At 54.2% G+C, this 53,464-nt stretch carries 32 protein-coding genes and 1 pseudogene; 16 read left to right on the forward strand and 17 right to left on the reverse strand.

From position 1 onward, the window contains the following. Positions 1-204 precede the first annotated feature (204 nt). The 7 genes from ACFE7X_RS17250 to uxuA form a co-directional block, all read right to left on the reverse strand. Positions 205-2,394 (reverse strand): glycoside hydrolase family 3 N-terminal domain-containing protein, encoded by a 2,190-nt coding sequence (locus ACFE7X_RS17250; protein WP_375436933.1) that lies wholly within the window; start codon positions 2,392-2,394, stop codon positions 205-207. A 91-nt stretch (positions 2,395-2,485) separates the two neighbouring features. Further along, positions 2,486-4,435 carry a sialate O-acetylesterase gene (locus tag ACFE7X_RS17255; protein ID WP_375436934.1) on the reverse strand — a complete coding sequence of 650 codons (1,950 nt, stop codon included), beginning with the start codon at positions 4,433-4,435 and terminating at the stop codon, positions 2,486-2,488. A 97-nt stretch (positions 4,436-4,532) separates the two neighbouring features. Continuing rightward, complete coding sequence (locus ACFE7X_RS17260; protein WP_375436935.1) at positions 4,533-6,287, reverse strand: RagB/SusD family nutrient uptake outer membrane protein; 1,755 nt, start codon at positions 6,285-6,287, stop codon at positions 4,533-4,535. Between the two features lie 123 nt (positions 6,288-6,410). Next, positions 6,411-9,566, reverse strand: a complete 3,156-nt coding sequence (locus ACFE7X_RS17265; protein WP_375436936.1) for a SusC/RagA family TonB-linked outer membrane protein — start codon at positions 9,564-9,566, stop codon at positions 6,411-6,413. Positions 9,567-9,605: 39 nt separating this feature from the next. Continuing rightward, positions 9,606-10,418: an SDR family NAD(P)-dependent oxidoreductase gene (locus ACFE7X_RS17270; RefSeq protein ID WP_375436937.1), complete on the reverse strand. Its 813-nt coding sequence runs from the start codon at positions 10,416-10,418 to the stop codon at positions 9,606-9,608. A gap of 32 nt (positions 10,419-10,450) precedes the next feature. Next, positions 10,451-12,556, reverse strand: coding sequence for an alpha-glucuronidase family glycosyl hydrolase (locus ACFE7X_RS17275; RefSeq protein WP_375436938.1), 2,106 nt, complete (start codon positions 12,554-12,556; stop codon positions 10,451-10,453). 24 nt (positions 12,557-12,580) lie between these two features. After that, entirely contained in the window at positions 12,581-13,837 is a 1,257-nt protein-coding gene (gene uxuA, locus ACFE7X_RS17280; protein WP_375436939.1) for a mannonate dehydratase, read from the reverse strand. 328 nt (positions 13,838-14,165) lie between these two features. Between uxuA and ACFE7X_RS17285 the strand changes: the two genes are divergently transcribed. Next, positions 14,166-15,344 carry a LacI family DNA-binding transcriptional regulator gene (locus ACFE7X_RS17285; RefSeq protein WP_375436940.1) on the forward strand — a complete coding sequence of 393 codons (1,179 nt, stop codon included), beginning with the start codon at positions 14,166-14,168 and terminating at the stop codon, positions 15,342-15,344. A 263-nt stretch (positions 15,345-15,607) separates the two neighbouring features. On the opposite strand, the gene ACFE7X_RS17290 is transcribed toward ACFE7X_RS17285, so the two are convergent. Next, positions 15,608-16,600 carry a glycoside hydrolase family 43 protein gene (locus ACFE7X_RS17290; protein ID WP_375436964.1) on the reverse strand — a complete coding sequence of 331 codons (993 nt, stop codon included), beginning with the start codon at positions 16,598-16,600 and terminating at the stop codon, positions 15,608-15,610. An 859-nt stretch (positions 16,601-17,459) separates the two neighbouring features. On the opposite strand from ACFE7X_RS17290, the gene ACFE7X_RS17295 reads away from it, so the two are divergent. Together ACFE7X_RS17295 and ACFE7X_RS17300 are read left to right on the forward strand one after the other, a co-directional pair. After that, positions 17,460-20,513, forward strand: coding sequence for an amidohydrolase family protein (locus ACFE7X_RS17295; RefSeq protein ID WP_375436941.1), 3,054 nt, complete (start codon positions 17,460-17,462; stop codon positions 20,511-20,513). Positions 20,514-20,591: 78 nt separating this feature from the next. After that, positions 20,592-21,908 (forward strand): amidohydrolase family protein, encoded by a 1,317-nt coding sequence (locus tag ACFE7X_RS17300; RefSeq protein ID WP_375436942.1) that lies wholly within the window; start codon positions 20,592-20,594, stop codon positions 21,906-21,908. A 140-nt stretch (positions 21,909-22,048) separates the two neighbouring features. Here ACFE7X_RS17300 and ACFE7X_RS17305 read toward each other — a convergent pair whose 3' ends face one another. Next, positions 22,049-22,996 carry a YitT family protein gene (locus tag ACFE7X_RS17305; protein ID WP_375436943.1) on the reverse strand — a complete coding sequence of 316 codons (948 nt, stop codon included), beginning with the start codon at positions 22,994-22,996 and terminating at the stop codon, positions 22,049-22,051. A 796-nt stretch (positions 22,997-23,792) separates the two neighbouring features. On the opposite strand from ACFE7X_RS17305, the gene ACFE7X_RS17310 reads away from it, so the two are divergent. Further along, positions 23,793-25,382, forward strand: coding sequence for an OmpA family protein (locus ACFE7X_RS17310; protein WP_375436944.1), 1,590 nt, complete (start codon positions 23,793-23,795; stop codon positions 25,380-25,382). Positions 25,383-26,448: 1,066 nt separating this feature from the next. On the opposite strand, the gene ACFE7X_RS17315 is transcribed toward ACFE7X_RS17310, so the two are convergent. Further along, positions 26,449-26,661, reverse strand: coding sequence for a hypothetical protein (locus tag ACFE7X_RS17315; RefSeq protein WP_375436945.1), 213 nt, complete (start codon positions 26,659-26,661; stop codon positions 26,449-26,451). A gap of 363 nt (positions 26,662-27,024) precedes the next feature. Further along, complete coding sequence (locus ACFE7X_RS17320; RefSeq protein ID WP_375436946.1) at positions 27,025-30,024, reverse strand: DUF2723 domain-containing protein; 3,000 nt, start codon at positions 30,022-30,024, stop codon at positions 27,025-27,027. A gap of 174 nt (positions 30,025-30,198) precedes the next feature. Between ACFE7X_RS17320 and ACFE7X_RS17325 the strand changes: the two genes are divergently transcribed. The 7 genes from ACFE7X_RS17325 (at position 30,199) to ACFE7X_RS17355 (ending at position 38,869) form a co-directional block, all read left to right on the forward strand. After that, the gene (locus ACFE7X_RS17325; protein WP_375436947.1) at positions 30,199-31,590 is read left to right on the forward strand and encodes a sensor histidine kinase; all 1,392 of its coding nucleotides are present in this window, start codon (positions 30,199-30,201) and stop codon (positions 31,588-31,590) included. 9 nt (positions 31,591-31,599) lie between these two features. Beyond that, complete coding sequence (locus ACFE7X_RS17330; RefSeq protein WP_375436948.1) at positions 31,600-32,280, forward strand: response regulator transcription factor; 681 nt, start codon at positions 31,600-31,602, stop codon at positions 32,278-32,280. A 433-nt stretch (positions 32,281-32,713) separates the two neighbouring features. Continuing rightward, complete coding sequence (locus ACFE7X_RS17335; RefSeq protein WP_375436949.1) at positions 32,714-33,745, forward strand: hypothetical protein; 1,032 nt, start codon at positions 32,714-32,716, stop codon at positions 33,743-33,745. Positions 33,746-33,814: 69 nt separating this feature from the next. After that, positions 33,815-34,483 (forward strand): DUF4956 domain-containing protein, encoded by a 669-nt coding sequence (locus ACFE7X_RS17340; protein ID WP_375436950.1) that lies wholly within the window; start codon positions 33,815-33,817, stop codon positions 34,481-34,483. Positions 34,484-34,503: 20 nt separating this feature from the next. Further along, a complete protein-coding gene (locus ACFE7X_RS17345; protein WP_375436951.1) occupies positions 34,504-35,898 on the forward strand; it encodes a TolC family protein in 1,395 nt (464 codons plus the stop codon). 252 nt (positions 35,899-36,150) lie between these two features. After that, positions 36,151-37,506, forward strand: a complete 1,356-nt coding sequence (locus ACFE7X_RS17350; protein WP_375436952.1) for a T9SS type A sorting domain-containing protein — start codon at positions 36,151-36,153, stop codon at positions 37,504-37,506. A gap of 484 nt (positions 37,507-37,990) precedes the next feature. Next, the gene (locus ACFE7X_RS17355) at positions 37,991-38,869 is read left to right on the forward strand and encodes an SDR family oxidoreductase (protein WP_375436953.1); all 879 of its coding nucleotides are present in this window, start codon (positions 37,991-37,993) and stop codon (positions 38,867-38,869) included. A gap of 36 nt (positions 38,870-38,905) precedes the next feature. On the opposite strand, the gene ACFE7X_RS17360 is transcribed toward ACFE7X_RS17355, so the two are convergent. Further along, positions 38,906-39,694 carry a phosphatase PAP2 family protein gene (locus ACFE7X_RS17360; RefSeq protein WP_375436954.1) on the reverse strand — a complete coding sequence of 263 codons (789 nt, stop codon included), beginning with the start codon at positions 39,692-39,694 and terminating at the stop codon, positions 38,906-38,908. A gap of 122 nt (positions 39,695-39,816) precedes the next feature. Continuing rightward, complete coding sequence (locus ACFE7X_RS17365; protein ID WP_375436955.1) at positions 39,817-40,089, reverse strand: hypothetical protein; 273 nt, start codon at positions 40,087-40,089, stop codon at positions 39,817-39,819. A 1,153-nt stretch (positions 40,090-41,242) separates the two neighbouring features. Between ACFE7X_RS17365 and ACFE7X_RS17370 the strand changes: the two genes are divergently transcribed. The 4 genes from ACFE7X_RS17370 to ACFE7X_RS17385 all read left to right on the forward strand — a co-directional run bounded on the left by ACFE7X_RS17370 (position 41,243) and on the right by ACFE7X_RS17385 (position 45,859). Then, on the forward strand, positions 41,243-42,754 hold the full coding sequence (locus ACFE7X_RS17370) for an ATP-binding protein (protein ID WP_375436956.1): 1,512 nt from the start codon (positions 41,243-41,245) through the stop codon (positions 42,752-42,754). Next, positions 42,741-43,157 (forward strand): response regulator, encoded by a 417-nt coding sequence (locus ACFE7X_RS17375; protein ID WP_375436957.1) that lies wholly within the window; start codon positions 42,741-42,743, stop codon positions 43,155-43,157. The genes ACFE7X_RS17370 and ACFE7X_RS17375 overlap by 14 nt, the downstream gene beginning before the upstream one ends. 46 nt (positions 43,158-43,203) lie before the next feature. Continuing rightward, entirely contained in the window at positions 43,204-44,676 is a 1,473-nt protein-coding gene (locus ACFE7X_RS17380) for a carotenoid oxygenase family protein (protein WP_375436958.1), read from the forward strand. Positions 44,677-44,974: 298 nt separating this feature from the next. After that, positions 44,975-45,859, forward strand: a complete 885-nt coding sequence (locus tag ACFE7X_RS17385; protein ID WP_375436959.1) for a BLUF domain-containing protein — start codon at positions 44,975-44,977, stop codon at positions 45,857-45,859. Between the two features lie 131 nt (positions 45,860-45,990). On the opposite strand, the gene ACFE7X_RS17390 is transcribed toward ACFE7X_RS17385, so the two are convergent. From ACFE7X_RS17390 to ACFE7X_RS17405, 4 genes and pseudogenes are all read right to left on the reverse strand, one after another. After that, complete coding sequence (locus tag ACFE7X_RS17390) at positions 45,991-47,706, reverse strand: RagB/SusD family nutrient uptake outer membrane protein (RefSeq protein WP_375436960.1); 1,716 nt, start codon at positions 47,704-47,706, stop codon at positions 45,991-45,993. A 60-nt stretch (positions 47,707-47,766) separates the two neighbouring features. Beyond that, positions 47,767-50,127 (reverse strand): annotated as a pseudogene (locus tag ACFE7X_RS17395) (SusC/RagA family TonB-linked outer membrane protein); the annotation flags it as partial. A 12-nt stretch (positions 50,128-50,139) separates the two neighbouring features. Continuing rightward, on the reverse strand, positions 50,140-50,823 hold the full coding sequence (locus ACFE7X_RS17400; RefSeq protein ID WP_375436961.1) for a carboxypeptidase-like regulatory domain-containing protein: 684 nt from the start codon (positions 50,821-50,823) through the stop codon (positions 50,140-50,142). A 268-nt stretch (positions 50,824-51,091) separates the two neighbouring features. Next, on the reverse strand, positions 51,092-51,586 hold the full coding sequence (locus ACFE7X_RS17405) for a GNAT family N-acetyltransferase (RefSeq protein ID WP_375436962.1): 495 nt from the start codon (positions 51,584-51,586) through the stop codon (positions 51,092-51,094). 141 nt (positions 51,587-51,727) lie between these two features. Here ACFE7X_RS17405 and ACFE7X_RS17410 point away from each other — a divergent pair, with 141 nt between their 5' ends. Beyond that, positions 51,728-52,630 (forward strand): LysR family transcriptional regulator, encoded by a 903-nt coding sequence (locus ACFE7X_RS17410; RefSeq protein WP_375436963.1) that lies wholly within the window; start codon positions 51,728-51,730, stop codon positions 52,628-52,630. The last annotated feature ends 834 nt before the right edge of the window (positions 52,631-53,464 follow it).

The following is a 53,464-nucleotide window of genomic DNA, read 5'->3' on the forward strand; positions in this document are numbered from 1 at the left end:
TGAAGGCCAGCGGGTTGTCGGACTCGCGCCCCTCAAAGTGAATCGGGCCGATACCAGTGAAGAATTCCGTTTTAGACAGCGTGTTGGTTGACATGGGGAAAAGATCTGTGAGTGAAGTAGTAGAGCAAAGAATTCAGAAATGAGGGCTTGCTGCTAAGCGAGTTATAAGGTACGAGGGAAAGGCAAGTCATTAGGCTGACGCTGTTATTTCACTGCCAGCACGGCGGAAGCGGCCGGACTAGCACCCAGCGCCACGCTCCGCGCCCCCGGCAAAGAACCACCAACCCAAACGGTGACGGGCCCGGTAGCGGGCACCGCTTTTCCCTGCGCATCAATCAGCGCCAAGGCTTCGGGCGTGAGCGTAAATTTTACGGTGGTGCTGGCGCCCGGCTGAAGCGTCAGGCGGCGGAAGTTCTTGAGCGAGTAGAGCGGGGTTTGGGTTCCTTTGCGGGCGGTGTGGGTCACGTAGAGCTGCACCACTTCTTCGCCGGCCACTTTGCCGGTGTTGGTGATGGTGGCTTCCACGGTTACGGCTTTGTTTTTAGCTGCTTTGCCAGGCAGTTTCAGGCCACTGTAGGTGAACTTGGCATAGCTCAGGCCATAGCCGAACGGGTACATCGGCTCGGCGCTCATGTAGCGGTAGGTGCGGCCCTGCATGCCGTAGCTTTCGTAGGCCGGCAGCTGGGCTAGGCTCTTGGGGAAGGTGATGGGCAACTTGCCCGAGGGCGACACTTTACCAAACACCACGTCGGCAATGGCGTTGCCGCCTTCCTCGCCGGGGTACCAGGCCAGCACCACGGCGTCGGCCAGCTCGTGCACTTCGGCCAAGTTCATCGGGCTGCCCCCCGTCACGACGGCAACAATGGGTGTTTTGCTGCCCTGGCGCAGCTTTTTAAGGAAATCGATCTGGTTTTGGGGCAGGTTGTAATCGAGCCGGTCGCCGGCGTGGGCCGAGGCAATAGATTCGCCCTCCTCCCCTTCCAGCACGCCCGTAATGCCCATCACCACGATAATAGCGTTGGTGGTTTTGGCCTCGCCGGTGGTCCAGTCGATGGGGTTGATGTTGTTGCGGTCGAGCAGAATGCCCTGCTTGTATTCGATCTGGCTGCCGGGCTGCACGGCGCCTACCAGGCCTTCGAGCACGGTGCTCATCTGGCCGTTTACGCCGTAGTAATTGCCGAGCAAGGCCTCCACGCTGGTGGCGTTGGGGCCGGTCACGAAGTACTTGCCCAAGTCGTTGCGCAGGGGCAGCACGCCGTTGTTTTTCAGCAGCACTATCGACTTCTGGGCCACTTCTTTGGCTAAAGCGCGGTGGGCGGCGCTGTTGATGACGGCGGGCGTGAGCTGGTCGTAAGGCGTGGTATTTTGCGGGTCGAAGAGACCCAGCTTGAAGCGGGTGCGCAGCAAAACCGCCAGGGAGCTGTCGATCAACGTTTCCTTGATCAAACCCTGGCGCACGGCATCGGGCAGCGTGGTGTAGGTGTCGCCGCAGTTCAAATCTACGCCGCGCTGAAGGGCCAGGGCCGCCGCTTCGGTTTTGGTTTTCACTACTTTATGGCCCTGGTAGAGGTCGTCGAGCGCGCCACAGTCGCTCACCACGTGGCCGCGGAAGTTCCACTGCTTGCGCAGTACCTCTTGCAGCAAGTACGTATTACCGCAGCACGGCTCGCCGTTGGTGCTGTTGTAGGCGCACATTACGGCTTCCACGCGGGCCTCCTTCACCAGGGCCTGGAAGGCAGGTAAGTAGGTTTCGTTTAAGTCCTGGGGCGAGGCCACGGCGTTGAACTCGTGGCGCAGTTTTTCGGGGCCGCTGTGCACAGCGTAATGCTTGGCACAGGCTGCCACTTTCAAGTACCGGGGGTCAGGCCCCTGCAAGCCGCGCACAAAGGCCACGCCGATGCGCGAGGTCAGATAGGGGTCTTCGCCGTAGGTTTCCTGGCCTCTGCCCCAGCGTGGGTCGCGGAAGATATTGATGTTGGGCGTCCAGAACGTGAGGCCGCCATACTTGACGTAATGGTTTTTGGCAATGGCGGCGTTGTACATAGCCCGCGCCTCGTCGGAAATAGCCGTGGATACGCGCAACGCCAGGTCTTCATCGAAGGTGGCCCCCAGCCCAATGGCCTGCGGAAACACCGTGGCCGGACCCGAGCGGCCCACACCATGCAATGCCTCGTTCCACCAGCTATACGCCGGAATGCCTAGGCGCGGAATGGCCGGGCTCTGGTCGAGCATCTGCTGCGCTTTTTCTTCGAGCGTAAGCTTGGCCAACAGGTCGTTGACACGGGCGTTCAGCGGCTGGGTGGGATTAAGATACAGCGCCGTTTGCTGGGCGTAAACAGCCGATAGATTCAGACCGGCAAGCAACGCGGAAAAAAACAGGCGTTTCTTCGTCATATTCGGTGCTTGTAGATAAAGTAGTAGTAAGAACTGAAAATTGGCGTATCAGCTTGGCTATGTATTCAGCGCAATCCGGCAAGAACAGTCGTTAGGGAATGGCGGGGGCGGCAACCGCCTGAAAAGGCGAAGCCGGCAGCCCTTCTTTGTTGTAGAGGTTGGCACCCTCCGGGTTGTCGGCCCAGGCGTAACGCACCGCTACCGGCGTCGCTACTTGGTCGTTCCAGACCACCACAGCGTTGCCTTCCATCTTGGCTTGAGCCCACACGAACTTCTTGTCGGCGCCAGCAACCGCAAACTGCTTCAGCTCGCCCCCGCCTTTGGCTACCAAGCCGCTACCCGTGTTGGTGAAGGTGAGCGTGGCCTTGTTGCCGCGCACTTGCATACTTTGATACAGCGGCCCGGAAGCCACCACCTTTTTATCGGCATACGCCACTTTCTGCGCCGCCAGGGCCAGCCGTTTGCCCACGTCTTCTTTGCCCAGTGGGTGAATGTCGTTCCACTCACCAAGGTCGATGTTAACGGTCATGGCGGTGTTGGGCACCGCCAGCACTTTGCGCTGCGACTCCCGCAAGCTAGCCCAATTGCTCTCGCTCGGCTGCTCTTTGGTTGCCATGAAGTTCGGCAGTTGGGCGTACAGGAAAGGCAGCTTGGGTTGGTTCCAATGCGTGCGCCAATCGGCAATCAAGGCCGTGAGCAACTGCTGGTATTCCTCGGGCTTGCTGGTGTTGGATTCCCCCTGATACCACAGCACGCCTTTAATAGCGTAGGGCAACAGAGGGGCAATCATACCGTTGAACAAGCCGCCGGGCTGGTACTGAAAGGAGGTCGAGCCGGGCGCTGGTGGCGTGGCCGCCCCTAGCTTGTACTGCCAGTCGCCGCGCAGATCCAGCGTCTGCCCGCCGGCCGTGAGTTGGTACTGCTTGTCGAGCGTAAAGCCGCCGCGGCCCCCGTTGTTGATGACTCGTATCACCAGCACGTTGCGGCCAGGCTTGAGTAGCGTGGTCGGTAGGTCGTACTTGCGCGGGGGGTACTGGTAGCCCGTAGTGCCGGCAAATTGCCCGTTGATGTACACCGAATCACTGTCAACAATGGTCCCAAGTTCCAGCCGGGCCGGTTTGCCTGCCATGCTGGCCGGCACCTCCACTTCCTTGCGAAACCACACCACCCCATTCACCGGCCCCAAGCCCTGGTCAGCCCAATAGCCGGGTATTTTCATGGTTTTCCAATCCGAGGCGTTGTAGACTGGGGCGTACCAGGGCGTCGTGCCCCTGGCCACGCCTTGGTCTAGCTGCCGCAGGTTGGTGTACCACGCGCGGGAAGCGGCCTGATCTTGCGCAATGGTGCGGGCTACGTAGGTGCTGTCCTTTACTTTCTCGGCGGCTTGCTGGTACGTCGGGAAAGCCTTTAAAGCCTCGGCGCTCAACCAAGCTTCAATGGGCGACCCGCCAACGGCGGATTTAATAATGCCAACGGGCACGTGGTATTTGTCGAATAGCTCCTTGGCGAAAAAGTACCCAACGGCGCTGAAAGCCAGTACATTTTGAGGTGTAGTTGTCACCCACCGGCCGCCTTTTACATCTGCTTTCGGCCCATTGAAGGCGTAGCGCAGATCAAGATTGAACTGCCGAATCATCGGATTAGTGGCCTGGGCAACAACATCGGGGTACTTGTCGCGCAGCCGCGACATGGGCGTTTCCATGTTCGACTGGCCCGAGCACACCCACACGTCACCAACCAAGACATCTTTGAGGATGATGTGGTTGCTGGCTGCAATTTCCAGTTGAAACGGCCCACCTGCTTTCTGCGCGGGCAAGCTAATATGCCATTTACCGTCCGCGCCGGTGGTCGCCTGGTAGGTTTTACCAGTAAAAGTCAGCGCAACCTTTTCCCCCGGCACGCCCCAGCCCCATATAGCTAAGTTGGTATCTCGTTGCAGTACCATTCCATCACCAACCAATCGCGGCAACCGTACCTGTGCTACCGCCGATTGGCTGAGTAGTACAGTTGCTACGAGCACAATTTTGGAAAACAGCTTCATACAGCTAGAGTACTTACAGGGACAGCGCGTTGCGCTAGAAGTTGAAGCCGTGGCTCCCTTGCGGAAAACCACGGCTTCTGTTCTAACGAGAAATTGGTTAGTATTCTGAATTCTGGGTGATTTTACCGCTGGTGCGGTCACTATCCTGCTGCGGAATAGGCCGCAGCACGTGGTAAGGCTGAATGTTGGCAGCAGCATCGGAGCCATAAGTACCGCTTATGCCATTGGCAGCCACCGTCTTGTTTACCGTGGCGGGAACTCTAGTTACCGGGTTGGTTTTCACCCGCTCAATGAGTTTGCCTGTGCGCACCAGATCCATCCAGCGCATAACCTCACCGCCTAGTTCGCGGGTACGCTCATCTAAGATGAAATCGATGTTCAGTTGGCTGGCCGTGATGCGCATCTGCGCCTCGCGGCCAGGAGCAGCAGCCCGCACCCGGACAACATTGATCTGGTCTACTGCCTTCGCAATATTGTTCAGGTACATGTTCGCCTCGGCAGCAATCAGGTACGTTTCAGACAAACGATACACGATGAAAGGTCGCACCGACGGCGCGTTAGTACTGGCACGCCGCACGTCATCATACTTGTTCATTACGGGGTAATATTCCCGGGTGTGCTGGCTAGGCAGAATTACGCGGTAAGGCGCGGGCCGGCGGCTAGCAATTCGCGCGAGCACCGTAGGAGACACATCGTAGCTAGGATACCATAGCGACGTATCACCCACCACGGCGGCCGTACTACCACCCGCAGCGCCCGGTGAGTTCACATACCACGTGGTAGTAAACCACTTGTTGTAGCGTGTGTCAGTGGTACGCAGTTGCCGACCGGTTTCGCCGGGCATGTTGTACGAGTTGAGTAGGTAGGGCGTGGGCACAAAGCGAGCAAAGGGCCGGCCGTTTCTAAGGTCGCGCACCATGTTAGGAATTCCCTGCTCGTAGCGGCTGCGGTAAAAGAAGCTGGATGCGTTGCCGCCTTGAAAATAATTACTCTCACTGGTTTGCGTGAACGTAGCGTCGCTGCCGTACTGAATGTTAAACAGAACTTCTCTCCCGTTCTCGTTGCCATCCGCAAACACACGTGCTGGGTCAGTTTCCAAACCCTTGCCGTAGCGCGTCTGATTGTTGATCAGCTCTTCGGCATACTGAGCAGCTTTGGCATAGTCATCAGCCTGCTTGGCAGTAGAGGTAGCCCGGGTCAGATGCACCTTAGCCAAGATGTGCAGCGCCGTAGCGCGGGTAACGCGGCCGGGCTGAGCTGGATTATCGGCAATGTTGGCCAGCGCATCCGTCAAATCGGCGATAATGGCATTATACACATCAGCTAAAGGAGCACGCGCAATGTCCTTGGTAGGCGTATCGCGGAACTCTAGTTGCAAGGGTATATCACCCCATTGCTGCACCATCAAGAAGTAGTAGTGCGCGCGCAATACTTTGGTTTCCGCTACCACCTGCTGAATGCGGGCAGGCAGAATGCCTTGTACCGTGTTGGCGTATTGGAGAACACCATTCGCGTCATTGATGAACTGATAATAGTTATTCCACTGATTGGAAAGTACCCCTGCGGTTGGGGTGAAGCCTTGGCCGCGGGAGTATTCATGAAATCCTTCCTGATCGGCAATGCCGCGCATGAATTCATCGGTACCCGTAACGGCCATGTACATAGCCTGCTCGTTGCCATAGATATTGCGATAACCAGAGTAAACCCCGGTTAGGCCGGCTTCCACGCCTTGTGGAGTACCCAGGAAAGCAGGCACTAGAATAGATTGGGGATCTTCTTCCAAAATATCCTTGCAGCCGTAAGTGGATATAAGTAAGGAAACACCTAGAAGTGCTAGAAATGACTTTCTCATGGTTGGTAGCGTCAAAACGCTAGTTGAATCGTTGAAATTTTGTTGTAAGCAGCTGATTTTTGGAGACTAATGGCTGTTAATCGCAACCATATCACTAGCCTTTAACTGCAAAATAACTCTTGTTTAGAAGCCCAGATTTAGCCCTACGATGAAGGCGCGCGTAGCCGGAGCCGACACACCGCGGCCAGCCAATCCGGCGTTGCCGTTGGATGGGTTGCCGTCGGTAAACTCGATGCTACCAGCCGCACCGGCATTCCCACCGTTGAAGCGAGAAGAGTACGATAGCGCATCCGGATCAATGGCCTTATTCTTCTTATACACGTCCACTGGCGACCAGATGAAGGGGTTCTGCACCTGTACGTAGATGCGAGCCGTGCTCATCTTCAGCTTGCCAATCACGCTGGTCGGCAGCGCGTAACCCAAGTCGATGCTGCGCACCTTGATGAAGGTACCGCTTACATAACCCAGCACGCGGCTATCGGTCTGGTAATCAGCAACCCCCTGCACCGGCTGCGGGAACGAATTAGAAGGATTGTCAGGAGTCCAGTAGTCCAGGTTGATTTGATTCCGACGCCCGTCGAACGTAGTGAAGTATGAAGGTCCAAACAGCAAGGGGTCAACGATGGTAGCGCCTACGCGGGTCAGCGCTACTGCCGTCAGATCAAAGCCTTTGAACTTGAAGCGGTTAGTTAGACCAGCCTCGAATTTAGGCTGGCGCGAGCCGAGAATCTGACGATCGGCAGCGTCAATCCGGCCATCGTTGTTTACGTCTTCAAACTTGATCTGACCAGGCAATGTATTGTAGCGGGTGGCCTCGTCTCGCTCGTCTAACTGCCAGATACCTGTTTTCTTGTAATCATAGATAACGTAAAGCGGCTGGCCAATGAAGCGCTGGTTGGCTATGTCATCGCGCTTACTGCCATCTTCGTTCCGCAGGTTTAGGTCCAGCACTTTCTCGCGGTTCACCGTAAAGTTCCAGTCGGTGCTCCACTCGAATCCGCTGGCACTGCGTACGTTAGCAGTGGAAAGCGAAATTTCCAGACCCCGGTTTTGGGTTTCGCCGGCGTTGATGAGGAACGACGTGTAGCCACTGGCGCCCGGCAGAGCGTCGGGCAGCAGCAAGTCGCTGGTGCGCTGCTGATACAGTTCCACCGAACCAGAGATGCGATTCTCTAAGAAGCCGAAGTCCAGTCCAAGGTTGGTAGTAGTGGTATATTCCCAACCCAAGTCGGAGTTTGGAATACTGCCCGGCACTACCCCAACAGCGCCAGAAGAGCCGAATGTGTAATAGCCGTTGCCTAAGCCGGAGTTCAGCGAGCCTAGCGTCTGATATGGGTTGATAGCCGTACTACCCACGCGGCCTAAGCTAGCACGCAGCTTCAGGTTGCTAATGAAATCACGGCCTTGTAGGAACTGCTCGTTGGCCAGGTTCCAAGCGACAGCGGCTGATGGGAAAGCCTTGTATTTGTTGCCCGGCGACAAGCGCGATGAGCCGTCCACACGCACAGTAAAGGTGGCCGAGTAACGGTTGTTGTAAGCGTAGTTCAGACGTCCCATGTACGAGACAATATCCCAACGGCTGGAACCGCTGGTGGACGACGTGGGTCTGCCCGCGCCCAAGTTGTTGTACAACTGATAGTTGGTGGGCAAATCCTGCGTTGTAGCCGAGAAGTTATCGGTGCGGAAGTCTTGAATGCTGTACAAGCCTGTGAAATTCACGTCGTGCTTTTCGGCAAACGTCCGGTTATAAAGCAGCAGGTTTTCTACCAGAATATTGGAAGCCGTGTTGCCTGAGCGCTGAGCCTGGTTTACGCCAGTGCCGCGAGCTGGGGTTCCCGTAGCATAGAAGTTGCCAGCGGCTTCGGAACGGAAGTCCAGACCCACGTTCAAGCGATAGTCCAGGCCTTTGACAATGTTTACCTGGCCGTAAAGACTATTGAAGCTGCGCAGACGGCGCGTCTGCTCTTTATGCGCATCTTCGGTGTAATAGGCAAGTGGGTTAGGCAGGGCCGTATCGGTGTTAGGGAATAGAATTGGTAGACCATTGGCATCGTAGGGCGAAGCCAGCGGGCTACCAGTCAGAATAGCATTCATAATGTTCAACGACGGATCATCCTGCTGGATGTAGCTGTTGAGCGTATTCAGGCCGATTTTCACTCGTTTACCGATCTGCTGATCTAATGTGCCGCGCAGGGAGAAACGCTGAAATTCCTGCACTGGCACCACCCCAGTTTCGTCGTAGTAGCCCAACGAAGTCGAGTATTGCGTCTGCTCAGTGCCACCCGATACACCCACGGCGTGGTTCTGAATGCGGCCATTCTGAATCAGCAAGTCTTGGTAATCGGTGGTGTTGCCCGCCGCTAAGTTATCCCGCTCATTCAAGGTCAGGAAGCTCGGCGTAGTAGCAGGGTCGAAGCCGGGGTTACGGGCCCGATATGCCCGCAGGCGAAAATCGTAAAACTCCTGTCCGTTTTGCAGATCAAACTCGCGCGCCTTTTTCACACCGTAGTAGCCGCTATAGGTGGTACGAGGAGCACCATTCTTACCACGACGCGTCGTTACCAGAATCACGCCGTTGGCACCGCGGGCGCCATAGATGGCCGTGGAGGAAGCGTCTTTCAGAACTTCCAGCGAGGTAATGTCATCCGGGTTCAGGTCGTTCAGGCTCCCGTCGTAGGGTATACCGTCTACGACCAGCAGTGGATCGTTGCTGCCCGAAAAGGAGCGGTTACCACGAATACGGATAACAGGTGCCTGACCAGGCGTGTTGCTGCTGCTGGAAATGTTTACACCAGCGGCACGTCCCTGTAGGGCCTGGCCTATGTTGGCTACCGGCACATCACGAAGCTGCTGCTCATCGACCGACGAAATAGCGCCCGTTACCTGACTTTTCCGTTGCGTGCCGTATCCTACGACCACTACCTCATCTAAAGCCTTGGTGTTAGTGGCCAGTGTGATGTTTACAGTAGCCCCGGAAACGATTGCCTCTTGGCTTACGAAACCGATAGCACTAAACACCAACGTACTACCAATAGGGGCATTTAATGTAAATCCGCCGTCGCCAGTAGTTGAAACGCCGTTGGTAGTGCCTTTTTGCAGTACCGTGACGCCAGGCAGGCCTTCGCCGCCTTCTGCGCTAATAACCCGGCCCGAAATCGTTTGCGCAGCTTGCGCCATCACTTGAGTGGTCGGTAACAGTAGGCTGGCTATGGGCAGCCCCACGGCCGCGAATAGCGGCAAGCTCAGGCCTAAGGCCGTTTTGCGTAATGGTGAGTACATGACGTGTGGGAGTTTATAAAGTGAAATTCTTTTAAAAGCCTAAAAACCGATGGAATTGCCGCCGTCAACCGGCAACGAAGCCCCGGTGATGTAGCGGGCCGCTTCGGAGGCCAAGAACACGGCCGCATGACCGATGTCGTCGGGTTGGCCGAACTTACCCATGGGCGTGCGGCGCATGGCCCGGTCGCGCCGGTCGGGGTCGGAGTTCATGGCCGTGCGGCTCATTTCCGTCTCGATGAAGCCCGGCGCAATGGCATTGACCCGCACGTTGTCTTTGGAAAACTCGGAAGCCAGCACCTTCACCATGCCTTCTACCGCCGACTTGGACGCCGCGTAGGCGACCACCCGGTCGATGCCATAATAGGCGGCCATCGAGGAAATCATCAGAATCACGCCGCTCCGGCGGGCTACCATACGCTGGGCACAGGCACGCGTAAGGGCAAACACGGCGTGCAGGTTGGTATGCAGGATGCGGCTGAATTCTTCGTCTGTGACTTCCAATGCCGGCTTTTTCATGTTCACGCCGGCGTTGTTGACCAGAATATCCAGCGGGCCGTAGGTAGCCTCGATGTGCGCGACTAGCCCATCGAGCAGTTCTAACTCGCAGATATCGTTGGTGAGGTAATGCACGGATTCGCCGAGTTCCGACACTGCGTCTTGCAGCACGGTTTCGCGCCGGCCCGTGATAATAACGGTGGCCCCAGCCACGGCCATGCAGCGGGCTATTTCCAGGCCGATGCCACTGCCCCCACCGGTGACCAGTGCCAGCTTGCCTTCCAAGGAAAAAGGATTGGGCTGGTGCTGCCCGTTGGGTTGCGTATGGCTAGAAAGGAGAGGGTCAATGCGGAGCATAAGAAGGGATGGCTAAGTCGGGAGTGGAAGGATTAGCGTAGCTGGTAGATATCCACCAGCTGCTTGATTTCAGCTAAAGGCCGGGTAGGCGGTGGGAGCGGGGCCGGAATCGGCTGCCGCGAATACGTTTGAAAGTAGAGCACGCAGGCATCGCGCCACCACAAGGCCTCGCGGTGCTGAATGCGCAGGCGGGCAGCTACGTCGGCGTGCAGCTCGGCATCCACAGCGGGGCGGGCCTGCTCCCACTGCCGCTGCATCCAAAGCACCGAGTCGGCGCCGGTATAGTAGCGGGTGCACAGCTCGTTCCAGAGGGTGCGGCCGGTGCTTAGCTGCTGCTTCCAACCCACGTGATGAAACCAAAGCAGGTAGTCGGGTGGGCAAGTGGCGGGGTTGCCCCAGCGCTGCTGCACGCCGGGCGCATACAAGGCCAGGGCGTTGGAGCCGCGCGTCGTCCGGTCGAAGCCTAAACCCACGGAGTCGGCCTTGTGGTAATACACCGACGTCCAGTCGGGCCGGGCACTCTGCGAAAGCCAGGGCTCGGGGCCGTAATGGATGCTCTGGCCCATGATGTGGTGCAAACCCAACGGCGTGGTGTAGCGCACATAGATGTTGCGCGACTGGTTGAGTACCTGCGTGATAGAGGCTACGGCGGTGGGCTGCCGGGTCAGGGTCATGCGGGTCCATTCTTCGCTAATAGCGGCCGAGCTTAGGGTGTGGTCCCAGGCCAGCCGCCCGAAGGCGTACCAGTTGGCCTGCCCCACCAAGTGGCCGGTCCAGTTGCGGTCCGAGCCGATGTTGGCTACGCCCGCAATGCCACTGACGCTGTGCTTTTCCAGGCTGCCGTCCACCACTCGCGCTACCGTAGAGTTGGGGCCCTGCGCGTGCGTATCGGCTTCCAGGCACTCTTTAATAAGCGGGCCTAAGTACACGAGGTGCGTCGCAAAGCCTAAATACTCTTGCGTGAGCTGCACCTCCAGCACCAGTGGGGTGCGCGGCATGGCTCCGAACAGTGGGTGAAATGGCTCCCGAGACTGAAAGTCGATGGGGCCGTTTTTCACTTGCACCAGCACTTTCGAGGCAAACTTGCCGTCGAGAGGCTGAAACTCCTGGTAGGCTTCCTTGAACCGGTCACCTTTGGAGTTGGCTTTGTAGACGAAGGCGCGCCACATCACTACGCCCTCGTGCTGCCCGAGGGCGGCAGCCAGCATATTGGCCCCATCATCATGGTTGCGGCCGTAGTCTTGCGGGCCGGGTTCGCCTTCGGAATTCGCCTTCACCAGAAAGCCCCCGAAGTCGGGTATGGTCTTGTAGATTTCGTCGGTGCGGGCGGTCCACCACTGCTTCACCTTGGGGTCGAGCGGGTCGGAAGTAGGCAATCCACCAATGACTTTGGGCGCGGCCCAGAGCACGGAGAGGTACACCCGGATGCCGTAGGGGCGCAACACGCCCGCCACGGCGGCTACTTTTTGCAAATACTCCGGGGTGAGGTAGCGGGCACTGGCATTCACGTTGTTGACTACCACGCCATTGATGCCAATAGAAGCGTTGGCGCGGGCATAATCCTGGTAGCGCGGGTCGAGGCGCTCGGGCAGTTCCTGCCACTTCCAGATCGAGGACCCCGCGTAACCGCGCTCCACGGTGCCGTTGGGATTGTCCCAGTGGTTGAGCAAGCGGTACTGAATACGGGGTTGGCTGCTTAATTTCACTTGACTGGGTTGCTGCCCGGTTTGCACGTGGCGCAGCAGGGCAAAGCAGCCGTAGAGCACGGCCGCATCGGTAGGGCCGGTGATTTCCAGTCCGTTTTTCTGGGTGCTCACGCGGTAGCCTTCGCGGCCCAGCGCCGGATCAGCTGCCACGCGCAGTTGGATTTCTCCTTTACCGCTGCCCTTCCCTCCTACGGCTACCGTCTGCCCAAGCAAGCCTTGCAGCCCGCGTTGCAGCTCGTTGGCGGCTGTTTGTAAGGTGGGCGTAGCCGCGGATGCCAGCACGATGCGCTGCGCCTGCGCCTGCCACGCTTTGCGCAAGCCGGCTTCGGGCAACTGGTCGTATTTCAGCCACAAACGGTAGCCGTCATCGGCCCGCCCTACGGTAGGAGCGCTAATACAGAGCAGTGAAAGCAGTAAAATTCGAAGCAACATGGGTGGGAGGGCAGTACGGGGCAGTTAAACGAAGCGAGGTACGGATGATTCGGCGTGCAGCGGCTCCGATGAATGCTGCTCGGCCAGCAGACTGCAACGAATGCCGAGTTCAAGGCCGCGCAGTTCAGCTAGCCCGCGCAGCCGCCCGATGGCGGAATAGCCAGGGTAAGTGCGCTTGCCACTGGTTAGGTCGTCGAGCATCTGATGACCATGGTCGGGGCGCATGGGCAAGTAGGTGCTGTTGCCGGTGCTGGCTCGCCGCAGCTCTTCTTCTACCAACGCCCGCACCACGGCGTACATATCCACGTCGCCGGTTAGGTGGTCGGCCTCGTGGAAATTGCGCGGATTGTCTTCGCGCTTGGTAGCGCGCAGGTGCACAAAATGGATCCGGGGTCCGAAGCGCTGCACCATGCCGGGCAAGTCGTTGTCGGGCCGCACGCCCAATGAGCCGGTGCAGAAGGTCAAGCCATTAACCGGCGAATCGTAGGCAGCAAGCAGGCTGCTCAGGTCGGCTTCGGTGCTGACCACGCGGGGCAACCCTAGTAGCGGGTACGGCGGATCGTCGGGATGAATGCACAGGTTGACGCCCACTTCTTCGGCCACTGGCCCTACTTCCCGCAGGAAATAATAGAGGTTTTCGCGCAGCGCCGCGGCATCAATGGCGGCGTATTCGTTGAGCAGGCTTTGGAAGTTGCTCAGCTCGAATGCTTCTTCGGATCCCGGCAAACCCAGCAGCACCGTGTTGGTTAGCGCGGCTCGGTCGGCGGCCGACATGGCGGCAAACTGCTGGTGGGCGGCGGCCACTACGGCTGGCTCGTAGTCGGCTTCGGCACCGGGACGCACCAGAATGCACAAGTCGAAAACGGCGAAATCCTGCCACACAAAGCGCAGCGCCCGCGAACCATCCGGCATCTCGTAAGTAAGATTGGTACGCGACCAGTCTAGTACGGGCATAAAATTGTAGCACACGGTTTTGATTCCGCAGGCCGCCAGGTTGCGCAGCGACTCTTGGTAGGCGTTGATGTACTGCGTGCGCGTAGGTAAGCCCTTCTTGATGTCTTCGTGTATGGGCAGGCTTTCCACTACCACCCAGTGCAGGGGGGCGTAGCGCTGGTTGTCGGCTTCAATTAGTTGCTGCCGCGCCTGGATTTCCGCTATTGGCCACACAGCGCCAACTGGCAGCTGGTGCAGAGCTGTTACGACGCCTACGCAACCTGCCTGACGAAGTGCAAACAAAGAAGTTGGGTCCTGGGGCCCGAACCAGCGCATCGTGTGCAGCATGGGGATTATGTCAGAAAAATACAATTTACTGTTTGCCACTTCACTAGTTAGCAACAAACTACCGGATAAATTGCTTCTCATCTTGAAAAGCGACTTACTATCGAATATAAAACATCAACTGATAGAAACACCTATCCAAAAACTGCCCGTACGACCTAATTTAGAAATAAAAATACCGAAACCGTTTCCGCAAACGGTTTCGATAGCTATTCTTTATGGGGCAGAGTGTAAAAAATATTTCGTAGTTTATCTTCAAATAATCAAACGAACTTTTCACAACCCCTTTCCCACCCTTAGTTTGGTATTTAGCTAAAATACCATTTGCCTTATGATGAAGTGCATCAAGTGCAATTCGGCCGACGAAGTGAAACGAGCAGGCTTTATCCGGGGCCGCCAACGGTTCTTTTGCAAGGCTTGCAACTGCCACTTCACCGATCCAAGAACCTTGCCCGCGCCGGAACGCAAGCGCCATCAAACCACAATTAGCGACGTAGCCAAAGTTCTGGGGGTGGCGGCTTCTACCGTGTCGCGGGCCCTGAACGGCCATTCCGATATCAACTCCAATACCCGGCAAGCTATTGTGGATATGGCTCGGCAGCTAGACTACCAGCCCAACTTATTGGCCCAGAGCTTGAAGAGCAGCGCCACCCACACCATCGGCGTGGTGATTCCTGACATCGAGCGGCCTTTCTTCGCGACGGCCGTTAGCGGCATTCAACAAGTGGCGGCCGAGGCAGGCTACCGCGTCATGATTTGCCAGTCCAAAGAATCGTACGAGATGGAGGTCAGCAACGTGCAGGCGCTGATTGCCAGCCGGGTAGATGGCTTGCTGATTTGTCACTCCCGCGACACCGAAAACTTCGACCACGTCAAGCAGCACGCCAACCGCGGCACCCCCATTGTGCATTTCGACCGAGTGTGCAACGAGGTAGACAGCGCCCAGGTGGTACTCGATGACTGGGGCGGCGCGTACGCCGTAACCGAGCACCTGATTCAGGAAGGCTGCCAACGGATTGCCATTCTGGCCGGACCCGAGTCGTTGCTTATCAGCCGGCAACGAATTAGCGGCTACCAGAATGCCCTGAAGCGCTACCACCTGCCCATTCAACCGGAGTATGAAGTTCACTCCGACTTTCAAGCAGATTCGGCCTTGGCGGCACTCGATGCCTGGTTGGCCTTGCCCGAGCCGCCCGACGCTATTTTCGCCATCAACTACCGCAACGCCTTCGACCTGATGCTAGAGTTGAAGCGGCGGGGTTTGCGCATCCCGCAGGACATAGCCGTGGCGGGCTTCGGCGACGAGTTTCTCGCCGCCTTGGTCGAGCCGGGCCTGACTACCATCAACCTGCATCCTTACCGGCTAGGCCAGCACGCAGCCCGCTTGTTTTTAGAGCAAATACAACAAAAGGATCTGTTCAAACCCCGCACATTCGTCGTTACGGGGGACTTGGTGATCCGGCAATCCTCGTTGAAGGGCGCCGGCGTTTATTTCAAGCTGGAGATTTAAAGCAACTCTCAAGTTGATGTACGGGCGGGCTGTAGCGCGAAGCTTTTGCTTTGCGTATATAATAAGGAGAGTAACCGCGCCATTGTGACATGCGCGAAGCAAAAGCTTCGCGCTACAGCCTCTGCTGGCTAGTACGCTAACCGGAGGACGGCTCTAAACGGCTTCGCGCGCTTGCTTTGCCTGTGACTTTAAACCCAACACTGTTAGTTGAATTCAAGGAGTAGTGCCCAGCCAGCTCGGTTCTTTGGGGGCTGGCTGGGCGCCTAGGGATTGATGGTTTCGATGCCGCCATCTGGCCGGCGCTTCAGCTCGGTAACTTTCACGTTGCGCAGCCACGTTTTGCCGGACAGTTCGGTATCGTGGTAGAAGATGTACCACTTACCGTCCACTTCCACAATGGAGTGGTGCGTCGTCCAGCCTTCCACGGGGTTCATAAGTACGCCTTGGTAGGTGAAAGGGCCGTACGGTGAGTCGCCGGTGGCATACACCAACAGGTGGGTGTCGCCGGTGGAATACGAGAAGTAGTATTTGCCGTTGTACTTGTGCAGCCAGCCACCTTCAAAAAAACGGTGCTTGTTGTCGCCGGACAGAAACGGTTTGCCGTCCTGGCCCACAATCTTAACTTCCTTCACGGGCTCGGCAAAGCGCAACATATCGGAGTTCAGGCGAGCCACGCGCGGCCCGAGGGCGGGCTCGTTGGCGGCGGGCTCCTGCGTTTTGTTGGCGGCATCGTACTTTCCGGTAGCCCAGCGCTGTAACTGCCCCCCCCAGATGCCCCCCATGTACATGTAGGTCTGACCATCGGTATCCGTGAACACGGCCGGATCGATGCTAAGGCTGCCGGGAATCGGCTGTGGCTGGGCCTTGAACGGGCCCGTGGGCGACGCACTCGTGGCTACACCCATCCGAAACACATCCTGCTTGTCTTTGACGGGGAAATATAAGTAGTAGGTGCCATTTTTGAAGGCGGCATCCGGGGCCCAGAGCTGGCGGCCCGCCCACGGAATATCCTTAATATCGAGCGCCACACCGTGGTCGGTTACCTTGCCGCCGATGCTATCCAAGGACAGGATATGGTAGTCGCGCATGGCGAAATGGTCGCCGTTGTCGTTTTCCGGCATGCCCGTTTCGATGTCGTGCGACGGGTAGACGTAGATTTTGCCGTTGAAGACGTGGGCGGAGGGGTCGGCCGTGTAGATGTTTTCTATCAGGGGCTTAGCCAAGTACTTCCGGTTGGTAGTGGTGCTTGGCGCAATTGCCTGGTTGTCTGCGGCTTTGGTTTCGGTGCTCTTGTTTTCACAGGCGCTGAACAGGGCCAGGGGCAGCAGGAACAGGAAGGCCGACCGAGTGGCAGACGTATGAGAGGAGTGGCTCTTGAACAACAACGGGCGAGAATTTAGTGAACAGTTAACTACCAGCTGATGAGTGGATACAGCAGCAACACAAGGAAACAGTAACTCGGTAAGCGCAGGCCACAATTCAAACTTTCCACCTCTTTTCCTTTGCATTCAACAGGATAAAGAGCAGATGAAATTGTCCTGCTACAACGCCAAATATAGCTTTCTGCCTGACGAGCCAACCAATATGGCAGCCACTATTGCGCGAGATAAACTATCTAATCGATTTCGATAGGGTGATTTTTCGTTCCCTTTCATCAGTGAAAGAGGGCTGGCAGTCTGGCAGAGCACTCTAGGCCGTATGGAGCGTAGAGCTTGCGGCCTAGCAATAAGGCTGTCAAGCAGAGCGAAGCATCTCGCGTGCTGATACTAAATTACTGCTCTCCCATCAGCACGCGAGATGCTTCGCTTTGCTCTGCATGACGTTCTAGTTATTCACTAACAGAGCCCTCTAGCAGAGGCAAACTGTTCGAAACTGCAAGTAGGGTGGGCTGCTACCTAAGATGTGCGGTTGCTGGTTTACCAATGCTGGTAGCGAGGTTAGATAAAGAGTTCCGCAAGAGGCTCCGGCCCTGTTTTCAGCTATTTATACCACTCATTGCGCTTTTTATTAGGCCTCGACCAACTATCTGTAGTCCAACCCAAACCTTATTTTCTACATTTGAAATAGGGCCTGCTTGGTGGCAGGCTGCTCTTGTTCTCTTTCAACACAACCTGAATGCAAACTTCTATTCCTCGTTTAGGACTGGCGGGCGGTCTGCTGCTCGGTGGCTTCGCAGCCCAAGCTCAGACCACCACTTACCCGCGCAATGGCGTGCACGACCAGCGGCCGGGCCTGTACGCCTTCACGCACGCCACTATTTTCACCGATTACAAAACTAAAATCACTGACGCCACGCTGCTCATCAAAGATGGCAAGGTGGCAGCCGTGGGACCCAACGTGAAAATTCCGGCCGGCACTGTGGTGCAGGATTTGAAAGGCAAGTACATCTACCCAGGCTTTGTGGATCTGGCCACGGGCTATGGCCTACCGGAAGTGAAGCCCTTGGAGCGGACCGGTCGCCGGCCCCCGCCGCAGTTCGAAAGCAAGAAAGTAGGGGCCTTTGATTGGAACCAGGCCATCCATCCGGAAGCGGATGCGGCCAGCGAATTCAAGCTCAACGACGAGCAGGCCGATGCGTATCGGAAGCTGGGTTTCGGGGCTGTGCTCACCCAGCAGCCCGACGGCATTGCCCGCGGCACGGCCGCCCTCGTAACCTTAGCCACCACCGGCCACCGCGAAAACGACGTGATTCTGGTGGAGCGTGCTGCCGCTGGCTTTTCCTTCGATAAAGGCACTAGCACCCAGAACTATCCGGGCTCCTTGATGGGCAGCATTGCGCTGCTGCGCCAAACCTATCTCGATGCTGACTGGCACCAGCGTAATCCGGGCAAAGAGCAGAACCTGTCGTTGCGGGCCTGGCAAGCCCAGCGCAACCTGCCGCAGTTTTTCGAGGTCACCAACAAGCTTAACGCCCTGCGGGCCGATAAGCTGGGCGACGAGTTCAAGACGCAGTACATCATCAAGGGCCGTGGCGACGAGTACCAGCGCATCGCCGACATCAAAGCTACCGGCGCCTCGTTTGTGGTCAGCCTCAACTTCCCCGACGCCTACAATGTGGACGACGTGTACGATGCCTCGCGCATTTCGCTGGAAGAACTAAAGCACTGGGAAATGGCACCCGCCAACGCCGCTATGCTGGCCAAGGCGGGGGTGCCCTTCGCGCTGTCGGCTGCCGACTTGAAAGACAAAAAGAAGTTTCTGCCCAATCTGCGCAAGGTTGTTCAATACGGTCTGAGCGAGGAACAGGCCCTGCGCGCCCTCACGGCCACCCCCGCCGAGCTGGTGAAAGCGCAAGACAAAGTAGGCAGCTTGAAGCCCGGCCTCACCGCGAATTTTCTGGTGTGCTCCAGCCGCCTTTTTGCCGACGACAACGTGCTGCTCGATAACTGGGTGCAGGGCGAGCGGTACCAACTCAGCAACCTGCCCGCCGACTACCGCGGCGTGTACACCTTGCAGGTAGGCAACCAACCGGCCGTGCAACTGCTGGTAGCCGGCAAGCCCGAAGCGCCCGAGTTAAAAGTGGCCTTGGCCCCCAAAGACACCGTGCGCGGCGCCATGTCGGTGCAAGGCGAACTGGCCACCATCGTTTACAACCCTACGCCCAAAGATAAAACCACTACCATTCGCCTGAGCGGTTATTACACGCCCGCCATCCGCGTGTTTCAGGGCGACGGCCAGTTGCCCGACGCTACCCGCGTGAAATGGACGGCCCGCCGCCAGGAAGCGGCCAGCCAAATTGCCAAGCGTGATTCGGTTAAAGCATCCGCACCGGTGCAACTCGGGTCGGTGCTGTATCCGTTTGCGGCCTACGGCCGGGCGGCAGTACCCCAGCAGGAAACGGTTTTGATTAAGAACGCTACCGTCTGGACCAGTGAAGCGGCTGGCAAGTTGGAAAACACCGACGTGCTGCTGGTAGGCGGCAGAATTTCGAAAGTAGGCAAGAGCCTCGCGGCCAAGGATGCGCGCGTGATTGACGGCACGGGCAAGCACCTCACGCCGGGCATCATCGACGAGCACTCCCACATTGCCATTATCGGCGGTGTGAACGAAGGCACGCAGGCCGTGACATCAGAAGTTCGTATCGGCGACGTGCTCGACCCCGAAGATGTGGATTTGTACCGCGACTTGGCGGGCGGCGTGACGGCCGCGCAGCTTCTGCACGGTTCGGCTAACCCCATCGGGGGGCAGTCGCAACTGATTAAGCTGCGCTGGGGCGCGGCAGCCGAAGACTTGAAAGTGGCCGGCGCCGACCCGTTCATCAAGTTTGCGCTCGGCGAAAACGTGAAGCAGAGCAATGCGGGGGAAGCCAACGTGCTGCGTTTCCCGCAGTCGCGCATGGGCGTGGAGCAGGTGTTTGTGGATGCCTTCACGCGGGCCAGGGAATACGAGAAAGAGTGGGCGGCGTACAACAAGCTCGGCAAGGGCAAGCAAAAGAAAACCGACGCCCCGCGCCGGGATTTAGAGCTGGATGCGCTGGTGGAAATCCTCAACAACAAGCGCTTTATCACCTGCCACAGCTACGTGCAAAGCGAAATCAACATGCTGCTAAGCGTGGCCGACCGTCTGGGCTTCAAGGTAAATACCTTCACCCACATTCTGGAAGGCTACAAGGTAGCCGACAAAATGAAAGCCCACGGCGCTGCCGCCAGCACCTTCGCCGACTGGTGGGGCTATAAAAACGAGGTACGCGACGCTATTCCCTACAACGCCGCCATCATGCACGACGCCGGCCTGACGGTGGCCATTAACTCCGACGACGCCGAAATGAGCCGCCGCCTCAATCAGGAAGCCGCTAAAACCGTGAAGTACGGCGGCTTGTCGGAAGAGGAAGCCTTGAAGCTGGTGACCATCAACCCCGCCAAAATGCTGCACGTTGATAAGCAGATGGGCAGCATCAAGGAAGGCAAAGACGCCGACGTGGTGCTGTGGAGCACCCATCCGCTGAGTGTTTACGCCCACGCCGAGCGCACCTTCGTGGACGGCCGCCAGTTCTTCGACATCGAATCGGACAAGGCCTTGCGCACGGAGATGGAGCGGGAGCGGCTACGCATTGTGCAGAAGATGCTAGCCGCCAAGAAAGGCGGCGCGCCCACCCAAACGCCTACTGCCAAAGCCACCGGCCACTTCCACTGCGACACGGAAGGGGAAGACAAGGAACTAGACCAGTAAAAAGTAAAACGAACGACCATTCCTTTCAAACCTAAGAAAGGAAATCAGCAGCGTCGCCTTTCATTCAAGCTACCAACCATGAAACATATATTCCTTTCTTTGAGCCTGCTTGCTGTGCTGCCAGCGGTAGCGCAAGTGCCCATGCCGGCCCCCGCCCAGAGCAAGCCGATCCTACTGGTGGGCGGCAACCTGCACGTGGGCAACGGCACGGTGGTGCCCGACGCGGCCGTGGCCTTCGACAAAGGCCGCATTACGTACGCGGGAGCCCAGGCCGGCTTCGCCCAGCGCAATGGCTACGAGGTGGTGGACGTGAAAGGCCAGGAAATCTACCCCGGTCTGATCCTGCCCAATACCACGCTGGGTTTGACTGAAACCGAATCCATTCGCGCGACTGTGGACGAGCAGGAAGTGGGCACGATGAACCCCAACGTCCGCTCCCTTATTGCCTACAATACTGACTCTGACATCATCCCGACGGTGCGTACCAACGGCGTGCTCATGGCGCAGATTACGCCCCGCGGGGGTATGCTCTCGGGGCAAAGCAGCATCGTGCAGCTCGACGCTTGGAACTGGCAGGACGCCGCCGTGCGCCCCGACGACGGGCTGCACCTGAACTGGCCGCTGATGGTGCTCAAACTGGACCCCACCGAAGACGAAAAAGCGGTGGAAAGGCGCATCAAGGACCGCCAAACGCAGTTGCGCGACCTAGAGGTGATGTTCACGGAAGCGGCAGCCTACAAGAACTCGCCCACTAACCGCCGGGAAAACCTGCGCCTTTCCGCGCTGGCGGGTATTTTCGACGGCTCCAAGACCTTGTTTATTCACGCCGACTACGGCAAGGAAATCGTGGAGGCGGTGAGTTTTGCCAAGCGGCTGGGCGTACAGAAAGTGGTGGTAATTGGGGCCCGCGACGCCTGGATGATGCTCGACTTTCTCAAGCAAAACGACGTGGCGGTGGTACTCTCCCGCACGCACGCCCTGCCCCGCCGCCCCGGCGACGACTACGACCTGCCCTACCGGCTGCCAAGCATGCTGCAACAAGCCGGCATCCGCTACTGCCTTGATTACGAGGGCAGCATGGAAACGGCAGGTTCGCGCAACCTCGCCTTCATTGCCGGCACTTCCGCCGGCCACGGCCTCACCCCCGAACAAGCCCTGACAGCCGTTACCCTAAGCCCCGCCCGCATCCTGGGCATCGACAAAGACTACGGCAGTCTCGAAGCAGGCAAAAGCGCCACGTTGGTGGTAAGCCGCGGCGACTTGCTGGATATGCGCACCAACAACGTCACCCGAGCCTACATCGACGGGCGCGCATTCAGCTCGGAAAACAAGCAAGTGTACCTGAACCGAAAGTTTCGGGGCAAGTACGGCATGCAACAAGCCGGGCAGCAGTAAAACACTCATTTTCAAGTAGAACACAAAGGCAGGAAATCCGGAACTCCAGATTTCCTGCCTTTGGCTGGTGCCAAAATTACTTGCCTTTCAAGCTACATGATTGGACATGTGTTTGTTGGCGAGCAACCAGCATTCTACACTTAATGCAGAGGTCGTCTTTTCAGCATGCCTCCCACAGCGTCATCAACGCTGTGCTGCACCAGGAACGCACGTGGATCTAGGCGCTTCACTTCTTCGCGCAGCCTTGGTAGCTCCAGCCGGGTAACTACGGTGAAGATGATATCTATCTCTTCCCGCTGCTCTCCCCGTTTGCCATAGCCGCTCTGCCCTTTATACACGGTTACCCCACGGCCCAGGATTTTGGTAACAACTAAGCGAATATCCTCGCTGCGCTCCGAGATAATAGTTACCCCGGTATATTGCTCGATGCCGTTGAGAATGAAGTCCAGGGTTTTGGATGCCGCGACGTAGGTCAGAATAGAATACAGGGCTTCATTAACCCCAAGTACAAAGACGGCAACTCCGAAAATGAAGATATTGAGGATCAGGATGATGTCGCTGACCTTAAGCAAGGGAGTGTTCCGATTGATGAGCAAGGCTAATATCTCGGTGCCATCAAGCACCGCTCCGCCGCGCATAGCCAAGCCAATACCTGCTCCAATAAAAACGCCTCCGAACACGGCAGTAAGCAGCAAATCATGGGTAACATCGGGGTAGGGCAGTACCACCAAGCACAACGCTAGCCCCGCAATGGCCGCCGCGCTTTTAATGGCGAATCGCAGGCCCATTTGCCGGTAGCCTAGCACCAGAAAAGGCACGTTAATTAACAATAGGCCCAGCGAGAGAGGCAGTTGCAGGCCCGTCGACAGCAACATAGAAATACCAGTTGCGCCCCCATCGATGAAGTGACTGGATAGCAGGAACCCTTTCAGGCCCATGCCCGCCGACAAAATGCCCGCGAGAATAAAGGCTATGTTTTTTATAGCAGTGAACGAGCGGTTCGTCGGCGGGCTGTTGGGCGGTGGTGTCGACTCGGTTGCCGAAGCTGAGCGCATCTTGTTCAGAAAAAACAGTTGGGGTATCAACATAGACGAGGAAGATTAAGAGAAACCGACCTTTGGAGTCGGGTTTCACGGACCGAAAGCTACTTAAATGCGTGGGCGTTGTTAGGCACCAAACGCTCGGCTCCAGCTACTGCCTACGTTGCTACCTAGCACAGGGTCGGGGTAAATTGGCTTTACAGCACAACAATTCCCTGTACGCTACGCTAAAGGGATCTGAAAATAACTGCTTGCCAGTAGGTCAATTTCATGCTGTAAATGGCGCTGGCGCCGGATGCCGCTATATTCGGCATAGCTGAACATCTGGCTGCAAACGTTGGAACTGCGCGTTGCGTGGTTAAATCCTACCCCCTCGATTAGCCTCCTAGAAGACGAGGTTGCCAAGTCTTGAATCCGGCCACTACCCGAGGCCTATGAACCGGACGGATTGGAATAGTATCTTTGTAGCACTAAGCTGCCTTCACTTTAGATCGTTATGAAAAAACGTACAGAATTACGTTCTTTCGTTGGTTAACTTACTCTAGCCTCTAATAGAAGAGTTGTTTTGTTTCTTTATATAGTTATACAAAGCGGCTTCACCAGCTACAGGATAAAGTGTCTGAAGGATAGTAGTGATTCAAGCAAATGCCAATAGGAGAAACGTGGTTATGTGAAAGGCAGCAGATATAAGTCTATTTTCTTTTTATTTATCCAGTAATTGTAATGCCATGAGCGTGAGTTTATCTGCGCTAATGGGTTCCTACGCTATTCACTTTTGATGAAGCACTTTCTACTTACCCTCCGTGGGCTAGTTTTTCCTCTGGTTTTGCTCGCTAGCCAACCTGTGGCAAAGGCTCAAACGGTGGAGCGCCGCACCAGTATCGGCCTAACTGGTAGCGCCCTGCAGTACAGGGGCAACTTCGGCTCGGATTATTGGAAGTTTGATGCCAATGAATATGCCCCGGGCCTAGTAATCAATCAGTACCTTACGCGGGGGTTGGACCTAAACACACAAGCCATCTACGGGCAGCTAACGGGCCGCCTTAGCCCCACTACGTACTTCAACACGACGTTAGTCAACGTAAATGTAGGCTTCAAGCTCAAGCTCAATAATGGCTGGGCCTTGAAAGAGGACGCTCGATTGCAGCCCTATTTGCTGGCCGCTTCCGGCTGGACCTATGCCAGCCGGACCGGCTTGGCTGATGGCACGCGCATCGATGAAGACAAGAGCTACGTGGATGTGCAGGCCGGGGCTGGCATCAATCTGCGCTTGGGGGGAGGCGTAGCCCTTTTTGTGCAAACCAGCCAGCACATTCCCATGCGAGCCAATTTGGATGGCTCTCCCGAACAAAGTACGCCGCGCTGGGCCGACCGTTTTCTTCAACATATGGTGGGGCTGACGATCAACATGGGGCAAGGTCCCGATGCCGATGAAGATGGCGTGCCCGACCGGTTGGACCATTGTCCTTCCACCCCCAGTAACCTGGACGTTGACGAACACGGCTGTGCATTTGACGATGACCAGGATGGGGTTCCCAATTACCTAGACCAATGTCCGGGACAAACTGGCTCGGCCGAGCTTCACGGCTGCCCGGACACCGACCAAGATGGGGTCGATAACAGTGATGACTCCTGTCCTGATAAACCGGGGAAGCCTGAACTGCATGGCTGTCCGGATACCGACAACGATGGCATTGTTGATCAGGAAGATACCTGCCCAGATACACCTGCCGGCGCGACCGTTAACGCCAGCGGCTGTACTCTAGCTCCTGCCCCCGTCATTACCAACGCCTCCGATACGGATGGCGACGGGGTACTCAATGCCGAGGACCGCTGCCCCGATCGTGCTGGTCCGGCCGCCAACCATGGCTGTCCGGAGATCAGAGCCGAGAGCCGCCAGCGCCTAGCAGAAGCTACCCGCTTGATTGGCTTCGAACGCAATCAGGCTACTTTGCTGCCTTCCTCCTACCCCACCCTGGATGCTATAGCCGAGCTCCTAAAAGAATATCCCGACTACTCGCTCAGCATTGCGGGCCACACGGATAGCCAGGGGCCAGCCGCCTTCAACCAACGCCTCTCACGAGAGCGGGCAGCCGCAGCTCGCCGTTACCTGCTCGACCATGGCTTGGGTGAATCCCGCGTTGAGGGGCTAGGTTATGGCATCAGCCATCCACTAGTTCCCAATACAAGCGAGGAAGGTCGCGCCCAGAACCGCCGCGTGGAGTTCGACCTGTTCTTAACCGGCGACCCAAATGCGGCCCGCGTGAAGTACGGGCCGGAGCCTAGTCTTCCTAAGGTAACTTCGCCAACGAAGAAAGGGACCACCAAAAAAAGAATAAGCTCTAAATCTTCCCCACGAAAGAAGGCAACTCCCACTCGCCGGAGGAAAGCAGCGAGCACACCGCGCCGTGCTCGTCCAAGCACGCAATGGTAATTCGTAAACGGTAGGAAACCTTACACCGGCCGCGATAAAAACGTCGTGGCCGGTGTAGGATCCGAGGCAACTGTGAAGCTCCTACCTATGCTTGGTAGTGGGTTTGCGTATCGCAACAAAGCCGGACACCCTTGGGGCTTTAACAGCCACAAATCCCGGAAAAGCTACCGGCGTTTCTCTTTCTTGAGGCGGCACTTGTTTATTAAACTGTAACAAGATATTCTTGTATTGTATAAATAAGCTGATCGCAGCTTTTCTCTGTTTTCTTCGCCCTTTATGGCTGACGCCTATGTTTCGTTTGACCCGGCGGCTACCGTTAACGGGGATACGCTCCGCGCGCTCTTGGCAACCTTCCATATTCCCCAACTAGCGCGCGAAATGCTGGAAAAGTACGGGTTGCCTGCCAACCCTCAGCCTGGGCATTGGTATTCCCTACAGGCTTGGCTGGACGTGCTTTCGGAACTAGAGTTATTTTATGGGGACCGAACAGTGTACGCTGTAGGGTTGCAGGTTGCCACGAGCAGCCTCTGGCCGGCACACATTACTACCCTCGAACAGGCGCTTCATGCTTTAGACGAAACCTGCCGCCTTAACATAAAGGGCACGACTATCGGCTATTATCGCATAGAGTCTCAGCAACCACGGAAAATTTGGGTGCACTGTTTAACGCCGACCCCAGTTGATTTCGAGCGTGGAATTATCACGGGCTTAGCTCGAAAATTTAAGCCGTTAGATTCGCTTCGGGTTGAAATAACTAGAGAGAACATGCCCCTTGATGCTCCTCACCTTCTCAAACGGTTTCAGGTAAAGTGGTAATCGGAATAAGGGCGCAGGGACTCATTTTTGGCTAGGGCCACACTACACACCCAAAGCCCTGGCCAGATAGATTGAATCAACTTTCCTGTGTTGGATCTAGCGCCAGCCAACCCATAGAGGTTTACGATTTTGTCGGCCATTATGCGTACAGCAGTGGCCGCAGATGATGTACTAGTGTTGTATAAATAGCATGAGGCAGAAGGTATATCCCTTCCAAGGCTTTCATCTCGGAGAGTTTCACTTTCGGAGACTAGGCAACCGCTGCTATCGGATAATTAATTGAATTGGCGTAACCAAACGGGCCAACAAGCAAATCGCCGATCATGAGGGCGTGGCCGTTGCGGAGGGCCGCAGTTGCTTCGCTATGAGAGACGCGCAAGCCGTCGATTGTATTGAAATCGAGCAAGGTTTCCAGCGTCTGAGGCGACGATGACAAAAAGAGGGCTAAAGCAGTTAATTCCATAAGGCGTGTGCGCAGTAGTATAGATGCAGATAAGACAAGTAAAACTCGTGCATACGCGCGTAGAAGAAAAGGTAATACTACCCGGATTTGCGACTAGTATTTTACCAAGTTTACGCAGTTTCAATAGCTAGAAACCCAGCAAACGCTTGCTACCATGGGCAGATTATAAATTTACATAAAGGGCAAATAATGCAAAGTAGTGACATGGCAGCAGGTGCTAATAATGAAAGGCTAATTCCAATAGTGTTTTAATGGCTGGCGCCATTCACTCTGTACAAGGCCCGAGATAAGATGGAAAAAAGCCTTGCAAATAAGTGCGGCACAATGCCCCAAAGGCTTGTTTCTGTTCGCGCCGATGCGTCCTCATCGTCTTAAATAAGGACGCAGCAACTCATAGGCCCGGTTGGCGCGCGGCACATCGCCAACTTGTTGCGCTGCCAGGTAGAGCTGCTGAGCGGTAGCGACATGTTGACCTATCTCCCGGTCGAATATGTTGCTTTGATGGGCGGTGTAGTAGAGCAGGGCTCGCTGAGTCCGGTCCAGCAAGGCATCCTGAAGTTGATTGGCCCGGATTAGTTCGCCACCAGCAATTAGGGCTGGCACCAGCTGCGGGGTGTAGAAATCATAAGGAATGGCTTGGTCGGGCATCACGGCCAAGCACTTATCGGCTATCTTTCGGGCCGTGGTTGAGTCACCAGCAGCCAGATAGGCCGAGGCCAAGCGCGCAAATTTTTCGCGGTAACTAGCCGGGAACATCAGGCTGTTCTCGTCGTGGAACAGGGAGGCATTGTTCAGGCCGCGGTAAGCGAATTGTTGCATTAGCTTGTTGTACAGAATGTCTTTTTCCACGTATCCTGCTTCCGCACGCGGATCGTAGTTCGGGTCTTTGAGGGGTAATATGCGCCACGCTAGTCCTTCCAGTTGAAAATACGGTTCCAGGCCTAGGTGGTCCTGGGGCAGCGCCACGCTGGTGGCAAAGTAAACGGGGCGTTTCCACTGGTTGGTGGCCAAAATATCGAGCACAACCAAGCTCTTCTTCTCGATGGCGCCTTTGCCCAGGTTGAACTCCATCTTATCAACTAACTGGCCTCGCCGACTGGGTGGGATGATACCGAGTTGCTTCACGGCCGTTGTATCTACGGGTAAGTAAAATTTAGGCGAAGGAAAAGACATTAAAGTGCCACTCCCCTCTCCGTAGCTAACCTTCAGCAAGTCGCTATCCTTGCTCACTAGTTCAACAAAGTCATTGAGGTTGACTTCGCGCACGTTCGGATTCTCCACGTAGGGCAGGTAGTCATTGGTTCCTTGCAGGTAACGGGCGGGAGCCAGAGAAATAGGCAGCGGCTGCGACTGATACGAGCGGTTTCTCATCTGCTCGACGTACCAGTCGGTGTTTAAGTAGCTCAGCACAGCCACCCGCACATCGGTGCGCACGCCTTCCACCGTCTGGGCATACCAGAGCGGAAACGTGTCGTTGTCGCCGTTGGTAAACAGGATGGCGTTGGGCGCGCAGGAACTGAGCAGGTTCTTGGCGGAATCCACGGAGCTAAAGCGGCCCGACCGGTTATGGTCGTCCCAGCCTTCGGTGGCCATAATGCCCGGCACTACCAGGCCCAGCAGCGTAGCAAAGGCGGCACGGGCAGTATCGCCCTGCCTTAGTTTCCGCAGCAGGTCTGCTAGCGCCAGCACGCCCAAGCCTATCCAGATGGCAAAGGCGTAAGTGGCCCCGGTGAAAGTGTAGTCCCGCTCGCGCGGCTCGATGGGCGGCTGGTTGAGGTAGACGATAATGGCCAGGCCAGTGAATAGAAATAGCAAGGCCACCACTAGTGCATTTTTGGGGTCGCGGCGCACTTGATACAGCAAACCCAGCAAACCCAGCAGCAAGGGCAAGGCCAGGAAATTGTTGCGGGCTTTGTTGTCGGCCACGCGCTCAGGCAAATTCTGGCTGTCGGCCATAGGCCACAGAACGCCGGCCTGCTGCACGTCGCTTTCCCGGCCCACGTAGTTCCAAAGGAAATAGCGCCAAAACATGTGCCCCATCTGGTAGCGGAGCATAAAGTCAAGGTTCTGCCCCATCGTCGGCTTGACGCCCTCCTGAATGTCTACCCATTGCTGATAGTAGGGTATGCGTTGCGAGGTAGCAGCACCAGCATCGGCATAAATGCGGGGCAGTAGCATCTTGTCTTCCTCCCGATATACCAATTCCTGCCGCTGCTCGGCTACCACATACTTGTCGGTTCCTCGCACGTAACGCGGGCCCGTATCCTCTTGGGCAATGGGCTGCGCAAACACGTGCGGACCGTACAGCAACGGCCGCGAGCCGTACTGCTCGCGCTTGAGGTAGCTCACAAAGCTGAGTACATTATCGGGTGCGTTTTGATTGATGGTAGGATGGTACGCGCTCCGAATTGGTACAATCAGGTACGACGAGTAACCAATCAGAACGAACACCAAGCCTAGTAGCCCGGTGTTGAGCAGGCGCGAACGGCGCCGGTGCGAAAGCCGGAAACCGCCGAGTAGCAAACCCACCAGCAACAACACAAAAACGACTACACCCGAGTTGAAAGGCAAGCCCAACGAATTAATGAAGAACACTTCGAAAGCACTTGCTAGTGTGGGCAACCCCGGAATAACCCCGACTAGCAGGCCACCGACCAGCAAGCTGCTTGCAAACAAAGTCAACATGCCACCGCGCAGCGTAGGGCTTGCCTGTCGGCGGAAGTAGTAAAGCAGCCCCAGCGCCGGAATGGCCACCAGGTTCAGCAAGTGCACCCCAATGCTCAACCCTACAACGTAGGCAATTAGCACCAACCATTTGTCGCTGTCGGCCTCATCGGCCCGGTTTTCCCACTTCAGCATCAGCCAAACCACAGCGGCCGTACACAGAGCCGATAAGGCGTACACTTCGGCTTCTTCGGCGTTAAACCAAAACGAATCAGAGAAGGCAAATGCCAGGGCACCAACTACACCTGCTCCGAGTAGTAGCACGGTCTGGCCGCGCGTGGGGGCCACTAGTTGGCTGCCGGATTGGCGGGCGTCACGCAGCACCAGCTTCTGGGCGAGTAGGGTGATACTCCAGAAAAGGAACAATACCGTGAAAGCGCTACTGAGTGCGGAAAGCGAATTGATTAGTACTGCCACTTTGCTGGTGTCGCCGAAGCTCAGCAACGAAAACAGCCGGCCGAGCAGCAAAAACAAGGGGGCACCGGGCGGATGGGGCACGAGCAGCTTATAGGAGCAGGCAATAAACTCGCCACAGTCCCAGAACGAAGCCGTGGATTCGAGGGTGAGCCAGTACACGATGGCAGCAAGGGTAAACACCAGCCACCCGACCAGATTATTAAGCTTTTGATAGGAGCGCATACCGAACAGTGAAAACCACGCGGAACAGAAGTAGCCTGCCCGAGGTTGCGCTGGCAAAGGACCAGAAGTGGGGTGTAAACGACTGTTATTTTGTGTTAATGATTGTTAACGGCTTGGTTGGGCAGGAGCATCCCCCGTACTTTCGACTAGCTGCCCATCAGTAGCTCCTGCCCCATGAAAAGTCGTCTGCGTGTTATTTTTTGGCTGATGAGTTTGTGTATGCTGGGCATCAACGGCTTTCAAGCGTATTGGCTCTACACCACTTACCAGCTTACCACAACCCAATTCGCTCGCACAGCCCACGAGGCGCTGTTAACTGTCTTGCAACGGCAGCAGCTAGCCGAATTGCAGACGCTGCTGCAACCAACCGTTCCCGGCCAAACCTACAGCCACGTTGCACTGCCTATCCAAAACCTAGACGAAGCTGGCCGCGCCCAGTTGCGGCAATTGCTGCAAACCGGCAGCCGGCAGCCGGTTGATAGCCGCGCCGCACGCCGCCAAGAAGACAGCGTGGCTCAGGCTTTTTTGCAGTTTCTGCTACGCAACACCGGGACGTCGCCCACGCTCAACCTCGCCCGCTTGGCCACCGCCTACCAAGCCGAATTGAAGCTGCGCGGGGCCGAAGCCACTTTTCTTTTCGATACCGTGGCAACGGCCACCGACCAGCGCCTTCCGTCGGTGCCACTGCAAGCGGGCTACTCTGTGCAAACGCCCCCGGTTGCCCTGCCTGCGCTGCCTAAAGTAGCAGTACGGGCGGCGTTCCGCCCTCCATTGCCGTACGCCCTGCGCCGGATGGGTGGGCTGCTGGCTGGCTCGTTCGGCTTGTTGTGCTTAACGACAACCTGCTTCGGACTGATGTTGTCCACGATCCTACGCCAGAAAAAGCTTTCCGAAATTCGCGAGGACTTCATTAACAACATGACCCACGAATTGAAGACCCCCCTGGCTACCGTTACGGCGGCCGTGGAGGCATTGCAGCACTTTGGGGCGCTTGAAAACCCTCAAAAAACGCAAACCTACTTAGCTATTTCGCAGCAGGAACTGCTGCGGTTGTCGGGGTTGGTCGACCATGTGCTGCACATGGCGGTTGCGGAGCGTCAACCCCTGCAACTGCACCCTGAAACCGTGCAACCCGCTGAACTGGTGGCCGAACTCGTGCAACAGCACCAACTCACTACAATGAAAGCCGTGCACTTTGCCGTGGAGGTAGCCCCCGCCGCCATCCTTTGCGACCGACTACACTTGCGCAACGTCATCAGCAATCTGATCGACAACGCCATCAAATATTCTCGCGACCAAGTAACCATCACCATTCAGGGGCAGCCGGAAAGTGTAGGCTGGCGCCTGACCGTAACCGACGACGGCATTGGTATTCCGAAGGGGTACCTGCCGGCGGTTTTCGACCGTTTCTTCCGGGTACCGACCGGCAACTTGCATCCCGTTAAAGGCTTTGGATTAGGCCTTTACTACGTCCGGCAGGTGATTGAGCGGCACGGGGGGCGGTTGCAGGTGCAGAGTGAGTTGGGTAGCGGCAGTGCCTTTTCTCTCTGGCTTCCCTCGCATTAGTCGCTGCACATGGCAACTGTTCTGTTGGTAGAAGATGAAGCGGCTTTGGCTTTAATTATTAAAGACAGCCTGGAAATGCGGGGCTTCACGGTGCAGCACGCTGCTGATGGCGAGCAAGGACTGTACCTCTTTCGGCAGCATCCACCCGATATCGTAGTGGCCGACATCATGCTACCGCGGCTCGATGGCTTCTCGATGGGTGAGCAGTTGCGGCGCGAAAATTCCACCGTTCCGCTTATTTTCTTGACGGCCCGCTCTCAGTCCGCCGATGTTGTGCGAGGTTTCGAGTTAGGCGGCAACGACTACCTCAAGAAGCCCTTTAGCATGGACGAGTTGGTGGTACGCATCCAAGCACAGCTCAACCGCAATGGACTCCCTATTAGCTCGTCCCCTTCCGAGCCTCTGAAGATAGGCCGCTACGTTTTCGCTTATACTCAGCAAAAACTCCGGTTCGCCGAGACGGAAATAGAACTCACTAACCGTGAAGCTGAGCTTCTCAAGCGCCTCTACGACCACCGCAATCAGGTTCTGGAACGCTCGGCTGTCTTACTCGATCTGTGGGGTCAAGACCACTTTTTCAACGGTCGTAGCCTGGACGTATTTGTTACTCGCCTACGCCGCTACCTGCGTGATGACCCGCAGGTACAGATTCTCAATGTTAGAGGCATCGGCTATAAACTGATTTTCTAAAAGCAACCATTCCGGCCACTCTGCTAAGAGTAACTAGAAGCCTTATTTATACAAAATAAAACCAATGGCCGCACTAGCTATCAGTCAATAGCTGACACATTTACTTTGGACGCGTAAATACTTAGGAATTCTAAGAGGCTATCAAGCTAGTGTACTTATTACTACTGTCTAGAAGGCTGTTATGCAATACCCAGTATTGTACGTACAAACGTATAGAAAACGTACAAATTAGTTTTTTATGTAAATAATGCAATAATATAGCTTTGGCTTTGTTAGTTAATTGTTGATATCTTTACGCCAGCTAATCATTATAACGATTCTAATAGACTAAGTTTCTTAAGTTAGAACTGAAGCGGGCTACTGTGCACTGATGGTTAAAATGTTCTTGAAGAGAAACTTGCTTTTCGCAGTTACTCCCTTTTTTGTGTTGAGAATGGCGCTGGAGCAGCTACCAGTTGCTATTCCCTACACAATTGAAACGAGTAGCTTGGTAATGCCCGTAAGTGAGTGGACGCTAAGCCGGGCGCAGAACGGCAATTTAATTTCCACTGTAAAAGACAACCGCACAGGCCGGTTAAGTGCTTTTTCTGCCTCGGTATTTCAACGGGGAGACCAAGCCGATTTTCAACTGAATCCGAACATCTATCATCAACTCTACCTCACCAAAGGAGACACGGTAGCTCGCATGTACTCCAATCAGGATCAAGAGCGATTGGTGCAGTTACAAGGAGAATTGGCCGTGCAACAAGCCGAGTTACAACTCGTCAATTCAGGCCAGAAAGCCGCTGACGTAGAAGGAGTTGCCAACCAGCTAGCTCTAGCCAAGCAGGAACTAGACGCCCAACGGACTCTGACCAAACGAGCCGAGGCCTTGCACCAAGATTCATTGACTTCATTGCAAAACTATGAGTTGGCCCTCAACAAGCTGCGTGTACGCGAATTGAACGTAAACATGATTGGGGCCGAGTATAAATCTGTTACTACAGGCGGCAAACCCGAGCAAATTCGGGTTATCCAAACCCGGATTATTTCATTACAACAACAGATTCGTCACATCGAGCAGAGCTTGAAAGAACTGACGCTCGTTTCGCCGGTTTCAGGCGCCGTGCTTTTGAAAAAAGCCCCAGCAAATCCTGCCGAAGAAGTTCTCGTATCCGTGGCCGATAATTCCTCCTATGTCGTGATACTACCGGTTAATTACGTGGAACGGAATTACGTGCAAGAACAGCAGAAAATAGAGGTGGCGGTTACGGGAACTAGCCATACCGCAGTCGGAAAAATAATTGGAATCGATAATACGGTGCAGATTGTGGACGGCCGTCAGGCTTTCTTTGTTACCGCCGTAATTGAAGACAAAAACGCTCCTCTGGTTCCAGGCATGGTCGTCAGAACCACCCTTTCATGCGAATCTATTTCCCTAACCGAGCACATAGCTCGAATAGCGGAATGCCTTTTTATTTATTGATTATCCGGCTTCTCTCACCCATTCTGGGTTGATTTATTCATTGAGTTGTCGCTCTTGTTGAGCTTTTTTATGCATCAGGACGTTCAGCAGGTTTTCAATTTTTCTATCACCGTTCGGGAAGTACTCGGCCATACCGTATGGGCTACGCTTTGCGGTCTGCTTATCTCGCTCTTTTACGCCATTGCGTTTCGAAAAGCCAGCTATTCAATCAACCTTATTAAGTCGATTGTGATGCTGACCATGATTACCTCCTTCGTCATGATGGTTGTGGGGGATAATCTGGCACAGGCTTTCAGTATGGTAGGTATTTTATCGATTATCCGGTTCCGGACAGCTACCAAGGATGCTCAAGACTTTATGTTTCTCTTTTTCGCACTGGCCATCGGTTTGGCGTGCGGAGAGGGGTTATATGCCGTTGCCTTGGCTGGGTGCTTACTCATTGGGTTAGTAACTATTATTATGGCCCGCGTTATGGCCAATTCGCAGCCGGAGAGCTTGATCCTGACCATTATCCGAGAAGCTTCCGACGGTCAGCAAAACGACTATACGCCCATTTTGCAAGCCTTTTGTCAACGATACAAAGTAGTGAGTACGCAGGCATCAAGGGAAAAAAAGGGCTTGTTTATGCAACTCTCCTACGTGGCAAACTTAAAGAACGGCAGTAGCAGCGAGGCCTTGGTAGAAGCATTGAAAGAAGTGGCGGGGGTCAAGCAAGTAACCCTGGCGCTGGAAGTATAGCCTCATTCAGCAACAAGCCCATGCATAAGCTTCTACTCTCGCTGCTCCCCAACCAGCTTTTCAGTTCAAAGAAGATCAGGCTGGCGAGTTTGGCGTGCCTGAAAAAATATGCTATTGGTCTTTCTCTGTGCTTAGGGAGTCAGGCTGCCGTTGGGCAGAAAACCTGGACGCTAGCCGAATGCCTGACTTTTGCCCAAACTAATAATCTTCAGGTTCAGCAAGCGGGCCTGTTGCAGAATAAAAGCTTAGTGCAACTGAACACGGCCAAAAAGTCATTCCTACCTACAATCAATGGCCGGGTGCGTACGGCCGGAAACTGGGGATTCCTGATTGATCCTTCCACGAACGAACTGTCCAACGAATTCAATTTAGGCAACCAAGCGGCCTTGAACCTAAACCTGAATCTGTTCAACGGTTTCGCTACTTCGCATCAGATTAAGCTACGTAGTCAGCAAGTGGCAGCGGCAACGTACGATTGCCAGATAAATAGCAACAACATCTCGCTGAACATAATTTATGCGTTTCTGCAGGTGTTGCTCGGCCAAGAACAGCTCAAGAATTCCAAACAGCGAGCCGCTTATCTAGTGGAGCATCAAAGGAAAGTGAAGGCGCAGGTTGATAAAGGCGTGCTCAGCAAACGTGACTGGCTGAACCTGCAATCACAGGTTGCCGCAGAAGATCTGGTAACTGTGTACGCGGAAAACAGCGTAGAGAAGGCGCTCTTTAGCCTAAAGCAAATCATAGGCTTACCGCTTACGGAGGACTTGGCCGTAAACACAGGCAAAATTCCTGATGAATGGCTGCCAACGGAACTAACGAATGCAGAAGTATTGGCTGCTGCGGCTACTACACTACCCGATTTGCGAGCAGCGCAGGCTAAGATTGAAGCGACGTACCACGCTTGGCAGTTGGAGCGGGCCACTTACAAACCTACTTTTGCCCTTACTGCCCAACTAGCCACTCGCACGTCGAATTATCAAACGGAAGTAGTTACCAATCAGGTGCTTGATAATCTTAACCGTCGGGTTGGCCTATCGTTGTACGTACCGATTGCTAACCGTTTCCTGCTCCGAAACACCGACCAACTGGCAAAGCTGGATGCGGAATCGGCGAAGCTGAACTACCAACAAGTGGAGCGGGAACTCAGCGGGAAAGTGATGAGCGCTTTATTGGACTATAGAGCTGCTGCCAAGAAATACCGAGTCTTACAGCTACAATATAGCCTTGTGAGTGAAGAACATCGGTACGCAGCTAAAATGCTGGAACTAGGCGGCCTTAATGCTATAGAGTATAGTGTGACCCGAAGCCGACTAGTAACAGCACAATCAGAATTGGTGCAAGCCAAATACGACTGCTTCTTCAAGCAAAAAACGTTGGACTTTTATCAAGGCAAGCTTCTCCCGCTTGCGTTTTAGCAGGAAAATACCAGACGAAAGTCAGGAATAGAGCTGCAAGGCGTTTCCTGACACCATAAAGTGATAAAACTAACGGCGTATAATTGCATCTTGCGGCCTTGTATGAGACTTGTTTGATTTGGTGTGTCTACGTTTTATGCTGTCAGTCAACCCTTTACTCTACACTATTCCCCTTTCAACGAGCTACTATTTGCTGGCACCGCGCCGCGTATGCAACTGATTTCTACCGCCATATTATACTCTTCTCCATCTATGAACTATTTCCCCACCTGGATTCGAAGCATTTCTTTGCTGGGAGTTGCTTTCGGGCTGGCAAGTACAGTAGTCCAAGCCCAAACAGTGAGACCCTTTACAGCAGGCAACTACGTGGTAGTACGCATCGGCGACGGCTCGGCCGCTTTAACAAGCGCTGCCACAGCCCTCTATCTGGCTGAGTATTCTCCCACTGGCACACTCGTGCAGCAAGTGCCTCTACCCGTAGCAAGTGCAAGTCCTAATCTGGCTCTGACTGCTAGCGGCAGTGCCACCTCTGATGCCAATCTCACGCGCTCAGCCGACGGTCGCTACCTGATCTTGACGGGCTACAATGCTCCGGTTGGCCTGTCGTCCGTAACCAACTCGGCCGTTGCTACCACCAACCGCGTAGTTGGGCGTATCGCCGCAGATGGCACCGTCAATACCACAACGCGCATCAGCGATGCCTTTGACGCCAACAATATTCGTGCAGCGGCTTCGGCTGATGGCAGCACGTTTTACGCAGTAGGAGCAAACGGAGGCGTCCGCTACCTGCCCTTAGGCAACACCGGCCCGACAACGGCCCTGAGCACAGGCAACCCAACCAATCTGCGCTCCATCAACTTTTTCGGCGGTAATCTTTACGTGGGCGCGGCCGCCTCAGGAGGTTACGGCGTGCTGCAAGTGGGCACCGGAGCACCTACATCGGCAGGCCAAGCCCTGACGCTGTTACCCGGCTTTCCCAAGGACTCGGGGCCTAGCTCGTTCAACTTTTTCTGTACCGATCAAAGCAGCACAGTACCCGGCATAGACGTGGTCTATGTAGCCGATGACCGGACTCCTACCAATGGCGGCATTCAGAAATGGAGCCTGGTGGGTGGCACTTGGACGCTTAACGGCACCATTGCCAGCGCAACGGCAGCACTGCGCGGCCTTACTGGCAAGGTAACGGGCTCTGTTGTGACGCTAGTAGCGAGTGGAGCAGGTGGACTTTACACTATTAACGACAACGCTGGCTTTAACGCCGCTCCCACTACGACGACCTTGCCCGCCGCCTTGGTAACGGCGCCTGCAAACACCGCATTTCGTGGGGTAGCGCTGAGCCCAGTTGCTACAGCGCTGGCCACTCGCACCACTACTAGTCAGGGTGCAGAGATGACGACTTTTCCTAACCCTGCGCAGGAACATGTAATCGTGCGCTTAGCAACCACTTCAGCTGGTCACACTGCCGAAATACGCGACTTACTGGGCCGCTTACAACGCACCCGCGTTTTGCCCGCTTCCGGGCAGCTTGACTTAACCGGTCTACCTACCGGCACTTACTTGCTGACCGTTGATGGTCGTCTGACACAACGTATCAGCAAAACAGAATAAGCTAGCGTTGCAGGCTAAGCGCGCAGCCAACCTGTGCTGGTTGATAACACCGCTGACGATTAATTGCAGCCTGATGCCCACGCTAACGTACTACTGGCGGCTAAGCTGTTTTATAACCGTTTTGTTGAGAAAAAGGAATGAGGCATAGTCGTGCAAGTCGCCGATTTCCTGGCACTGAGTTAAGCACACAACCACAACGACAAGGGGAAGTATAGGGCCTAGTAGCCTTGTACTTCCCCTTGTCGTATTAACCACTTGGTAATCAGAGCTTATTACCGACTAATCCAAATTTCCACACAAGCTTAGCGCAGGCGGCAGACCATGGCTATCCGAGATTAAGTGCTTGTGCCATGTATTCAGGCGTATCGTTCGTGAGGCAGTGACTCGGTAAGAAGTAGCAGAACCATAGAACAACAACTTTTGGGGTTTGCCGGCCTGCTTGTTCTCTTCACCGTATTCTTTCTTCAACCAAGCGCTTGTAACCATGACTACCGACCAAAACGAACCGCGTCCAACCAACAGCGAAATCAATCCTAAGCCTATGCCGTATCCGACGAGCGAGGCGGATATGAAAGAGCAACCTGATTGGGATATGTCGAGCTACCAGCCCGCTGGCAAGCTGAAAGGGAAAGTAGCCCTGATTACGGGCGGCGACTCGGGTATCGGGCGGGCGGTGGCTTTGGCCTATGCCATGGAAGGCGCAGATGTCGCGGTAATCTACCAAACCAACGCCGAAGATGCGGCAGTTGTAGGGAAGGCAGTCGAAGCGCAGGGACGCAAGTTTGTGGCGATTCAAGCAGATGTGCGCTCGGCCGAAGCCTGTCGCCAGGCTGCGCGGCAAACCAACGCCGAATTGGGAGGCTTAAATATCTTGGTTAACAACGCCGCTTACCAGCAAGGGTACGAGCACTTCGAAACCATCCCGGAGGAAAACATTCATCGCACCTTCGACACCAACATCAAGGGCTACATCTTCATGGCTCAAGCTGCCTTACCGTACATGAACGAAGGCGACTCCATCATCAATACGGGTAGCATTGCTGGCGTTGTGGGCAACCAACACCAGATTGACTATGCCGCCACGAAGGGAGCCATTCATATCTTCACCAAAAGCTTAGCCGCTTACTTAGGCAAGAAAAAAATTCGAGTGAATGCCGTATTGCCGGGGCCTGTCTGGACACCCCTCATTCCCGGCACGATGCTGAAAGAGGATTTGAAAAAGTTTGGCGATGAAACCATGCTAGGTAGGCCAGGACAACCCGAAGAATTAGCTCCAGCTTACGTTTACTTCGCCTCCCAAGATGGCAGTTACTCGACCGGTAGTTTGTTGGAAGTAACGGGCGGAATGCCTAAAGGCGGCTAAGTTAGTCAACCGAATACTTGGGGAATAGTGGATATGCTAATGGGCTCGCCAACCAAGTGTTAGTCCGGGTGTGCCGCCCGGAAAGTAAGCTGGGGCTACGCTCAACCCCACCAACTGGGGCTTGCGGCCCCAACGGTTGCGGTGGGTCAGGTATCCCAGGTGGGCGGAAAGAATGCCGAAACCCGCGCCAGCCACCACGTCGCTCTGCCAGTGTTTGTTGTTGATCATGCGTAACGCCGCTACACTTGTGGCAATGGTGTAAGCACCCACACCATACCACTGGCTTTTGTGGCGTAACTCGGTGTGTACAATGCTGGCCGCCAGAAATGCCTGCGCTGTGTGCCCGGAGGGAAACGACAGATTATCCGAGCCGTCGGGTCTGGTTTCCTGCGACAAGTTTTTCACGGCAAAAACAGTGGAAAGCATAATCAACTCGCTTTTCAGCACCACCAATCCAATGTTCAGCCGGTCGTCGCGCGACTCGACGCCGGCTAGTATAACGGCCGCTAGTTCGGCGTAGGGAGCGAAAATTAGGATGTCATCGGCGCGGGTGCGGAAGGTGGGGAATACGCGGTGAATATCCCGGTTCGCTTCCTGGTTGGTGTAGAAGCCGCCTCCGTTAAAGGTATAGGCACCGTAACCGATAAGTACTGCTGGCACAATGGTGGCCTTGATCAACTTGCCCTGGTACCAGGGCTTAGCAACTGATGGAACGGCCGAAACCGGCTTCTCAAATTTATGCAGCGAATCGGTTGTTGCTGGGGACTGATTATGCGGAATCTGAGCTTGGATTGGAAGGGTAAGCCCGAGAAACAAAACAGCCAAGTAAGCGCGGCAAGACAACAAAAGGCTCATTTTTAACTACTTGGTATAAACTACACAGTTGGGTTTAAGGAAAGCACAGACCTGCGCAAGGCACAAACCTATTGGAGGCATCTAACGCAAATCTAACTTTTCGTAAAGTCAGGAATAGGCTGAATAAAAAGTAAGCATATCATACGCTTGGAACCCCGAAGTGATGAAGCTATTCCGATGGATAGCCGCAATTCAATTGCACGACACCAAACGATAAGTTTTTCTAAATCGAGTGTTGGAATCGCCGCTTTTCCATGAGCAGTGTCACTGGAGGCACCTATACCCGATTCACTCACTGATGCAGCTTCCGAATAAGCGCTTTCAGGTGAGAATGGTGCCGGCAACCATTGGAAATTAGCATTCATACTGTAGTAACTGCCATAGCTTCATTAATTCTTTGTTGGCAGCTAGTCGGTACCATTACCTTATGCTCCACAGCTAACAAGCGGCCGCAGATTCTGCATATTTCGAACACGCTCTTGAGCAAAGTATGCATAGTAAATACAAGTCCCGGCAGCCGATGCCGTAAGCTTACACACACCACTTCATAACCTGCCCTTGCTATATATCCTACTTCTATTTACATACGCAAACTCTTGGAATATGAAGTAACAATGATGCGGCACCTACTGAGCGACTTGTTGGCACTAACGCCAGCATCTAGGCGCTTTGATAACTATTCTGGTTATGCAACCGGCAAACAAAAGATAGGAGAGTATTGCTATAGATAGACTACTTCTCTGTCTTATCCTTTTGTTATTCTCATTATGAGATTACACCAATAAGTATCAACTGAAACTAATACACTCAATTTAAAAGCGATTTTTCATATTTTATAATATTGATTATCAATGGTATACATAAAAAAATAAGATTGAAAACTGAAATTTAGATCCTTTAAGGTTAGTGATTGTATAAAGCAAGACTGCCCCGTTTGCAGCTATCGATTTCTATAAGTATTTATATAAATTAACATAAAGTGGAAATAGTGATAATATATAAAAATATTTAAGTTTCATTTGCTATTGCAGTCAATATGGTACGATTTTGGATCGTTATTCCAAAATTTAGAATGTCACTATCTTCATCTCCTGTCTAGTTATCGCCAATCATGCTTGATACGCTATTTTGCATCACTCTTCCACCAAAACCTTTACGGACAGCTACTGCCGCTTTAACGAGCCCCATAGAATTCTGATCAGGGAAAAGCATACCTGATATCGGGGTTACTACCATCAAACTGCTGACTAAGGTTGCGCACATGTAAGCTCCTCGACTCAAAACAAATAAGGGCAGACCGTCGCTTATGAGTCTACGTTGTCTTGTTGCACTAAACCCAAGCAGACACTTGTCACAGGATAAAGCAAGTTGGAAAACAAGTTTTAGTTCTGCCTCACATTTTGCCATATATGGTGCTAACAGGCACCACTTATATAAGAACAGTAACCGCTAAAGCAAATTAGCTGTTATCAACCGATTCCGCACCGGCTGCGCTGTCATTACACATGCATGCAACTTATGATACATAATTATTTGGAAGCTGAATTTTACCAACACTTAACGGCCAATAAAGCCGTCTTCAACTTTTTGCAAAACGAGGCGCTCGACGGTATCTGGTATCAAGACGTACAAGATCCTGCGAATGAATGGGTGAACGCCAAATTCTGGCAAACTCTGGGGTATAGCTCAAACCAGTTACCAATAGACGGCATGGCGCGGCGTCGCGCCATGCACACTGAAGATCTAGAGGGGGCTCAGCGACACCTAGATGCGTACCTGCAAGACCCCACATATACTTACGACCACGTAGGGCGGTACACTCATCGGGACGGTTCCACCGTGTGGCTACGCTGCCAAGCCATACTCCTGCGCGACGACGTCGGCACTCCTACTCGCCTATTAGGTGTGCTGCGCAACGTTACGAAGGAAAAGCAGGAAAGGGCTTACGCGCAGGAAGTGGCCACTCACTATGGCATGATTCTGAGCAATCAATCAGTATACATCGTCAAAACGGATCCACGAGGCAATTACACGTATGTCAACGACTTTTTCCACGAACGGTTTGGCTACGATAATGCCATCATTGGCACATCGTCCTTGCTGAGCATTGTAGAGGAAGATCGGCCTAAATGCCTCGCAGTCGTCATGCAGTGTTTCTCCGAGCCTGAAGTTCCTCATCAGGTGATTTTGCGCAAACCCTACCTCGACAACACGGTTAAGTCCAATCATTGGGAGTTTAAAGGGATTTGCGATGCGCAGGGTCAGGTAGTGGAAATTTTATGCGTTGGCTATGACATCACCTTGTTAGTTGAGAACCTGCACAAATCGCAGCACCTGCTTGACGTTACGAGCCAGCAGAATATCCAACTGCAGAACTTCGCCTACATCATTTCCCACAATATTCGTTCCCACTCGGCCAATCTCACCTCGTTGGTGCAACTGCTGGCGGAGGCGGAAGATCAGGAACAGAGTGCTATGTTTTTGCAGATGTTGCAAACCAGCACGGAAAAACTAGCCGAAACCATTGTAAATCTAAGTGATATTGTTGCTGTCAATAGCAACGTGAATAAGCCGAAAGAACTCCGCTTCCTGAAGGCTGAAATCGATAAAACTTTAGAAACTCTTAGCGTACTGATTCACCAGCACAAAATAACGGTGGACGTACAAGTGCCGGCGGACTTAGCTGTAACTGTGGTGCCAGCTTATTTAGACAGCATTTTGCTTAACCTCATCAGTAACGCGGTGAAATACCGGGCGCCGCAGCGGCCAGCTATAATTCAACTTCAAACCTACCACGAGCCAGGCTTTGTGGTATTCACTGTGCAAGACAATGGGTTAGGTATAGATCTTGTTAAAAACCGGGCGAAGTTATTTGGAATGTACAAAACCTTTCACGACAACGAAGACGCGCGCGGGGTAGGACTTTTCATCACTAAAAACCAAATAGAGGCGATGCAAGGCACCATTGTGGTGGAAAGCGAAGTTGGCGTTGGTTCCACGTTTAAAGTCTACTTCAATGAGAACTCCTAAGCTGGCGTATGTGGTAGAAGATGACCCTATCACGTCTTCAATCACGAAACTGATTGTCAAAAAGAGCTTGCAGTTTAGTGAAGTGCAAACGTACGCCAATGGCCAGCGGGCGCTCGACTGCCTACTAGCAGCGCTTCGCAATGAGGCCACTATACCGGATCTGATTTTGCTGGACCTAAACATGCCTTTAATGGACGGGTGGGAATTTCTGGATGCCTTTGGTCGCTTACCCTTGGCCATGAATGTGTGCGTGTTTATTCTGACTTCCTCTATCCACCCCGATGACATCGACAAAGCCAAATACTATAAGGAGGTGAGGGGCTATTTTTCCAAACCGCTCGATAAGAACAACTTAGCCAGAATGCAGCAGTTGTTTCAGGAGTCGAGCGACGATTGCGGCTGATCGAGCCGAGCCATTAAATTCTGAATTCGCTCTTGCTTGCCGTATCATGTCTGTTCACTATTGCTCTGTTTTAGGCGACTACCTTACTGCCAACCGGTGCGTCGCGGCTGAGTACGACGACATTGCGTTGGAACTCATTGAAGGCACCTTACCAGCCGACTTGTCGGGCACGTTGCTACGCAATGGCAACGGGCGCTTCGAGCATCATGGCGTCCGCTACGAACACTTGTTCGACGGCGACGGCATGGTAGCTCGCTTTCATTTCGACGGTCAGCAGGTATACTACCGTAACCGGCATGTGCGTACAGCTGAATTTGTGGCTGAGGAACAGGCTGGCCGCATGCTCTATCGCAGCTTCGGCACCAACCTGCCGGGTGGCGTGCGAACCAACTTTTTGCGCATCAAATTCAAGAACACGGCCAATACCAGCTTGGTGGAGCACGGGGGACACTTGCTGGCGCTCTGGGAAGGCGGCTTGCCCCACCGCCTCGACCCTACCACGTTAGCAAGCCTCGGCCGCTTCGATTATGAGGGTGTGTTGCGCAATTCGTTTTCCTGGCTCGACCGGCGCATCACACCCGAAATGCCTTTTTCCGCACATCCCAAAGTGCATCCGACAACGGGCGTACTACACAATTTTGGTATTGTGGCGGGTACTCGACACCGGTTAGTCTTGTACGAAGTAAGCCCGGTTGGCCAGGCCCGGCTGGCCCATGTGCTGCCGCTGCCTGCCGCTACTTTCGCCCATGACTTCGTGCTGACTCATAGTGGGCACCAGATTTTTCTGCTGACGCCCGTAGCTTTCGATGTGCTACGAGCCTTTTCGGGCTTGGTATCCCCAGCGGCTTCTCTTCGGGTCGACCGTACGCAACCCACGCAAATCGTGGTAGTGGATCCAGAAGGGACTGTGCATCATTTAACCACTGAGTTCGGCTTCGTTTTCCACCTCGTCAATGGATACCAAGACGACGATGGTACACTGGTAGTTGACGCCTTGGTACTAGACGACTATCCCGGCACACTCGGCTTTCAAGCTTACTTGACGGGCCGGGTGCCCGACGACCAGCTCCAGGCGCGATTTGTGCGCTTTCGTCTGGACTTAGCTGGCCGAACGGTAACCCGTCATTCACTGTCGGATCATGAAGCTGAATTACCAGTTGTAAATCCTAACCAGGAAGGACTACCTTATCGGTACGTATGGGCTATTGGTCGGCCACCAGGTCATTCAGTGCCGTTATTGGACCATCTTCTTAAGCTCGACGTACAAACGGGAGCTGTTAGTTATGCTTACAAGCCTGGCACGGTTTGCAGCGAGCCGATAATAGTACCTCGAACCGAACTAAACCAAAACGCCAGTTGTGCGGAAGACGATGGCTACTTGATCTATCTGCGATTTTCGGCATCCTCCTGCACCACCGAGTTGATAGTGGCCGATGCCGCTGACCTGCGTACGTTGGCTCGGCTACGACTTCCGCATAATATCCCCCTGGGGTTCCATGGTCTGTGGCGGCCCAATTGAAGCCACCGTGCTGAAGCCACAACAGTATAATTTGCATGAGCTTGCTTACTGAAAATTACAGCGCTTAAAACCAAAAAAGGGCTTTTCTTGCTCACGTATTTTTCTGCTCAGTATAGAAAAGCTGTGAAAACGTAGTCAAGTGTTGGCTTTCTTACTAGCTCCCTATTACGTTTTTCTTTTTACCGTCTTATAAGCGTCTTACGGCGAGCAGGTGCTACCAATCCCCTTTGTAGCCTTGCGGGGTCCCAGCCAAGTTTCACTCAGGGATACGATGGACCGTTAACTGATGCGTAGCATTATGAATAGATCTAAACTTACTTATGTGATAGAGGATGATTCTATCACCGCTACCCTCACGAGAATTTTACTGGAAAAAAACCTGCACGGCAGCCGTGTGCAGACATACGCTAATGGTCAGCAAGCAATTGACCAGTTAACAGTTGCCCTCTCCACCGGCACTGACGACGTACCGGACCTGATTTTATTGGATCTGAATATGCCTCTCATGGACGGGTGGGAGTTTTTAGAAGCCTTTAGCCGCTTACCTTTGCCCACCCCTGTATGCGTGCTAGTGCTCACGTCGTCTATCAACCCAGAAGACCGGGCCAAAGCCGCGCGCTATCAAAACGTGGCCGGCTATTTTGCCAAGCCACTACAGGCAAGTGGTGTTTTGCAGATAATGCGCTTGCGTTGCGCGGCGGGCGGGCCGGAACTCAGGGAGCTTGGCACCCCTGAAGTTTCCTTGCACCATCTCGTGTATCAAAGTCATGCCACGGCTCCCTTGGATGAACTAGAACTAGCACGGCTGCTTACTCAATCCCGCGCTTTCAACGCCGCCCACGGCCTGACGGGAATATTGCTTTATAGTCACGGCAACATCATCCAATTATTGGAAGGAACCAAAGCTAATGTCCGCGAGGTTTTCGCCCGCATCGCCCGCGACCCCCGCCACACTCAAGTAGTGAAATTAGCCGACGGCCCGGTAACGCATCGCCTATTCGGTCAGTGGTCTATGGGATTTCAGGTTGTTAATCCGCTCGATTTCAATCATCTGACTGGCTACGTTAACCCAGATCAAGCACATTACCTTGCCCACGACCCGGCTTTACCTGACCCCGATCTGCATACCTTGCTCGCCACTTTTGTCTCCGATAATAGCCGTCTCATGGAAGCAAATGGGTAACCTAAGTAGGTGGGCGGCTTAGTTGGAATAGACAGTACTCATTCCTATCAAGCCCCTTTTGCACGTACAGATCATTGGTATTACGAGCAGCAGTGAGCCCATTTTGACGGCCTTAGCAAGCAGGAAGCAACTTAATATCCTGGATTTTGGCCGAATTCCTGACCATTGAGCAAGGAATTCAGTTCTTCCTGACGAACAGGACGCAAGCGGTGGAAGTTTTGCACTTGCGTGATGTCGGGATTTCGCTGCTTGATGTAATTCACAAATTCTTGCCCGTCCTGGCCGGTCTTGATGCGTTTCACGTCGAACCACCGGATGTTCTCGCCGGCAAACTCGCGGGCTCTTTCGTCGAGAATAAAATCGATGGTAATGTCGCCGGCCGCGACTTGCATAGCCGTTGTCTGGTTGACGGGGGTTTTCTTAGCGGCGCGGGTCCGCAGCACGTTGACCATAGTGGCGGCAGCAGCCCGGTTGCCAAGTTGCAACTCAGCCTCGGCCGAAATCAAATACATTTCCGCCAAGCGCATCACTACCACGTCGTTGGAACCAGCTTGCACGTTCGGAGCCGACCGATTGGGGTCATAGAATTTCTTGAGGGTCACGAAGTTTAGTCCGTTGCGAATGGTGCGATTGGGCAGGTACACGTCGTCCCGGTCGAAGACCACGTAGGGCAGGGTACTTTTGTTGGCAACGCTTTTCTTGGTGATAACCAAGGCCACATCCCCCACCCGCAGCTGTTGGCCTACTATACTGGCGTCTTTCCCGTAGGTGCGGGCATCGGCTGCCGTCCAGGTGTAAGCTTTGTTGGCCAGCCAACTTTCCTGGAACGAAGCTTCGTAGCGACCGTCTTTTTGGTCGTCGTAGAGGTCTAGCAAGGTAAGCGTGGGCATCAGGCGACGGTTGTTTTCGTAGCCGTAGGCCAAGCTTTGTTCGAGCCCCGGCTTGCCGTTGTAGGGGGTTTGGAAAACTTGAAACAGACGGTTGCCCAAGTCATCGTAGTTCAAGCTGGGGTTGGTGGAATTGCTGACCACGTACAGCGCTTCGCCTCCGTCGCGGCCCTGCCGCTTGTTGTTGGCCGGATTCCATAAGTCGGCATAACTGGGCGCCAACTCGACTTTTAACTCGGCTTTGCGGGCAATGACGCTGTTGGCCACGTCCCGCGCTTTCGCGAAATACGTTTGGGCATCGGCACCCGAAGAGTAGTAGGCCCGCGACAAACAGGCCCGGGCCAGAAAACCCAGGGCAGCCTTGTTGGTGGCGCGGCTGTATTCGTTGCCCCAGCTTACGGGCAGGTTGGCCGCCGCAAATTCCAGGTCACTGATAATCAAATCATAGAATTCCTGAGGTGAATTGCGCGTAGCAGTTAAGACGGGCTCTGAGGTTTCCTGGGTGCGCAGCATCACGCCGCCCCAGGTTTCCACGATGTGCCAGTAGTAGAAGGCCCGCAAAAAGCGTAACTCTCCTTCGCGCTGGTTTTTCTCTTGCTCGGATGTGAAACCGGCTTCTTCAATGCGGTTGATGCCGGCGTTGCACAAGTTGATGGATTTCCACAGCAGCACCCAGGCGGCCCGGTTGGGGTTGCCCTGCAAGGGGGTAAGGCCCGCGTATTGGGTGATCTGGCCGGCGTAGGTGTTTCTGTCGCGGTTAAACCACAGGTCCGTCCCGGATTCGCTCATGAATTCGCCGTCTTCCTTGCCGTACCAGGAGCGCTGCTCGGAATAGGCGGCATTCACTGCCGTTACAAAGCCCTCGGGCGTGCTCCAAACGGTATCAGCGGAAGCATTGGAGGGGTTATATTCTTCTAAGTCGTTGCAGGCGCCAAAGCCAAGCGTCAGGGCGAGTGCCAAGCCACGGAAGAAAACTTGCTTTCTGTGGGTCACTTTATACGTACGCATCTGTGGGCGCCATTAAAAATTAACATTCACTCCTAACACAAACTGCCGGCTCAGCGGGGTCGACTCGTTGCCGCCCCGTTCGGGGTCGTAGTCTTTGATGAGGTGACTCTTGGCTAGCACAAACAGGTTGGAGGCTGTGGCGTAAATCCGCGCGTTATCCAGCAGCACTTTACCGGCCACTGCCTTAGGCAGCGAGTAGCCGAGCGTTAGGGTCCTGATTTTGAAGTAAGAGCCGTCAACGAAATTCAGCGCCTGATATCCGGTATAGCCTTGATAGGAGCTAAGCGTGGTGCCGCGGCGCGGGCGCGGGAAATCGTTGGTTGGGTTTTCGGGTGTCCAGTAGTCGATGATGGCGGGGCCATTGCCGGTGCCAGCGGTGTTGTAGCGGCCCAGGAATTCGGCGTTAATCATTTGTCCGTAGCGCGCATACAGGAACACGTTCAAATCGAAAGACTTGTACGTGAAGGTATTCTGGAAACCTCCCACCCATTTCGGCACGTTCGAGCCGATGAAGGTTTGGTCGCTGGCGTTGAAGGTGAAGTCGCCGTTCAGGTCTTCGAGCTTGATGTCGCCGGGCTTAAAGGAGTAGTTGCCGATTTTGTATTGGGCAGCCACATCGGCTTCGCTTTCCTGCCAGATGCCGAGCTTGCGGTAGGTATAGAACGAGCGAATGGCGTGGCCCAGCAACAAGGAATTGACCTCGGGCGCATTGGTGGCAATGATGTCCTTGCCGTCAATGAGCTTGGTGATTTCTTCTTTGTTGCGCGAGAATGTAATGGTTGATGACCACTTGAAATTCTCGCTCTGAATATTCTGCGTGGTCAAGGCCAGCTCAATACCGCGGTTTCGCGTGGCGCCGATGTTCTCGTACACCTGCTGCACGCCCGTGGAAATGGGCAACGGCCTGAGTAGCAGAATATCCGAGGTGCGGGTGTCATACGCGTCCACGGTGGCACTCACCCGGTTGTTGAAGGCGGCCACGTCCAACCCGATATCCATCGTAGCCGACTTCTCCCAACCCAGATCCGGGTTGCCCACGGTTGGCTGGAACTGGTACGTGGCGGCCGGCACATCCCCGAAGCCCATTCGGGAGTTGGCGGCCAGCAAGCTTTGGGTGCCGTAGGGGTCGATGGCATAGTTGCCGGCCACACCGTAGCTAGCTCGCAGCTTCAAGTTATTGAGCTTTTCAACGCCCCGCAGAAAGTTCTCGTCGCTTAGGTTCCAGCCAACAGCCGCCGACGGGAAAAACGACCATTTATTGCCCGGCGCCAAGCGAGAAGCTCCGTCGTAGCGCCCCGTCAAAGTCAACAAGTATTTGCCGTGGTAGCTATAGTTGAGGCGGCCCGCATACGCCATGTTCTTGGAGGCTACGTAGGGCGAGCGAATCGTGCGGGTGGTAGCGGTACTCGTGGAGCTTAAGTCGTAGAACAGTTGCGACGACAGCAGTTGATTGGTGCCGCTGGCGTAAGTGTTGTCGTTGTCGTTTTGGATGTAGCTGGTAATGCCCGTGAGCGTGAACGTATGCTCCCCGAAGTCTTTGGTGTAGCTCAGGATATTATCCCAGTTATAGAACCGGTTGAAAATCGCCTCCGACGAAGCCACTGATGTGCGCGTATTAAGTTGCGACAGCGAGGCTTTGTCGTTGTAGATTCCTCGGCGGCTGAAGGTGATGTTGGCACCGAAATTCGAGCGGAACGATAGGCCCTTCAACGGCGCAATTTCCAGGAATCCGTTGGTGATGATGTTGGTCCGAATGGTATTGTCGCGGGCGACGTAGGGGCCACGCTCATCGGCTAGCGGACTGATGCGCGTTTGGTCAGCCGGAATGGGATAGGTAGTAATGGCCCCTGTCGCGTCGTAAGGAACACCCAATGGACTGATGGCGGTGGCTTGCCCGAGCGGGTTTTGCCGGTCGTCCTGCTTGAAGTACGTTATCTGGCTGAGCAAACCAGTTTTGATGGATCTGTTGATCGTCTGATCGACGTTGAGGCGCAGGTTGTAGCGGTTGTAATCGTTGTGGCGCAGCATGCCTTGCTCGCGGAAGTAGCCTGCGGAGGCAAATACTTTGGTATTATCAGACCCGCCCTGCAACGAGACGGAATGATTTTGCTGGGTGCCGTTGCGCCTCACCAAGTCCACCCAATTCACCCATTGGCCGGCCTGCACAGCATCAAACTCACCGGGGTCAGGAAAGATCTTGGCATCATCAGGGGTGTTCCACTCCCCGGTGGCCCGCCAGGCTTCGCGCCGCAGCTGCACATAATCGTCGCCGGTGCGGGACTGGGGGAAATTATAGGTATTTACGCCGTAGTACCCGTTATAGGCAACCCGGATTTTGCCGGCCGCGCCTTTTTTGGTGGTGACGATAATAACCCCGTTAGCTCCTTACGCCCCATAAATAGCCGTAGAAGAAGCGTCCTTCAACACTTCAATAGACTCTATATCATTGGGGTTCAAGTCGCTGATATTACCTCCCTGGAAACCGTCGATAATGGTCAGCGGCCCGTTGCGGTCAACGCTGCTGGCCTGGCCGCTACCGGCACTATTGATGGAGCGGGTGCCGCGAATCGAAATGGTGGAATTGGCCCCCGCCGCCCCGGAGCTACGCACAATATCGGCGCCGGGCACCCGGCCCTGGATGGCTTCTACCGCGTTGTGGGTGGGCGTCTGCACAATGTCGTCGGACTTAACCGAATACACCGAACCTGTTAAGTCGCGCTTTTTTACGGTGCCGTACCCAATAACTACCACCTCGTCCAAAGCCGCCGCATCCGCTGCTAACCGAACATCGAGGCGCGCTTGATCGGGGGCCGCTTGCACTTCCTGCGACTTGTAGCCGATGTAGCTAATAACTCGTGTTACCCTTTGGTTGCCGGTAACCGAGAGCGAAAAGCGTCCTTCTGCATCGGTGGAAATACCATTGGAGGTTCCTTTCTCGACCACTGTCACCCCAACCAAGGGCTCCGACTTATCGGCCCTAACCACTTGGCCCGTGACGCTCCGTGTCTGCGCCTGGGCAGTGGAAATCAGACCCATGGTGACTAGGGGGAGCAGTACAAGTCGTTGCATAGTCGCTTGAAGTGTTACTTGGGAATGGGCAGCAGTATCACTCTACCAAGCCCGGCAGGGACTTGGTAGTTTAAGAGGGAATCCATCAAAAATATCAGCAATAGCCTGCTAGAAACTGTACTATTTTTCCGCGTACTTATAGGATGTTATCTTCCTCGAAAACGCTGATTACTAGGGCAAAACATAAAGCTTCTAGCGGTCAGATTGCGTGAAATAAAACGCATAGTCAGAAGCAGTATACCGCTGTAGTCCTAATTCACTGGCTACTCTATTTCGCTCCTATCACCGGGCTGCGCCGCTCCAACTGCACTGTATTGCGCCATACGCCGTGGTGCTGACCGATTCGCTCCCGATAGCCGATCAGACGGAAACCAGCTTGGGTATGCAACTGGATGCTAGGCGTGTTTTCCTCGAACGTACCAGCCTGCAAAGTCCAAATGCCGTGCGCCTCCGACTCGGCAATCAGGGCCGCCAGCAACTGACGGCCAATGCCTTGCCCCCGGGCATGAGCGGCAATATAGATACTGACTTCTGCCACACCGCCGTATACGCAACGCCCTGACACGGCCGATAGAGCGGCCCAGCCCAATATAGTGTCATCCTCGGCGAGGACTACTAAGCGGCTGTGCGGTAAATGAGCGATGTCCCACGCCGCCCACGCCGGAGCTTGGGTCTCGAAGGTGGCATTACCCGTTGCTATACCTTGTTCGTAAATGGCGCAGACATCAGGCCAATGTGCTTCCGTGAGAAGTTGAATATGCATGAAACAGTGAGTTAAATCAAACAGAAAATAAGCAAATAACGATTCGAATGACCGTTAGCACGCCGCTACAAAGGTGCGAGACCTAGTCGCATGAGAAAAATGAATTTATTTTAAGGATTCATTCACTTATCTAATGGGTGTATGATTGACACGCGCCACCTCCAGTTGGTCGTCGCTGTTGTCGAGGCGGGTTCCTTGACCCGTGCCGCCGATATGCTGTACCTCTCCCAACCAGCTCTGAGCCATCAGTTGAAACGTTTAGAGCGGCAGATAGGAGTACAGCTCTTTGAAAGGCGCAATAGAATGTTGGTGCCTACGCCAGCAGGCCAGCAATTTCTGGAACGAGCCCGTCCAATTCTACTGGAGTTGCATCACTTGCAAGCAGCCATGGATAGTTTGCGGCAAGGTGAGCGGCGCCTCGTTCGGCTCAGCACCGAGTGCTATACCTGCTATCACTGGTTGCCAGCCGTTATTTCGCAGTTTGAACGCGAGGCTGGCAACGTACAGGTTCAAATTGTAGCCAATGCAACCCAAAATCCCCTGGCGGCTTTAGTTAACCAGGAATTAGACTTGGCTATCGTCAGCACCAAGCCTGAGCAACCAAATTTGCCACTGTTTGAAGACGAGATGGTGGCGCTGGTATCCGCTCGCCACCCTTACGCTACAACCAAACGCGAACTGACTCCACTGGATTTCGCGACCGAGACTTTTATTTATTATGATATTCCTGATCAGCGCAGTTGGGTGCTTAGCCAGTTTTTAGGGCAGTATCAGGTACAGCCCCAAACCAAGGTAAAGGTTCAGCTGACGGAAGCCATTATTGAAATGGTAAAAGCCAACATGGGTGTGGCGGTACTAGCCAAATGGGCCGTGCAGCCTCATTTACACCTTAACCAGTTGGTCACGTTGCCGCTGGTAAGTGAAACAAAAACCCGCACTTGGTACGCCGCCTTATCGGGCCCGCCCGACCCCACTCTAGCGACATTCATTAGATGTATTCAACAACGGTTCAACACCAAACTAGCATCACCTAAAGGCTCTTAATAGTGAGTTACGTTATATGCGCATCACATGATATGGCCCATTATGTTTACCGTCAATTAAATATAGATCTGTTTTATAGATAAGCAACTATTAACCAAGTTGATATACTTATATTTTAGATAGATGTAACGAACATCTAGTTCAAGAATTTTGACACCGCAGAATGTTTCGTTTGCAAAGCATTACAATGTAAAATTGCAATTGTACTTATTATAATAATTATAATCTTAGGCATTAGCCAAAGACTATCCAGCAGCAAAGCAATTATTCGATTATTCTCAAAACAAGACTACATTCTTAAATTTAGACAACCTATAAATTTTGAGCGTTTCATATAGGCTACTCATCTACCGAAAACCTGGTTTAAACGAAATTCAAATATAATAATCTGTATAAGCGCTATGTTTGGAACAGATAAGAGAAGCAATAACAATAGCAGTGATAATAGCTAGAACGTTATTTCGCATTATCTAATCTAGAGCTTCTGAACGCACACGTATAAATGTCTTAGCAGGTAATTTTGCGCTGCCGTCTTATATTTTGCTAATCATTTAGATTTTCTGTTTTAGTGTTATTCTATGTCTAGAATTTGTTGATGCCTTAGCCATTTATTGAATTACCAGATTACTGTTAACTAATTTATGGTGAACCGTCTTACCCATTGGCATCCTCTCTCCTTTACAGTTGTGCGGGCAAGTTCCAAACACAGTAATACAGAGAGTTCACTGCAGCAATGGGTTACCGCGGGCGCGCTCAACAACTAGGCCTGCCCCCCTCCTTCTCCTCCTATGTCCCTGCCCTACCGCTGGCCACTGCTCGTGCTCTGCCTCTTGC

The sequence above is a fragment of the uncultured Hymenobacter sp. genome, assembly GCF_964242765.1.
GTDB lineage: Bacteria > Bacteroidota > Bacteroidia > Cytophagales > Hymenobacteraceae > Hymenobacter.

Coding starts and splice junctions, on each gene's coding strand:
- ACFE7X_RS17410 (WP_375436963.1), top strand. CDS start 51,728: ATGATTGACACGCGCCACCTCCAGTTGGTCGTCGCTGTTGTCGAGGCG.
- ACFE7X_RS17385 (WP_375436959.1), top strand. CDS start 44,975: ATGAATAGATCTAAACTTACTTATGTGATAGAGGATGATTCTATCACC.
- ACFE7X_RS17405 (WP_375436962.1), bottom strand. CDS start 51,586: ATGCATATTCAACTTCTCACGGAAGCACATTGGCCTGATGTCTGCGCC.
- ACFE7X_RS17265 (WP_375436936.1), bottom strand. CDS start 9,566: ATGTACTCACCATTACGCAAAACGGCCTTAGGCCTGAGCTTGCCGCTA.
- ACFE7X_RS17315 (WP_375436945.1), bottom strand. CDS start 26,661: ATGGAATTAACTGCTTTAGCCCTCTTTTTGTCATCGTCGCCTCAGACG.
- ACFE7X_RS17350 (WP_375436952.1), top strand. CDS start 36,151: ATGAACTATTTCCCCACCTGGATTCGAAGCATTTCTTTGCTGGGAGTT.
- ACFE7X_RS17375 (WP_375436957.1), top strand. CDS start 42,741: ATGAGAACTCCTAAGCTGGCGTATGTGGTAGAAGATGACCCTATCACG.
- ACFE7X_RS17380 (WP_375436958.1), top strand. CDS start 43,204: ATGTCTGTTCACTATTGCTCTGTTTTAGGCGACTACCTTACTGCCAAC.
- ACFE7X_RS17255 (WP_375436934.1), bottom strand. CDS start 4,435: ATGAAGCTGTTTTCCAAAATTGTGCTCGTAGCAACTGTACTACTCAGC.
- ACFE7X_RS17340 (WP_375436950.1), top strand. CDS start 33,815: ATGCATCAGGACGTTCAGCAGGTTTTCAATTTTTCTATCACCGTTCGG.
- ACFE7X_RS17400 (WP_375436961.1), bottom strand. CDS start 50,823: ATGCAACGACTTGTACTGCTCCCCCTAGTCACCATGGGTCTGATTTCC.
- ACFE7X_RS17365 (WP_375436955.1), bottom strand. CDS start 40,089: ATGAATGCTAATTTCCAATGGTTGCCGGCACCATTCTCACCTGAAAGC.
- ACFE7X_RS17320 (WP_375436946.1), bottom strand. CDS start 30,024: ATGCGCTCCTATCAAAAGCTTAATAATCTGGTCGGGTGGCTGGTGTTT.
- uxuA (WP_375436939.1), bottom strand. CDS start 13,837: ATGCTGCACACGATGCGCTGGTTCGGGCCCCAGGACCCAACTTCTTTG.
- ACFE7X_RS17260 (WP_375436935.1), bottom strand. CDS start 6,287: ATGAGAAAGTCATTTCTAGCACTTCTAGGTGTTTCCTTACTTATATCC.
- ACFE7X_RS17355 (WP_375436953.1), top strand. CDS start 37,991: ATGACTACCGACCAAAACGAACCGCGTCCAACCAACAGCGAAATCAAT.
- ACFE7X_RS17295 (WP_375436941.1), top strand. CDS start 17,460: ATGCAAACTTCTATTCCTCGTTTAGGACTGGCGGGCGGTCTGCTGCTC.
- ACFE7X_RS17300 (WP_375436942.1), top strand. CDS start 20,592: ATGAAACATATATTCCTTTCTTTGAGCCTGCTTGCTGTGCTGCCAGCG.
- ACFE7X_RS17345 (WP_375436951.1), top strand. CDS start 34,504: ATGCATAAGCTTCTACTCTCGCTGCTCCCCAACCAGCTTTTCAGTTCA.
- ACFE7X_RS17335 (WP_375436949.1), top strand. CDS start 32,714: ATGGCGCTGGAGCAGCTACCAGTTGCTATTCCCTACACAATTGAAACG.
- ACFE7X_RS17325 (WP_375436947.1), top strand. CDS start 30,199: ATGAAAAGTCGTCTGCGTGTTATTTTTTGGCTGATGAGTTTGTGTATG.
- ACFE7X_RS17275 (WP_375436938.1), bottom strand. CDS start 12,556: ATGTTGCTTCGAATTTTACTGCTTTCACTGCTCTGTATTAGCGCTCCT.
- ACFE7X_RS17285 (WP_375436940.1), top strand. CDS start 14,166: ATGATGAAGTGCATCAAGTGCAATTCGGCCGACGAAGTGAAACGAGCA.
- ACFE7X_RS17270 (WP_375436937.1), bottom strand. CDS start 10,418: ATGCTCCGCATTGACCCTCTCCTTTCTAGCCATACGCAACCCAACGGG.
- ACFE7X_RS17305 (WP_375436943.1), bottom strand. CDS start 22,996: ATGTTGATACCCCAACTGTTTTTTCTGAACAAGATGCGCTCAGCTTCG.
- ACFE7X_RS17370 (WP_375436956.1), top strand. CDS start 41,243: ATGATACATAATTATTTGGAAGCTGAATTTTACCAACACTTAACGGCC.
- ACFE7X_RS17250 (WP_375436933.1), bottom strand. CDS start 2,394: ATGACGAAGAAACGCCTGTTTTTTTCCGCGTTGCTTGCCGGTCTGAAT.
- ACFE7X_RS17330 (WP_375436948.1), top strand. CDS start 31,600: ATGGCAACTGTTCTGTTGGTAGAAGATGAAGCGGCTTTGGCTTTAATT.